This is a genomic window from Arthrobacter rhamnosi, from assembly GCF_054510975.1.
This window is the reverse complement of the sequence record NZ_JBTNDN010000008.1, coordinates 1-55,850: the sequence shown is the minus strand read 5'-3', so window position 1 is coordinate 55,850 and position 55,850 is coordinate 1. Positions and strand designations below refer to the sequence as shown.

55 protein-coding genes (1 of these 55 running past the window's edge) are annotated in these 55,850 nt (G+C 67.3%); 27 read left to right on the top strand and 28 right to left on the bottom strand.

Annotated features, from left to right (window positions below):
- Positions 1–723: the 3' portion of a hypothetical protein gene (locus tag ACX80J_RS15960; RefSeq protein WP_459348455.1), read on the top strand. The gene continues 15 nt to the left of window position 1, outside the view; only the last 723 of its 738 coding nucleotides appear in the window; its start codon lies off the left edge, out of view; its stop codon occupies positions 721–723.
- A gap of 367 nt (positions 724–1,090) precedes the next feature.
- Here ACX80J_RS15960 and ACX80J_RS15955 read toward each other — a convergent pair whose 3' ends face one another.
- The 4 genes from ACX80J_RS15955 to ACX80J_RS15940 form a co-directional block, all read right to left on the bottom strand.
- Positions 1,091–1,579 carry a class F sortase gene (locus ACX80J_RS15955; RefSeq protein WP_459348454.1) on the bottom strand — a complete coding sequence of 163 codons (489 nt, stop codon included), beginning with the start codon at positions 1,577–1,579 and terminating at the stop codon, positions 1,091–1,093.
- Positions 1,580–1,813: 234 nt separating this feature from the next.
- Positions 1,814–2,242 (bottom strand): excalibur calcium-binding domain-containing protein, encoded by a 429-nt coding sequence (locus ACX80J_RS15950; RefSeq protein ID WP_459348453.1) that lies wholly within the window; start codon positions 2,240–2,242, stop codon positions 1,814–1,816.
- Between the two features lie 240 nt (positions 2,243–2,482).
- A complete protein-coding gene (locus ACX80J_RS15945) occupies positions 2,483–3,250 on the bottom strand; it encodes a hypothetical protein (protein WP_459348452.1) in 768 nt (255 codons plus the stop codon).
- 303 nt (positions 3,251–3,553) lie between these two features.
- On the bottom strand, positions 3,554–4,813 hold the full coding sequence (locus tag ACX80J_RS15940) for a thermonuclease family protein (RefSeq protein WP_459348451.1): 1,260 nt from the start codon (positions 4,811–4,813) through the stop codon (positions 3,554–3,556).
- Between the two features lie 537 nt (positions 4,814–5,350).
- Between ACX80J_RS15940 and ACX80J_RS15935 the strand changes: the two genes are divergently transcribed.
- A complete protein-coding gene (locus ACX80J_RS15935) occupies positions 5,351–6,727 on the top strand; it encodes a GmrSD restriction endonuclease domain-containing protein (RefSeq protein ID WP_459348450.1) in 1,377 nt (458 codons plus the stop codon).
- Positions 6,728–6,820: 93 nt separating this feature from the next.
- On the opposite strand, the gene ACX80J_RS15930 is transcribed toward ACX80J_RS15935, so the two are convergent.
- Complete coding sequence (locus ACX80J_RS15930) at positions 6,821–7,918, bottom strand: PQQ-dependent sugar dehydrogenase (RefSeq protein ID WP_459348449.1); 1,098 nt, start codon at positions 7,916–7,918, stop codon at positions 6,821–6,823.
- 25 nt (positions 7,919–7,943) lie between these two features.
- The gene (locus ACX80J_RS15925; protein WP_459348448.1) at positions 7,944–8,075 is read right to left on the bottom strand and encodes a hypothetical protein; all 132 of its coding nucleotides are present in this window, start codon (positions 8,073–8,075) and stop codon (positions 7,944–7,946) included.
- Between ACX80J_RS15925 and ACX80J_RS15920 the strand changes: the two genes are divergently transcribed.
- Positions 8,074–8,688 (top strand): FMN-binding negative transcriptional regulator, encoded by a 615-nt coding sequence (locus ACX80J_RS15920; RefSeq protein WP_459348447.1) that lies wholly within the window; start codon positions 8,074–8,076, stop codon positions 8,686–8,688. The two genes, ACX80J_RS15925 and ACX80J_RS15920, sit on opposite strands and share 2 nt — an antisense overlap.
- Before the next feature lie 8 nt (positions 8,689–8,696).
- Complete coding sequence (locus ACX80J_RS15915; RefSeq protein ID WP_459348446.1) at positions 8,697–10,175, top strand: amidohydrolase; 1,479 nt, start codon at positions 8,697–8,699, stop codon at positions 10,173–10,175.
- A 180-nt stretch (positions 10,176–10,355) separates the two neighbouring features.
- Here the strand turns inward: ACX80J_RS15915 and ACX80J_RS15910 are convergent, their stop codons facing one another.
- Positions 10,356–10,769, bottom strand: coding sequence for an excalibur calcium-binding domain-containing protein (locus ACX80J_RS15910; RefSeq protein ID WP_459344964.1), 414 nt, complete (start codon positions 10,767–10,769; stop codon positions 10,356–10,358).
- A 237-nt stretch (positions 10,770–11,006) separates the two neighbouring features.
- Here ACX80J_RS15910 and ACX80J_RS15905 point away from each other — a divergent pair, with 237 nt between their 5' ends.
- Both ACX80J_RS15905 and ACX80J_RS15900 read left to right on the top strand, forming a co-directional pair.
- Entirely contained in the window at positions 11,007–11,372 is a 366-nt protein-coding gene (locus ACX80J_RS15905) for a DUF7793 family protein (RefSeq protein ID WP_459348445.1), read from the top strand.
- Positions 11,373–11,510: 138 nt separating this feature from the next.
- Entirely contained in the window at positions 11,511–13,196 is a 1,686-nt protein-coding gene (locus tag ACX80J_RS15900; RefSeq protein WP_459348444.1) for a peroxidase family protein, read from the top strand.
- Between the two features lie 20 nt (positions 13,197–13,216).
- Here ACX80J_RS15900 and ACX80J_RS15895 read toward each other — a convergent pair whose 3' ends face one another.
- The 4 genes from ACX80J_RS15895 to ACX80J_RS15880 all read right to left on the bottom strand — a co-directional run bounded on the left by ACX80J_RS15895 (position 13,217) and on the right by ACX80J_RS15880 (position 16,612).
- The gene (locus ACX80J_RS15895; RefSeq protein ID WP_459348443.1) at positions 13,217–14,146 is read right to left on the bottom strand and encodes an NmrA family NAD(P)-binding protein; all 930 of its coding nucleotides are present in this window, start codon (positions 14,144–14,146) and stop codon (positions 13,217–13,219) included.
- A 42-nt stretch (positions 14,147–14,188) separates the two neighbouring features.
- Entirely contained in the window at positions 14,189–14,662 is a 474-nt protein-coding gene (locus ACX80J_RS15890) for a cupin domain-containing protein (protein ID WP_459348442.1), read from the bottom strand.
- Between the two features lie 113 nt (positions 14,663–14,775).
- Positions 14,776–15,354, bottom strand: a complete 579-nt coding sequence (locus ACX80J_RS15885) for a GNAT family N-acetyltransferase (protein ID WP_459348441.1) — start codon at positions 15,352–15,354, stop codon at positions 14,776–14,778.
- Between the two features lie 130 nt (positions 15,355–15,484).
- Entirely contained in the window at positions 15,485–16,612 is a 1,128-nt protein-coding gene (locus ACX80J_RS15880; protein ID WP_459348440.1) for a hypothetical protein, read from the bottom strand.
- Positions 16,613–16,784: 172 nt separating this feature from the next.
- Between ACX80J_RS15880 and ACX80J_RS15875 the strand changes: the two genes are divergently transcribed.
- The 3 genes from ACX80J_RS15875 to ACX80J_RS15865 all read left to right on the top strand — a co-directional run bounded on the left by ACX80J_RS15875 (position 16,785) and on the right by ACX80J_RS15865 (position 19,780).
- Positions 16,785–18,017, top strand: a complete 1,233-nt coding sequence (locus ACX80J_RS15875; RefSeq protein WP_459348439.1) for an amidohydrolase — start codon at positions 16,785–16,787, stop codon at positions 18,015–18,017.
- Positions 18,014–19,423 carry an amidase gene (locus ACX80J_RS15870; protein ID WP_459348438.1) on the top strand — a complete coding sequence of 470 codons (1,410 nt, stop codon included), beginning with the start codon at positions 18,014–18,016 and terminating at the stop codon, positions 19,421–19,423. The genes ACX80J_RS15875 and ACX80J_RS15870 overlap by 4 nt, the downstream gene beginning before the upstream one ends.
- 129 nt (positions 19,424–19,552) lie before the next feature.
- On the top strand, positions 19,553–19,780 hold the full coding sequence (locus tag ACX80J_RS15865) for a hypothetical protein (RefSeq protein ID WP_459348437.1): 228 nt from the start codon (positions 19,553–19,555) through the stop codon (positions 19,778–19,780).
- A gap of 22 nt (positions 19,781–19,802) precedes the next feature.
- Here ACX80J_RS15865 and ACX80J_RS15860 read toward each other — a convergent pair whose 3' ends face one another.
- From ACX80J_RS15860 to ACX80J_RS15850, 3 genes are all read right to left on the bottom strand, one after another.
- The gene (locus ACX80J_RS15860; RefSeq protein ID WP_459348436.1) at positions 19,803–20,594 is read right to left on the bottom strand and encodes a DUF6994 family protein; all 792 of its coding nucleotides are present in this window, start codon (positions 20,592–20,594) and stop codon (positions 19,803–19,805) included.
- 128 nt (positions 20,595–20,722) lie between these two features.
- Positions 20,723–21,832, bottom strand: a complete 1,110-nt coding sequence (locus ACX80J_RS15855) for a hypothetical protein (RefSeq protein ID WP_459348435.1) — start codon at positions 21,830–21,832, stop codon at positions 20,723–20,725.
- 44 nt (positions 21,833–21,876) lie between these two features.
- Positions 21,877–22,704 (bottom strand): nuclease-related domain-containing protein, encoded by an 828-nt coding sequence (locus tag ACX80J_RS15850; RefSeq protein WP_459348434.1) that lies wholly within the window; start codon positions 22,702–22,704, stop codon positions 21,877–21,879.
- Between the two features lie 241 nt (positions 22,705–22,945).
- On the opposite strand from ACX80J_RS15850, the gene ACX80J_RS15845 reads away from it, so the two are divergent.
- Positions 22,946–23,962 carry an exonuclease domain-containing protein gene (locus tag ACX80J_RS15845; RefSeq protein ID WP_459348433.1) on the top strand — a complete coding sequence of 339 codons (1,017 nt, stop codon included), beginning with the start codon at positions 22,946–22,948 and terminating at the stop codon, positions 23,960–23,962.
- Positions 23,963–23,968: 6 nt separating this feature from the next.
- On the opposite strand, the gene ACX80J_RS15840 is transcribed toward ACX80J_RS15845, so the two are convergent.
- The 5 genes from ACX80J_RS15840 to ACX80J_RS15820 form a co-directional block, all read right to left on the bottom strand.
- Positions 23,969–24,826, bottom strand: a complete 858-nt coding sequence (locus ACX80J_RS15840) for an ABC transporter permease (RefSeq protein ID WP_459348432.1) — start codon at positions 24,824–24,826, stop codon at positions 23,969–23,971.
- Complete coding sequence (locus tag ACX80J_RS15835) at positions 24,816–25,829, bottom strand: ABC transporter ATP-binding protein (RefSeq protein WP_459348431.1); 1,014 nt, start codon at positions 25,827–25,829, stop codon at positions 24,816–24,818. Before ACX80J_RS15835 ends, ACX80J_RS15840 begins: the two co-directional genes overlap by 11 nt.
- A complete protein-coding gene (locus ACX80J_RS15830; RefSeq protein ID WP_459348430.1) occupies positions 25,826–27,040 on the bottom strand; it encodes a LolA family protein in 1,215 nt (404 codons plus the stop codon). The genes ACX80J_RS15835 and ACX80J_RS15830 overlap by 4 nt, the downstream gene beginning before the upstream one ends.
- Before the next feature lie 169 nt (positions 27,041–27,209).
- Positions 27,210–28,559: an ammonium transporter gene (locus ACX80J_RS15825; RefSeq protein WP_459348429.1), complete on the bottom strand. Its 1,350-nt coding sequence runs from the start codon at positions 28,557–28,559 to the stop codon at positions 27,210–27,212.
- Positions 28,560–28,677: 118 nt separating this feature from the next.
- Positions 28,678–29,385, bottom strand: a complete 708-nt coding sequence (locus tag ACX80J_RS15820; protein WP_459348428.1) for a TetR/AcrR family transcriptional regulator — start codon at positions 29,383–29,385, stop codon at positions 28,678–28,680.
- 203 nt (positions 29,386–29,588) lie between these two features.
- Between ACX80J_RS15820 and glnT the strand changes: the two genes are divergently transcribed.
- A complete protein-coding gene (glnT, locus tag ACX80J_RS15815) occupies positions 29,589–30,950 on the top strand; it encodes a type III glutamate--ammonia ligase (protein WP_459348427.1) in 1,362 nt (453 codons plus the stop codon).
- A gap of 6 nt (positions 30,951–30,956) precedes the next feature.
- On the top strand, positions 30,957–31,949 hold the full coding sequence (locus ACX80J_RS15810) for an alpha/beta fold hydrolase (RefSeq protein WP_459348426.1): 993 nt from the start codon (positions 30,957–30,959) through the stop codon (positions 31,947–31,949).
- A gap of 123 nt (positions 31,950–32,072) precedes the next feature.
- Here the strand turns inward: ACX80J_RS15810 and ACX80J_RS15805 are convergent, their stop codons facing one another.
- Positions 32,073–32,333, bottom strand: coding sequence for a GlsB/YeaQ/YmgE family stress response membrane protein (locus ACX80J_RS15805; protein WP_459344980.1), 261 nt, complete (start codon positions 32,331–32,333; stop codon positions 32,073–32,075).
- Between the two features lie 211 nt (positions 32,334–32,544).
- Here ACX80J_RS15805 and ACX80J_RS15800 point away from each other — a divergent pair, with 211 nt between their 5' ends.
- From ACX80J_RS15800 to ACX80J_RS15785, 4 genes are all read left to right on the top strand, one after another.
- Positions 32,545–33,027, top strand: a complete 483-nt coding sequence (locus ACX80J_RS15800; RefSeq protein ID WP_459348425.1) for a PGPGW domain-containing protein — start codon at positions 32,545–32,547, stop codon at positions 33,025–33,027.
- 129 nt (positions 33,028–33,156) lie between these two features.
- Positions 33,157–33,525 (top strand): DUF1622 domain-containing protein, encoded by a 369-nt coding sequence (locus ACX80J_RS15795; RefSeq protein ID WP_459348424.1) that lies wholly within the window; start codon positions 33,157–33,159, stop codon positions 33,523–33,525.
- Positions 33,526–33,568: 43 nt separating this feature from the next.
- Positions 33,569–34,225 carry an ArsR/SmtB family transcription factor gene (locus ACX80J_RS15790; RefSeq protein ID WP_459348423.1) on the top strand — a complete coding sequence of 219 codons (657 nt, stop codon included), beginning with the start codon at positions 33,569–33,571 and terminating at the stop codon, positions 34,223–34,225.
- Positions 34,222–34,908, top strand: a complete 687-nt coding sequence (locus ACX80J_RS15785; RefSeq protein WP_459348422.1) for an SRPBCC family protein — start codon at positions 34,222–34,224, stop codon at positions 34,906–34,908. The genes ACX80J_RS15790 and ACX80J_RS15785 overlap by 4 nt, the downstream gene beginning before the upstream one ends.
- A 71-nt stretch (positions 34,909–34,979) precedes the next feature.
- Here the strand turns inward: ACX80J_RS15785 and ACX80J_RS15780 are convergent, their stop codons facing one another.
- From ACX80J_RS15780 to ACX80J_RS15770, 3 genes are all read right to left on the bottom strand, one after another.
- Positions 34,980–36,134, bottom strand: coding sequence for a ScyD/ScyE family protein (locus ACX80J_RS15780; protein ID WP_459348421.1), 1,155 nt, complete (start codon positions 36,132–36,134; stop codon positions 34,980–34,982).
- A 201-nt stretch (positions 36,135–36,335) separates the two neighbouring features.
- Entirely contained in the window at positions 36,336–37,562 is a 1,227-nt protein-coding gene (locus tag ACX80J_RS15775) for a helix-turn-helix domain-containing protein (protein WP_459348420.1), read from the bottom strand.
- Between the two features lie 141 nt (positions 37,563–37,703).
- A complete protein-coding gene (locus tag ACX80J_RS15770; protein ID WP_459348419.1) occupies positions 37,704–38,153 on the bottom strand; it encodes a hypothetical protein in 450 nt (149 codons plus the stop codon).
- Between the two features lie 258 nt (positions 38,154–38,411).
- Between ACX80J_RS15770 and ACX80J_RS15765 the strand changes: the two genes are divergently transcribed.
- From ACX80J_RS15765 to ACX80J_RS15755, 3 genes are all read left to right on the top strand, one after another.
- The gene (locus ACX80J_RS15765; protein ID WP_459348418.1) at positions 38,412–39,794 is read left to right on the top strand and encodes an MFS transporter; all 1,383 of its coding nucleotides are present in this window, start codon (positions 38,412–38,414) and stop codon (positions 39,792–39,794) included.
- A 137-nt stretch (positions 39,795–39,931) separates the two neighbouring features.
- Entirely contained in the window at positions 39,932–40,822 is an 891-nt protein-coding gene (gene mmsB, locus ACX80J_RS15760) for a 3-hydroxyisobutyrate dehydrogenase (RefSeq protein ID WP_459348417.1), read from the top strand.
- Positions 40,823–40,842: 20 nt separating this feature from the next.
- A complete protein-coding gene (locus ACX80J_RS15755) occupies positions 40,843–42,327 on the top strand; it encodes a CoA-acylating methylmalonate-semialdehyde dehydrogenase (protein ID WP_459348416.1) in 1,485 nt (494 codons plus the stop codon).
- A 21-nt stretch (positions 42,328–42,348) separates the two neighbouring features.
- Here the strand turns inward: ACX80J_RS15755 and ACX80J_RS15750 are convergent, their stop codons facing one another.
- Together ACX80J_RS15750 and ACX80J_RS15745 are read right to left on the bottom strand one after the other, a co-directional pair.
- A complete protein-coding gene (locus tag ACX80J_RS15750; RefSeq protein WP_459348482.1) occupies positions 42,349–43,269 on the bottom strand; it encodes an NAD(P)-dependent oxidoreductase in 921 nt (306 codons plus the stop codon).
- A gap of 16 nt (positions 43,270–43,285) precedes the next feature.
- Positions 43,286–44,374 (bottom strand): LacI family DNA-binding transcriptional regulator, encoded by a 1,089-nt coding sequence (locus ACX80J_RS15745; protein ID WP_459348415.1) that lies wholly within the window; start codon positions 44,372–44,374, stop codon positions 43,286–43,288.
- 177 nt (positions 44,375–44,551) lie between these two features.
- Between ACX80J_RS15745 and ACX80J_RS15740 the strand changes: the two genes are divergently transcribed.
- The 5 genes from ACX80J_RS15740 to ACX80J_RS15720 are packed head-to-tail and all read left to right on the top strand — an operon-like array spanning position 44,552 to position 49,232.
- Positions 44,552–45,409 (top strand): ABC transporter substrate-binding protein, encoded by an 858-nt coding sequence (locus ACX80J_RS15740; RefSeq protein WP_459348414.1) that lies wholly within the window; start codon positions 44,552–44,554, stop codon positions 45,407–45,409.
- 59 nt (positions 45,410–45,468) lie between these two features.
- Entirely contained in the window at positions 45,469–46,257 is a 789-nt protein-coding gene (locus tag ACX80J_RS15735) for an amino acid ABC transporter permease (protein ID WP_459348413.1), read from the top strand.
- Positions 46,254–47,021, top strand: coding sequence for an amino acid ABC transporter ATP-binding protein (locus ACX80J_RS15730; RefSeq protein WP_459313592.1), 768 nt, complete (start codon positions 46,254–46,256; stop codon positions 47,019–47,021). Before ACX80J_RS15735 ends, ACX80J_RS15730 begins: the two co-directional genes overlap by 4 nt.
- Complete coding sequence (locus tag ACX80J_RS15725) at positions 47,021–48,124, top strand: Gfo/Idh/MocA family protein (protein ID WP_459348412.1); 1,104 nt, start codon at positions 47,021–47,023, stop codon at positions 48,122–48,124. The genes ACX80J_RS15730 and ACX80J_RS15725 overlap by 1 nt, the downstream gene beginning before the upstream one ends.
- On the top strand, positions 48,111–49,232 hold the full coding sequence (locus ACX80J_RS15720) for an NAD(P)/FAD-dependent oxidoreductase (protein ID WP_459348411.1): 1,122 nt from the start codon (positions 48,111–48,113) through the stop codon (positions 49,230–49,232). Before ACX80J_RS15725 ends, ACX80J_RS15720 begins: the two co-directional genes overlap by 14 nt.
- Before the next feature lie 41 nt (positions 49,233–49,273).
- On the opposite strand, the gene ACX80J_RS15715 is transcribed toward ACX80J_RS15720, so the two are convergent.
- From ACX80J_RS15715 to ACX80J_RS15705, 3 genes are all read right to left on the bottom strand, one after another.
- Positions 49,274–50,395 (bottom strand): LacI family DNA-binding transcriptional regulator, encoded by a 1,122-nt coding sequence (locus tag ACX80J_RS15715; protein WP_459348410.1) that lies wholly within the window; start codon positions 50,393–50,395, stop codon positions 49,274–49,276.
- Positions 50,396–50,398: 3 nt separating this feature from the next.
- Positions 50,399–51,328 (bottom strand): PfkB family carbohydrate kinase, encoded by a 930-nt coding sequence (locus ACX80J_RS15710; protein ID WP_459348409.1) that lies wholly within the window; start codon positions 51,326–51,328, stop codon positions 50,399–50,401.
- Positions 51,329–51,407: 79 nt separating this feature from the next.
- On the bottom strand, positions 51,408–52,403 hold the full coding sequence (locus tag ACX80J_RS15705) for an SIS domain-containing protein (protein ID WP_459348408.1): 996 nt from the start codon (positions 52,401–52,403) through the stop codon (positions 51,408–51,410).
- A gap of 271 nt (positions 52,404–52,674) precedes the next feature.
- Here ACX80J_RS15705 and ACX80J_RS15700 point away from each other — a divergent pair, with 271 nt between their 5' ends.
- Genes ACX80J_RS15700 through ACX80J_RS15690 form a run of 3 tightly spaced genes read left to right on the top strand, consistent with a single transcriptional unit; the run spans position 52,675 to position 55,752 of the window.
- The gene (locus ACX80J_RS15700) at positions 52,675–53,991 is read left to right on the top strand and encodes an ABC transporter substrate-binding protein (protein ID WP_459348407.1); all 1,317 of its coding nucleotides are present in this window, start codon (positions 52,675–52,677) and stop codon (positions 53,989–53,991) included.
- Positions 53,960–54,922, top strand: a complete 963-nt coding sequence (locus tag ACX80J_RS15695; protein ID WP_459345002.1) for a carbohydrate ABC transporter permease — start codon at positions 53,960–53,962, stop codon at positions 54,920–54,922. Before ACX80J_RS15700 ends, ACX80J_RS15695 begins: the two co-directional genes overlap by 32 nt.
- Positions 54,916–55,752 (top strand): carbohydrate ABC transporter permease, encoded by an 837-nt coding sequence (locus tag ACX80J_RS15690; protein ID WP_459345003.1) that lies wholly within the window; start codon positions 54,916–54,918, stop codon positions 55,750–55,752. Before ACX80J_RS15695 ends, ACX80J_RS15690 begins: the two co-directional genes overlap by 7 nt.
- The last annotated feature ends 98 nt before the right edge of the window (positions 55,753–55,850 follow it).

Below are 55,850 nucleotides of genomic sequence, written 5' to 3'. Positions count from 1 at the left end.
CCGCCACCATCGATGATCGCCCGTCTGCTCGAGGAGATTTCGTGGGAGAAGGCGACGAAGTACCGACGCGGAGGCCGAGGGATGGAAAACGTCCTGACGGCGGAGGTGTTGATCGCGTTGGATCTCCTGCCACGAAGCCACTTCTTCGCTGCTCTTATCGACTCATGCGCGGGAGCCTCCGGCACCAGAGCCCGATTGGCCGAACAGGCCGAGATTGCGGAGATGTCGCTTCTGTCCGGTGACATGTCGGTGAATCCACTGAGAGCGGCAGCGAAGTTCATCGTGCAGCCTGATGCCCTGATCTCTACGCCGGACGTCTTCGCCTTTGTCGAGGCGAAACGCATCCGGACCAGCGCCTTCCAGCCGGAGCAGCTTGCGCGGGAGTACGTGGCCGTGATGACGAATGCACGGGATCGCTTGCCGCTGTTGTTCCTTTTGGGCGTCGAGCCGCCAGTGGCGGTCAAGGGCCTCGGCAAGATGACATTGCACGATGCGATACAGCTACACCTCCCGGCCGTTCTCGAGCGTGCGGGGGAGATCGGGTTCTCAGAAGACGAGTTGATGACACGCGTCGACGACGTCGTGTGCTGGATATCCTGGGACGCCCTGGCATCGTCGGTCAGCGAACAGATGGCGTCATTCTCATGCGCTGATTCCAGCACCGATGCTGCTGTCCAGCGCATCGGGCAACAGGCAATGAATGCAATTGATTGGCACTCGTAACGACATCTGGGATTGCCATACCGACATTGAACGGGCTGAAGATGGGCCGCCAGCAGTTGCCGCACGACAGTTCTAGCTGTTCCGTGTCATGACCCACAACAGCTAGTTGTAGATGTACTTCGCGCCGGCCGCGCTGCTCCAGGTGATCTTGCCGCGCTCGTAGACCTGCGTCTGGACACCGTTGACCGTGGAGATCTGGCTCTTTGGATAACCCATGTGTCCACGTTCATAGCCCTGGGCGGCCCAGGCGGTACGGATCGGTAGCTTTCGACTCTTGGTTAGTTGTGCTGACTGATTGATTGAAGATGCGGGTTCACTTTTCGAGCGTGCCACCAACGTCATGACCCACAACATGTAGCTAGCGGTTCTACTTCGCGACAAGTTTCGCGTAGACGACGTAGTTGTCGTCGAACTGACCCGTCTCGGGATCGAATCCGTCGCAGGTGATCAGGCGCAGTTCGGCGCCCTCGGTGTTGCCGTACACCTCCTGCGTAGGGAAGGCGTCTTTGGCGTACTGCTCACCGTGCTGGAACTGGAACGTCGCTTTCGAGCCGTCCTCGCGGACGATATCGATGGTGTCACCGTCATCCAAGTCACGGAGCTTTGCGAAAACACCGGGTCCACCATCGGTCGCGTTGACATGTCCCAGGACAACGGCTGGACCGAGTTCGCCGGGGGTAGGGGAGAGGTTGTACCAGCCGGCCGGCGAGCCCGGTTCACCGGGAGGAACCTCGAGAGACTCATCGTCCTGCAACCCGAGGGACATTAGTTCCGTCGTCAGGCCGGTCGACGGGATGCTGAGGGACACCGGACGCGAGGCGGGCAGGACCGCTGGTTCGACGGGCGGGGCTTGCACCTCCGGAACAGCAGGAGTCGCGCTAGGTGAAGCACTAACGGCGGGGACAGGTTGCGGACTCGAGACGTCCGACGCTGTTGGTCGCGGACCTGAAACGCCGGCTGCTGATTGTGTAGCGCAGCCGGTGAGTAGGGCAACGGCAAGCGCCGCAGAAGCGACAACGCTTCTGCGGCGATCCCGAAATGAACTCATCATTTCTTACGAAGATCCGATCAGTTCGATACTCAGCGTTGGCTAGGCCTGAGCGCTACGACGACGGACCACGAAGGTGCCGCCTGCGACTGCTGCCAGGACGAAGCCGGCACCGAGAGCGAGAGCAGCGGTGTTATCCGTGGTGTCCTGGGCAACGCCCGTGGATGCTCCACCAACGGGTACCTGTGCAACCTGCGGCACCTGGGTGACAGGAGCAACCGGGACGACCGTAGGCTCAGGGGTGGTAGGTACATCCTGATAAATGCCGTAATTGCCGTTTTCGCAAGCGATGCCGTCCTTGTCCTCGTCAGAGTCCAGGCTGTACAGCGGCGAAGTGGCGGGAATGTTGTACACGCCAGCCGCTCGGGCCTGAGCGCAGTTCTGGAATGGTGCGGCCATTGCGGGCGATGCGGACAGTACGGTCATGCCAGCCACAGCGGCCAGCGTGATCGAGGCAGTGCTCTTCTTCAATTGTTCCCCTAGGAGGTGATGCGAGGTGCCTGGCCTAATGTTGCCGAGGCGAATAACACTCCAAGTCTTAGCACAAATCAATACCTATCAACGCTCTGTCGTGAAGTGGGACGTTCCTTGACAAGGCCTCGGGGCACCGGCCGTTCCGCAAAAGAAACCGGTTTCTCTGTGCCGAGACGGCGATCATGAGTGGTCCGATCTTGAGCTGAAGCTGAGCTTGCACTGCGTCATAAAAGCGAACTACCCGTCGCCGCCGCGCAGCACGTCCACGTGCACGTGATCCAGGTGCCGCAGGATTTCATTGGCTGGGGCCGGTGCGTCGTAGGGGTGCCACTGCCCGCGAGCGATGCGTGCACTCCAAAACTGGTCGTCGAAGATGACGTACTGGATGTCCAAGTCCTCGGCGTGGGCCACCAGCCAGTGGGACAGCATCCACCCCTCGCGCCGGTTCTCCTCGGTCACCGGACGGAAAAACACATCGATGGCCCGCCCGTCGTAATGCGTAGATTCCTCCCCGTGTCCCTGGCCCACGCCGCCCGGCGCGAAGCCGCCCAGGCTCTGCTCGCCGAACACCTCGGTCATCGCCGTCCGCACCTGCTCGGCGCGGGGAGTCAGGCCGGAGGCAGTCATCTCCTCCACTTTCAAAGCGTCATCGACCGAACCCCTGCAGCTCAGCGCCGGCCCTGCATCGCCGGACGGTCCCTCGACCAGAACCTGCAGGACGGCCTCGTCGATGCCCGAGGTGTCCGAAGCCTCCGCACCGCGGGCTCGTAGTGCCACCGCCGTCGTCGCCACCTTTGCCTCCTCGCGGTCGAGCCCGATCTCGCCCTCCTGCGTCTGCACGACGCACTCCGGACCTGCCAGGAGCGCGCCGCCGCCGGAGCGCAGGTCGCTGAGGAAGCTGGGCCCCATGATCGCCAACGCTGCAGCGAGCGCGCCGAGCAGGAGGACAGCGAGGAGCACGCGGGTCGGACGGCGTCGACGTCTGGAGGTCGTGCTACCGGTCATGGGGACTGCCCAGGGGAACTCAGTCTGGCAACGAGTGGCGTAGGTTCACCGGTCGACTCACCTCTGCGAACGACTACCGCAGCGGACTTGCTCACGACGACCAATCCTCTCCGGTTGGGGCACGTTCTGCTTCCAGCAAGGCGCACCATGCATTCGAAGAGTTAATTGATGGTCAGCGTCAGTAGTTCCCATGGTGAGACGACGTAACGGTCGCCCCTGCACCGATCTGGCGATCCCAGCAAAGTTGGTTATGCGGCTTCGAGGGCTAAGAGCCAGTCCGATGATCGGATTAGGTGCTCAACCTCAGCAGGGGCGGTAGGTCTTCCCACCGGGCGCGTAGCAGCGAGGACCGGTGTATCCCGGGTACGGATCCTGAGCTGCAGGGGGAGCAGGAGGGACGTACGGCGCCACGGGCGGGATGTAGGGCTCCGGTGCGGGCGGAAGGTTCCGGATCCGCTCCTGCTCCGCGGCTGCTGCTGCTTCCGCCGCCAATCGGTCCGCCTCAGCACGAGCGTTTGCTTCAGCCTGCACACGCTCGGCTTCGACGCGTGCGGCTTCTGCCGCTTCAGCCTGCACACGCTCGGCTTCGACGCGTGCGGCTTCTGCCGCTTCAGCCTGAATTCGCTCGGCCTCGACCCGCGCAGCTTCCGCCGCCCTGGCGGCTTCTGCTTCAGCCGCTGCAGCTTGGGCTGCCTTTTCCGCTTCGACGCGCTTGCGCTCGGCGGTGGCCTCGGCTTTTTTGAGCGCTGTGGCTTTGGTGTTGGCGGTTGCCAGTGACTGCTCGCCCTTCGCGATCTGCTTGTCGAGGTCGCGCATCATCGCGGCCGTGCGATCGGCTCCGAGTGCAAGAACGCGGACAGTGTCCTTGCCTGCCTCCAATGCTTCTCGGGTAGCCTTCGCGGCGGTCAGAGCGGCGAGGATGCCGGCAGCGGTTGAAGCGGCAGCTGCTCTCGTCTCCCCAACCGGTGCCTCAGTTGCCGTGGTAAGGGTTTCCATGGCATCAGTCACCTCCGCCGGAAGGGTGCAGCCCGCGGCGGGGTCGAGTAGTCCGACACCCTGCGTCGTGGCCTCGTTGTATGCCGCTTGCACCTCGTCGTAGTACTTCTTGTTCGGCTCGATGAGAACGGGTACTCCCAGGCCCACCCGCGCGAGTTCCGCATTGACCAGGGTCTGACCTTCGATGAAGACGGCGGCCAACACGCGGTCGTACTTGTCAGTTCGCTCGATATCGAAATCCAGCGCAACCTTCGTTCCGGGCGGAGTTAGTGATTCGAGCTTCTGGGTGGCCTCCGGGCCGAGGCACTCGACGGGCTTGTCGGGGTGCTTGGTCTCAGGCGTATCCACATTCAGCAGACGTACGGTCTGGTCCGCGTCGTCGAAATTGATGACGAGGGTGTCGCCGTCCACCACCCGCACCACGGTGCCTGACTGGTAGGCGGCTGTCGTATTGACTGCCGCTACACTCGACTGGTCAGGGGTGGTGCAGCCCGTCAAAGTTGAGGCGAGTACCGCCGCGGTGAAAATGGTTGCCGGTGCGAGGCGGCGGAAACGAGCAGGATTCATCGGCCTTTTTCTACGGGTACGAATACGGTGTTGGAGCGGTTGGTTCAGACGGGAGAATCCGCCACTACCGCTCGCGGAGTGTGCCGCCTGATGCGGATGTGCCTTCCGGGCCTGATGCAGGCTGATCGGAACAAGCGCGTTCTCGCGGAGGGACCACATCAAAGACTTAGCACAGATCCATACCTCTACGAATTGAGTCACAGAGCGTGACAGATTCTGAGCGGCCCAGGGGATAGCTCCATCGGCTATCCGGATCCCCGAGTTCATCAAGGATTGGTGTCTGTCAGCTGGCCCGGCTCCTTCAACGAACCTGACCATCGAGATCGAGGATGGCACCAAGATTTGCCGATCCTGAGCGAAAACTGAGCTTGCGAGGTGTAACAAAACGACCGGTCGATCGACCATCGCGGGCAGTCCAGATCCCAAGGATGCCTACGCGTAAACTTCCCTAAGACACAGCATCAACCCTGGGGGCCCTCCATCAATTCTTCATTCCGTCCGCCTGCCCAAAAATCGTCATCGACGATCAAGCTGGAGGTGCGGCGCTCGACGGCTATCATCGCCGGTCTCGCCCTGTTCCTCGTCGTCATCGGCCTCATCACCAATGGCCTCAGCGGGGCGCTCATCATGGCGGCGACATTCGCACTCTTCACGGGGCTCTACACGCTCCTGACCAACCGCCCGTCGTGGGCACGCCTCGCTGGACGCAAAGCCGGTGCCATCACTGCGGGAGCTGCCGTCGTCGCCCTCCTCATTGGCGGCGCCATCGCGCCCTCAGACGATACTGTCCCCACAGCCGTCGCCGAACAGGCGACCGAACAGGCCGAGCCCGCCACCGAGCAAAGCACGGGCACGCCGTCCGCAACAGCAGTGCCCACTGCGTCTGCGAAGCCCCCACAGTCCGCAAAACCGACACCATCGCCCAAGCCCACTGCAACGCCGTCGGACGTCGCTCCACTCGACTCCGATACCGTTGCCGACGCGCCCGGCACGCCACGCGCGCCGTCGGATCAGCCGGCCTTCAACACCACGGCGCTCGCCGTGTTGGAGACCCTGCCGATCAAGGGGCGTGCGCCGAAGACCGGGTACGACCGCGAGCAGTTCGGGCAGGCGTGGGCCGACGTCGACCATAACGGCTGCGACACCCGCAACGACATGCTGAATCGCGACCTGACGGACATCGTCCACACCAACTCGGTGCCCTGCAAGGTGCAGTCCGGCGTGCTCGATGATCCTTACACCGGAACCGTCATCGCGTTCCAGCGCGGACAGGCGACGAGCAGTGACGTGCAGATCGACCACGTCGTCGCCCTGTCCGACGCCTGGCAGAAGGGGGCGCAGCAGTTGACCTTCGACCAGCGCGTTGCCTTCGCGAATGACCCGCTGAATCTGCAGGCCACCGACGGGCCCACGAACCAGCAGAAGGGCGACGGCGACGCCGCCACCTGGTTGCCGCCGGACAAGTCCTACCGCTGCGAGTACGTCGCGCGGCAGGTCTCGGTCAAGGCGACCTACACCCTGTGGGTGACGCAGGCCGAGCACGACGCCATGGCCGGAATCCTCTCGGACTGCAACGGCATTCTCGCCCCGACCAACCAGATGGCGCCGTCCGTCACCCAGCCCCCTGCGCCGGTGGAGACAGAAGCTCCCGCCCCCGTCGTACCGGAACCCGTTGCCCCGCCTGTCGTCGAGCCGGCTCCTGTCGCACCTCCGGTCGTCGAGCCCGTACCCGTGGCTCCCGCCCCGGTAGCACCTGCACCGGTTGCACCTGCTCCTGTAGCTCCGGCCCCCGCGCCGGTCTACGCCAACTGCTCGGACGTCCGTGCCGCGGGTGCTGCTCCGATCGCCGCAGGCTCACCCGGCTTCCAGTCGAAGTTCGACCGCGACGGCGACGGAATCGGCTGCGACAGCTAGTAGTACATATGGGAGGGAACGACGGCGGGGCAGTCACGAACAGTGGCCGCCCCGCCGTCGTTGTGGCGCACTAGGGCGATTCAACCCGCTAGGTCAGGCCGGTATATCGATGCTGACAATGCGGTCGTCACCCGGACGCGGCTCGCTCCGTCCATTGGTGTTGTTGGTGAGCACCCACAGGCGTCCGTCCGGCGACTCGATCAGCGCCCGGAGCCGGCCGTACTCACCCACCAGGTAATCGGTGCTGGTGGTGGGATCGCCCACCGGTACGGCACGCAGCCTCGCGCCGCGCAGATTGGCGATGAAGACCGTGTCGTCGACCACCGCGATCCCGCTCGGACTCGCCTCGGAAGGGCTCCACTGCTGGACCGGATCGACGAACCCCTCTTCCTCGGCGATGCCCTCGACGACCGGCCAGCCGTAGTTCCCGCCGGCCTCGATGACGTTCAGTTCGTCCCACGTGTTCTGCCCGAACTCACTGGCGAACATGGTCCCGTCCGCCGCCCAAGCAAGACCCTGGACGTTGCGGTGACCATAGCTGAAGACGAGGGATCCGGGGTAGGGGTTGTCCGCGGGGACCTCGCCGTCCGGTGTCATGCGGAGGATCTTTCCCCCCGGCGAGTCGAGGTCCTGCGCCCTGTCCGGCTCGCCGGCGTCGCCCACCCCGGCATACAGCATGCCGTCCGGCCCGAAGGCGATGCGGCCACCGTTGTGAATATTGTTCGAGGGCAGCTCGTCGACAAGGGTCTCCGCGTCCTCCAGGGCCAGGGAACCGGGAGCGCCGTCGAGCGTCAGGCGCTGGATCCGGTTCCCGTCCGTACCGGTCGAGTAGGCGTACAGACGGTCCTGGTCGTCGACGGCGAGACCGAGCAAGCCACCTTCTCCGCCGTGTTTCACGCCCTCGACCGTACCGACCTCCCGTCGATTGCCGGCGTCGTCGAGCTCGAAGATCCGTGCGGTGTCCCGCTCGCTGATGAGGAGCGAGTCGTGCAGGAACGCCATGGACCAGGGCAGGTTCAGACCTGTGGTGACGTCCCGCGCGCCGGCTGCTGCGTTCACGCCGACGTCGGATGCCGAAGCTCCATCGGTGGAGTTCCCCGACGGGCCGGCACCGCTGCCCGTCGTGCAGCCGGTAACCAGGGTGGCGACGACGAGACCGACGAGACCGGTGAGGGGGATGTGTCTCAGCATGCTCGGCTCTTTCCAGTGGGGTCGCTCAGTAGAGCCCGATGTCATGCTGAACGATCCAGCTGTCCGGAAGTGCCCGGCACCCCGATGAGGTGCCCTCGACGGCGCATTCCTGGATGTCCTCGAAGGCCAGGAACAATCGTGGCAGAGTGACGAGCATGCGCCACACGCCCTCCTTCGTCCTGTCCGATGTCGGCGAGGTCAAGCGACTCGTCCGGGAGAATCCGTGGGCAACTCTCGTGTCCTCACCCGCCGGCGGTCTCGTTGCGTCCCACTACCCGGTGATCCTCGAAGAGACTGCCGATGACACCATCAGCATCGTCAGTCATGTCGGGCGCCCCGACGAGCAGCTGCATGAACTCGGCGACCACGAGGTGCTGCTGATCGTGCAGGGGCCGCACGGCTACATCTCGCCGGGCTGGTACCCCAGCGACCAGATCATCCCGACGTGGAACCACGTCACGGCTCACCTGTACGCGACGCCGGAGATCCTGTCCGACGAGGAGAACTTCCTGGTGCTGGGAAAGCTCGTCGACCACTTCGAACGCGTCATGCCGGAGCCCAGCTCACTGACCCTGGATCCCGAGGGATCGCGCCGCGTCGCCCAGGGAACAGTAGGCATCCGTCTGCGCGTGACCCGCTTCGACGCCAGGCTGAAGCTCAGCCAGGACAAGGCGCCCGCAGTGAGGGAGCGCATCATCGACGAGCTCGAGCACGGTGAGCACTACCCCCATTCGGCCCTCGCCCGGGAGATGCGGCGGGTCCAGGGATGACGAGCGAGATGAGTGACGTCCTGCTCCGCTCCGCCCGGCTGGTCGGGACGGCGGGGGATCCGGTCGACATCCTGGTGGAGAACGGGATCATCACGGCTATCGGTGAATCCATCCGTTCCGGCGCAGCCCAGGTCGTGGATATCGGCGGACGATGGGTGTCGCCAGGCCTCTGGGACTCGCACGTGCACATGAGCCAGTGGGCCCTCGTACGACAGCGCCTCGACCTGTCCATGGCGACATCTGCCGCCGAGGTGGTGATGCTCGTGGCCGAACGCCTGCGTGCGGCTCCACCCTCCGCCGGGCAGCCCCTGATCGGCTACGGCTTCCAGGACGGACTGTGGCCGGATGCACCGTCAGCAGGGCTGCTCGACGCCGTCAGCGCCGACGTGCCCGTTGTCCTGGTGAGCAAGGACCTCCATGCGGCGTGGCTCAACTCCCCGGCCCTCGGCCACCACGGCTATGCCGGCTCTCCCACGGGGTTGCTGCGCGAACAGGCCGCCTTCGATGTGAACACACGCATCAGTGCAGTTCCCGACGAGCACCTCGACGGCTGGGTCGCAGATGCGGTCGACGCCGCGGCCGCCCGGGGTGTGGTCGGCATCGTCGACCTCGAGATGACGCTCTCCATCGACCGCTGGGTGCACCGGGTGGCCGCCGGTACACGCGGCCTGAGGGTGCGGGCCGGTGTGTACCCGCAGGATCTCGAGGCCGTCATCGCGAGGGGCCTGCGCACGGGAGACGTCATCGACGGCACCGATGGCCTGGTCACGATGGGTCCGTTCAAGATCATCACCGACGGTTCACTGAACACGCGGACCGCGTTCTGCCATGATCCCTATCCCGGACTCGAGGGAACAGACGAAGGGCGCGGGATCTCCATCGTGGACGGGAATGGCCTTGTCGACTATCTCTACCGCGCGTCGTCGGCTGGGCTCGTCCCCGCGGTCCATGCCATCGGTGATGCCGCGAACTCCCTCGCGCTCGACGCGTTCGAGGAAGTCGGCTGTGGCGGCAGCATCGAGCATGCCCAGCTCGTCCACGAGAAGGACTTCCGGCGTTTCGCGCGACTCGGCGTAACGGCCAGCGTCCAACCGGAGCACGCGATGGATGACCGTGACATCGCGGACCGCTACTGGCCCGGCCGGACCCACCGAGCCTTCGCCTTCGCCAGTCTGGCGGCGGCAGGCGCGAGGATCACCCTCGGCTCGGATGCGCCCGTCGCGCAGCTCGACCCGTGGGTCTCCATTGCCGCCGCCGTGTCCCGTGCGCGGGACGGCCGGGAAGCATGGCACCCGGAGCAACGCGTCCTGTCCTCGGTGGCCCTCGCAGCGTCCACCGACGGGCGTGCGACGCTCGAAGCGGGGTCGCTCGCCGACCTCGTGATCACCGAGTTGGATCCACTCGTGGCCAGCGGTGAGCAATTGCGGGACTTCCAGGTGGCAGCGACGATGCTCGGCGGTCGCTGGACGCACTTCACCCTCGACTGAGACCCGAGATCAGGTTCCGCAGTCGAAGGGCGACGACGTCGCCCCCTTCCCGCGGTACAGGCCTCACCCAACGCCGGGTGCGCCGTCGGTGGCATTCATGTGCCCGAGGAGGACTGCCGGCCCGCGCTCACCCGGCCTGCTGGTCACCGGTGGTCGGTTCGGGCCGGTGGGACTGCGGGCTCAGGCGGTGGCCTCACGACGACGGACGACGAAGGTTGCGCCGGCCACGGCTGCGAGCACGAGGCCGGCGCCGAGAACCGATGACGCGGTAGTGTCCACGGGGTCCTGTGCGACCCCGGTGTCCGCGCCGCCCACCGGCATCTGTCCGACCTGGGGCTCCGCGCCGCGGATCTCCGTGGTGCCGCCCGGGACGAACTCGGGGCGGTAGACGTAGAGATCGCTCTCGCAGGCGATGCCGTCGCCGTCGACGTCGAGGGCCGCAGTGTAAGCCGGCGAGCCGACCGGGATGTTGTAGACGGCTGCGGCTGCAGCCTCGTCGCAGGTCTGGTACGGGAAGGCTTGGGCCGGTGCGGCAGACAGTGCGGTGAACGCTGCTGCGGCGCCCAGGGTGATCGTCGCGGTGCTCTTCTTCATGATTGCCCCTTCGCAAGTGAAGTAAATGCCCCGGACATCGCCGGAGCAGATGACAGGAAAAGATATAGCACACAGACGATTCCGATGGTCCCCTGTCTGAAAGTGTGACAGCTCAGGCGTCGGTTGTTTCGGTGACCGATGCTTCGGACCGGAGAACTGATCTAGTCTGGGCGCACTGGTCTCAGCCTTTGTTCCGCCCGGCCCTGGTCGGGGTGTCTTCACGTTGGAGTATGTCTGGTGGATCAGTTCGCTGTCGATCGAAAGCATGATGTGTTGTTCCTGCGGTGGGAAGGCGGGGTGCGCATCACCCACGCCATGGCCGTCGACGCAGCAACGGCGCTGAAGGAGCTCAGTGACGGGCAGGTACTGCCGTTGGTCGTGGTGATGGGCGGTATCGACGGGCTGACCCTGAGAACACGTATGGAGATGAATTCCTACTGCGGCTTCAGCATCGTCGCCCTGATTGGCGACGGTCCCGTCGACGAGGTCCTAGCCGGGTTCGCCCACAACTCGCTGACCCGGACCCGTTACTTCACCTCCGAGTCCGACGCGCTGGGCTGGATCGAGAAGTACGCGTCCTCGGAAGAGGAATCGGCTGCTTAGCTCGGAGGACAATGCCCACCCGGACACTCCCGTCCGGATTCCGAGGGATCGTGTCCAAGGTAAGAACAAGATAAGACCAAGGTCTCCACGGTTGACTGCATTCGGGAGGCACGACCGGCTTCCCTGAAAGGGAGACCCGTGAGTGCAGAAGTAGCCGCCGAGGCCGTCGTCGAGCGACCATCATCGTCATCCGACGAGCCGTCCGGGCTTTCGCGCAGGGGTGCGATGTTCTCAGCGGCGGGAGCGAGCCTGCTGTCCGTCCTGCCGATGGGAGCTCGAAGGGCCTCCGCGGCCCCGGTGCCGGCACCGCCCGTGCAGAAGCCCGCCAATCTGGGGCCGGCGACCGGGCACGCGGTCGGCAACCCGCGAGGCGCGGAAATCGCTGTGAAGGCGCGGCGCAGCCAGCAGGGCCGTTTCGGCCTGATGTTCCCGTCCCTGAAGCCGTTCGCCCCGTCGGAGGCTCTCCTGGCTGTCATGGCCCAGCGGATGATCGACCCACGACAACCACTCGCCGATGTGTCCTCGAGTGAGGATGGTTTCGACAACGCGGAGATGCCGGCCGGGTACACCTACCTGGGCCAGTTCATGGACCACGACATCACGCACGACACCACGCCCCTGTCCCAGCAGAAGGCCGACCCTCTGGCCCTGGTGAACTTCAACACCCCGTTCTTCGACCTCGGCTCCGTCTACGGCCGCGGCCAGGCGGAGGACCCGCAGCTCTACGACCCCAAGAACCCTGCCCTGCTCCTGGTCGCGACCACCTCCGAAGGGATATCGGACCTGCCCCGCACGTCCACAGGAGCGGCCATCATCGGTGACGGGCGGAACGACGAGAACCTCATCGTCTCCCAGATGCACCTGGCGTTCCTGAAGCTGCACAACCACTTCGTAGGCCTCGGCAACTCCTTCGCCGACGCACGCAGGCTCGTCCGCTGGCACTACCAGTGGGTGATCGTCAACGACTTCCTGCCCCGCATGGTCGGGCCCGCGATGGTCCGGTCGATGCTGCTTCCCCAGTCCGATGGGACCATCAGGGTCGACAACAGGTTCTACAAGCCCGGGAACCGCCTGAAGCCGATGATCCCGTTGGAGTTCTCCGTGTGCGCCTACCGCTTCGGTCACAGCATGATCCGCGCCGAATACGAGATGCACGACAACACCACCTTCCCGCTGTTCGATCCTCCGGGGCAGGACCTGCATGGTTCGCGTCCGCTACCGTACGACGCGCGGGCCGACTGGAACTACTTCTTCGACATCCCGGGGGTGGAGCCGCCCATGGGACGCAACACCGCCCGGCTCCTCGACACGCAGCTGTCCTTCCCCCTGGCGAACCTGCCTCCCACGGTAGTGAGTCACATCGATGGCGCCATCTACGCCCTCGCCCACCGCAACCTGCTGCGGGGCGTCAAGCTCGGCCTTCCTGCGGGGCAGGACGTTGCCGCGGCACTCGGCGTCCCTCCCATCCCCAACACCAGGCTCGGGCTGTACGAACCCGAATGGGGGAGCAAGGCGCCGCTCTGGTTCTACATCCTCAAGGAGGCGGAACTGCAGGGCGGCCGCCGGCTGGGGCCGGTGGGTGGGCGGATCATCGCCGAGGTCATCCTGGGACTGCTGGCCCTGGACCCCGATTCCTACCTGAATTCCCGCACCCGGTGGACGCCGGCCGACCCCGCCTTCGGGATGGGCGAACTGTTCAGGATGAGTGGTGCGACCTTCAAGGTGGAGGAGGACCTGCCGGAAGAGGTCCTCCCCGAGGAGGAAGTGCCGGAGGAGGAGCTGGTGGGGGACCACCTGCCCGAGGGTGAACCAACCGGCGCTTGAAAGGGGCCGCGACCCGCTGTCTACGTGGACTCGACGGCCGTCGTTCGCAGGTGCGCCTGAATCACCTCACGCACCGAGGTCCAGTGGTGCGGACCATAGCGTCCGTTGTCGACGTGGTGGAGCTGGGCCTCGCCGCTGAACATGCTGACGAAGTACTGCATGCCCTGCCAGGCCGGGAACGTCGCGTTCTTGTCCTTCGACAGGGCCCGCCCGACCTTGCTCATGGTCGACAGGATCCCCGTGGTGCCGGCCCACTGTGTGCTGAAGGGTGTACCAGTGAGGCCGCTGAGGGTATGGGCGATGCTCCGGGCGGTGACGCGGTCCCCGGCGATCTCGACGACGCGCGGAGCCTCCGCATCGAGGGCCACGAGCGCGACGACGCGGGCGACGTCGTCCTTGGTGGTGAAGTCGAGGACCTGGTCGGGGGAGGACCAGAACAGGACGCGGCGCCGCCCGAAGAGGATCATCGGGGCTTGTCCCGTGAGCATGTCGGTGAAAGCGCCGTTCAGCACGGACGTCACGCGGAGGGGCGCGGCGTCGAGCGTGGCGGCGAACTCGCGCCGGAGCTCGAAATTGCGGTTGCTGCCGGGAGTCACCCGGCGATAGTCCGCCGAGTAATCCGACGGGATGAACCGCTTCACGCCCGCTTTCACGGCAGCCGCCAGGAGGGCCCGCTGGGCGTCGAGGATGACGGTACCCGTACCGCTGACAGCCGAGATGACGGCGTCCACGCCCGACAGTGCAGCAACGAGGGCGGGCTCGTCCGTGTAGGCGGCCTCGTGGATCTCCACCCGATCCTCCCCGGCATACATGGCTTGAGCCGTTCCGCTGCCGGGGCGGGTCAGGACCCGGACAAGGGTGTCCGGGTGCGCGCTATCGCCGAGCAGTTCGCGGACGATCCGGGACCCGAGGTCGCCGGTGGCGCCTGCGACGAGAACGGTGCTGGTCATGGTGGGCCCTTTTCTAGATGGTTGTCGGCGCGGTACGGCGCTTCAGGCGCTCTCTTCGCCCTTGTCGTCGACTTCCTCGACCCACGACGGCGGCTCGTCGCGGCCCTGCTCCTCGTCCTTCTCGGCGTCCTCCGGCGTCTCCTGCACAATGCCCTGTGCGTGGTGCGTAGGGGCGTAGATCGTGTAGAGACGCAGCGCTTCGTCTCCCGTGTTCTCGACGTCGTGCCAGGTGCCGGCGGGCACCTGGATGCTCCAGCCGTCCTCGACGTCCTGCTGGAAGGAGAGGTCGTCCTTCGACGGGCCCATCTTCACGCGGCCCTTCCCGGCATCGATGCGCAGGAACTGGTCGGTGCCGTGGTGCACCTCGAGGCCGATAGCGCCGCCGGGCTCGATCGACATGAGCGTGACCTGCAGGTGCTTGCCGGTCCAGGCGACGCGGCGATAGGCGGCGTTCTCCGTCGTCGCAGTCTCGATGTCGAAGGCGTTCGGGTTCGGTCCGTTGTCGGTGATGTCCATGAACGCATTCTGTCCCATCTTTGCCGGGGGCCGCCAAATCGGCCCTTCGGGTGCTTAGTCGGTTGCACGCTGCTTCGGATGAGGTACAGAGGAGAGGCGTCAGAAGGCCGGCGTCAGTCCAACCCCGGCTCCGGTCGGTGCCGGGGGTCGGTGCTGAGGATCGACATCATCACGGCGTCCACCCATTCGCCGTTCCAGTGCAGCGCGTCGCGCATCGTCCCCTCCTCCACGAAACCGATCTTCCGGTAGGACTGAATGGCCCGCTGGTTGAAGGCGTAGACCTCCAACCCGACCCGGTGCAGGCCGATCAGGTCGAAGGCATGAGCGATGACAACACGTCCGGCTTCGGTGCCGTAGCCGTTGCCGGTCGCGCCATCCCCGCTGAGAGCGATGCGGTAACCCATCGACGCATTCGCCTCATCGAGGTCGTTCAGGACCACCTCACCGAGGTACTGGCCCGTGTTGCGCCGCACAACGGCCCAGTCGGCGCGGTCCTCACTTTCCGGCACTTTCTCCAGCCACGCGCGGATTTGGTCCCTGGTGAATTGCGCATGCGTGCCCGTCAGGCGTTGTGACTCCGGGTCATTCACGTTCGACCACACACCGTCGAAGTGCTCCGGGCCCTGAGGCTCGAGTCGCAGGCGCGGAGTCTCGATCATCGGCAGACGGGTGAAGTCGTAGTCGGCGTTCATTCTTCCTCGGGTGTTGGTCGTCCGCGCCGGGGCATCTCCAAGCGGTGACCCCACCCTATCCACGGCGGCGCAACCCCTTGCGAGCAGCAGGCGCGGCACAGGCACCGGCCTGGTCCTGTGCCGGTGCGGGCTACCGCCCCACGAGCTCGAAGGGCGACGACGCCGCCCCGGTCCACCGGTACAGGTCCAGCACGGCGGTCTGCTTCGTGACGCCGTCCTCGACGACCCTGCCCTGGGTGGCGATGTAGAAGTAGCCGTTGCCGAGGGACTCGAGGCCGACGTCGGCGGTGAAGTTCCAGCCCCGGATGCCGGTGGGCTCGTGGGAGAGGCCTTGCTGGAGGAGGGGGAGGAGCAGGCCTTCCTCGCGCGTCGACTGGCCCTCGATCACGCCTCGCATGGGACGGGATGAACCGTCGATGGCGTAGAGCGAGTAGTTGGGGAACTGCTCCTTGACGCCCTTGTAGACGCCGAGGAGCCAGGTGTGGGTGAACGCGTCGTAGTTCAGGTTCTGTACGCCGTAGGTGGTGTTGCCGGTGTAGACGAAGTACTTTCCGTCGGTCGTGGCCGGGCCGCTGGTGTGCGGGGCGCCCTGCGTGAGCGGCTGCTCGTACTTCTTCCAGCGCGTGACGTCGTACTGCAGGAGCACCTGGTGGTCGTTGTCGTCGCGCTCGGTGTTCGAGTAGACCCCGTAGGCGACCGTGAGCAACTGCTTGCCGTTCTTCCGCCCGAACGCCGGGCCGAAGGTGACGCCGTCGATCCCGCTGCTGCCGTAGCGGTGGTCCGGGGTGTCGGCGATGTTGCCGTCGAACACGCCGTCGCCGTCCATGTCCGCGGTGAAGTCCTGCACCACTTCGTCGAGGTAGACAGCGGTGACGATGCCGTCCGTCTCGGCGTCCATGTCCATCCCGGTGATGCGGTCGACGTCGACGATGGCGATGTAGAAGGCCTGGGCCTCCTTGTACTCCAATGACCCGTAGACGCGGCCGTCCTTCTCGTTGAAGTCGAGGTCGCCGAGGTGTCCGGTGAAGCCGGTGACGGTGCCGAGCACGGTCCCGTCGAGATCCGTCTTCACGAGCATCGAGGTGAAGGAGTAGTAGACGAACTCGTTCGCGGTGTCGACGGCGATGCCCTGCACGTGCCCGGCGGGCCAGGCGCCGCCGTCGATCGTCTCGGGGAAGTCCTCGACGGCGGGCTTCGCGGCGCCCGTGACCAGGACGGCGGACACCAACAGGGTGATGGCGCGGGCAATTGCTTTCACGAAGGGCTCCTCGGTCGACAGCGATGGTCTGGTGTCCACGCTGCCGAGTGGGAGTCACGGGCGGGTGGCCCTCGCTGGACCCGGAGGTGAACAACCTGCGAAGGGTTCCCCTCGCGCTCCGACCGCCGCACCTGATGTACTCGGGATCAGGACTGCCTTCCGAAAGGACACCATGACCATCGATACCGCCGTCTTCGAGCTCTCCGATGCGCACACCACCGCTATGCACGAGCTCTACCGGCACCTGCACGCGCACCCTGAGCTGTCTATGCAGGAGACGCACACCGCCGCGTTCATCCTCGAGAAGCTGACCCACCTCGGACTCGAGACGTTCATGTGTGGCGGCACCGGCGTCGTCGGGATCCTGCGCAACGGCGACGGACCGGTGGTCGGCTACCGCGCCGACACGGACGGACTGCCCATCGAGGAAAGCACCGGGCTGGAGTACGCGAGCACGACGACGGGTACGCTCGCCGACGGGACGGCGGTGCCGGTCATGCACGGTTGCGGGCACGATACCCACATCACCGTAGGGCTGACCGCCGCGCAGCTGCTGACCGAGAACCGCGCCGCGTGGGCCGGCACGGTGGTGTTCATCTTCCAGCCGGGCGAGGAGATCGGCGAGGGCGCGGAGGCCATGGTCGAGGACGGGCTGTGGGACAAGGCTCCCGTGCCGTCGATCATCTACGGGCAGCACGTCTGGCCAGGGCTCGCCGGCACGGTGAACATCAGCAAGGGCACGGCCATGGCGATGGCCGACTCCTGGAAGGTCATGGTGCAGGGCAAGCAGGCGCACGGCTCGCAGCCGGAGCAGTCGATCGACCCGATCGTCCTCGGTGCCCACATGGTGGTGCGCATCCAGACGATCGTCTCCCGCGAGGTGCACCCGATGAAGTCGGCCGTCGTCACGATCGGCACGTTCCACGGCGGCCTGAAGGAGAACATCATCCCCGCGTCGGCGGAGTTCACACTCAACGTGCGGACGTTCGACGTCGACGTGCGCGAGCGCGTCCTCGGCTCACTTCGGCGCATCATCAGCGCGGAGGCGGCGGCGTCGGGCGCCCCGGAGCCGACCATCGAGGAGATCTCCAGTTTCCCCCAGTGCTACAACGATCCCTCCTCGACCGAGGACCTGATGGCTGTCCTCGGCGAGGTCCTGGGTGAGGACGCCGTCATCGAGGCTCCGCCCGTCATGGGGAGCGAGGACTTCGGTCTCCTGGCCGAGGCCATCGGTGTCCCGAGCGTCTACTGGTTCTTCGGCGGACACCCGCAGGAACTGCTCGACGGCGACGGCCCGGTTCCGGGCAACCACTCGCCGTTCTTCGCCCCGATGATCGAGCCGACACTGACCACCGGCGTCCGGGCAGCGATGACGGCGCTGCTGTCGAAGGTCGGAACGGCGTGAGGACTGAGCTCCACGAACTGTCCGCCGTCGACCTGACCGGCGCCATCCGCCGTCGGAAGGTGTCAGCGCGCGAAGCGCTCGACGCCCATTTCGACCGCATCGATGCCGTCAACGGTTCCATTAACGCCGTGATCACCCAGGACCGGGAGGGCGCTGCAGCGCTCGCGGAGGCGGCTGACGAGCTGACGATGTCGAGCGCGGACCTTCCGCCGCTGCACGGACTGCCGATGACACACAAGGACACCCACAACACCAAAGGGCTGCGCACCACGCAGGGATCGGTGGCGTTCAAGGACTTCGTGCCGACGTTCGACGACCTGATCATTGGCCGCCTCAAGAAGGCCGGCGTCGTGACGACGGGCAAGACCAACGTTCCGGAGTTCGCCGCCGGCGCGCACACCTTCAACGAACTGTTCGGCACGACGGTCAACCCCTATGACACCTCGCTGAGTGCCGGCGGCAGTAGTGGGGGAGTGGCGGCGTCGATCGCGGCCCGGATCCAGCCGTTGGGCGACGGCAGCGATATGGGCGGCTCGCTCCGCAACCCGGCGTCGTTCTGCAATATCGTCGGCTATCGGCCCTCCATCGGCGTCGTTCCGTCCCTACCGACCCGCAACGCCTGGGCGTGGCTGAACCGCAACGGGCTGATGGCGCGCGAGGTCGCCGACATCGCGCTGGGGATGGCGGCGATCGCGGGCGCCGACCCCGCTGTTCCCTACCCCTACCCCGTCTCCGGTTCGTTCACGGCCCCACTCGAGCGGGACCTCACCGGACTGCGGATGGGATGGTCGCCCGACTTCGGACTCGGCGTGCCGGTGGATCACGAGGTGCTGCGGGTCCTCGAGAGCCAACTGCAGGTCTTTGCCGACCTCGGTGCCATCGTCGAGGAAGCGGCGCCCGACCTGCGCGGCGCCGACCAGGTGTTCGGGACGACGCGTGCCTTCGATTTCGTGCTCGGCCTCGGGGAGCTCGTGAAGAAGCACGGCGATTCCATCAAGCCCGAGATCCGCTGGAACGTGGAGCAGGGACTGCAGCTGACGGTGCAGGACATGGTGGACGCGGCTGTCGCCCGGACGCGTCTCGACACTGGTGTGCGGCGCTACTTCGGAAAGTACGATGTCTTCGCCAGCCCGACCGCACAGGTGCTCCCCTTCGATGCGTCGCAGCGCTACCCGACGTCGGTCAACGGGGTGGAGTTCGAGACGTACCTGGACTGGATGCGGTCGGCCACTCTGATCTCGGCGACAGGTCTGCCCGCGGTGTCGGTGCCTGCAGGATTCAGTGACGATGGCCTGCCGGTGGGGCTGCAGCTGGTGATGCCGCACGGAAAGGACATCGAGCTGCTGCAGGTCGCGTATGCATTCGAGCAAGCGACGGGGTGGGCGAAGCGAGCACCGGAGCTGTAGTCGACCGTGAGGACTGAGGTAGATAACGCGACCGCCGTGTAGCCAGAGCAGCGGGATCGGCCAGCCGAATCGCCTGGTGTCCGACAGTGCTAGTGTCACTGGACACAGCACCAGCGTGAGGAGCACACCATGGCGGGCAGAAGGGACAAGGCCTCAGAATTTTTGAAGAATGGTGCTGGAAAAGCCAAGGCTGCCGGCGCCAAGGCGTACTCGATCGCCAACGATCCCGCGGCCCAGGCCAAAGCCAAGAAGGTGATCGAGGGTGGCAAAAAGGCCTATCAGGTTGCAACAAGCCCTGAAGCGAAACGGGTGTACCGCCAGGTCGCCAATGGGGTAAAGAAGATGCGGAAGAAGTAGGCCGGTCGTAACGCCCTCGATGTCACCGGCGGACCTCGATCTCGGGATGGTGCTCCGCGACCCATGCGGCCATTCGGTTGCTCCGTCGTTCGATGAACTCCAGCGTGGCATCCCGGTACGCCACGTATTCCTCGGTTGTCGTCGGTGTTCCTGACGCCTTGAAGTGGTCGAAGGGCAGGCAGAACCGAACTTCCTCGTAGCTAGGCGTCACAAGGTCCTGCAGGTGGAAGAAGTTTACGAACTCCGCGAACCCGTCGAAGAGCGCGAAAAAGTCTTCGTAAGCGTTGATGACATCGGCGAGCGGACTTCCTGGTTCTCCTGCGTAGTGGCGCCGGATGCATTCGAGGGCGAGGTCCATGCGGTCAGCGACCCGTAGCCTCAGCCCTCGTGCCGTGTTCATGGTGGGCCGGTCCTTCTTTCTGACGGGCCAGATCATCGCACTGCCGATGGTGTATGGAGGGTTGAGGTAGCGGGACCGCTGGTCCTCGTCCAGCGAGGCGATGGCGTTAGCGAGAGATCTCGGTTTTATCCACGTTGTGTAGGAGTTGGTGATGGCGTCGCTGCCGTACGCGTGCCTTCCTCCTAGGGAGTCCTCGAACAGGAGGTAGTTGTTACGTCGATCCCGGGGCGCGGTCGGCACTTTCGGCTGGAAAAGGACGCCAGAGCGGAGCTCCTTGGTCCACAGCAGTTCATGGTCCAGCCGCAGCTTCTGACTGTCCCTGTCTGCGTCGGGCCTGGTCCTCGCGGGATTGTCGGTCTTGTAATCGAATGAAGTGTCGAAGACCCGGACATCGCCGTCATTTGTTTCTGTCACGTTTTCGAACCCGTTCCATTGATGTGTCAGTAACTATCGTGTTTCCGCCGAAATTCGCGCAGCAGGTGAAGATCGTTAGCGGGAGTCGCCAGGGATAGGCGCGGATAACGATCCTGGTTCCGGTCGCACTATCCCGTCATCCTTACGATGGATGGATCAGCGGGATCCTTCACAGCAGGTATCCCGGCTGCCGCCGCCTGTGTGAGGCACCACTTCACGAGACTGCCCAGCGCAAGGCTCGCGAGATCGCGGTTCCCCTCGAGGCGTTGACCCACGAGAGAGCCGAACAGTCCGACGTGCAACCCACTCCTGCGCAACTGCTCGTCCTGGAGAGCAGCGAGGAAGGCGGCCCGCACATGCTCTGGACCTGCGGATGACGACGGGACGTGCTGCACGACATGCCGTCGAAGGTGCCCGTTGGTCAGTGACGTCTGTTGGGCTGGCGTGGCAGGTCGTGGTGTTACGACAGCCGCTCCCGCCAACGGTTGCGTAGCAGGCTCGGGTGGCTGTGCTTCCCGCGTTGCCGCGGGCCCCTGATCGATGAGTGCGGCAAGTTCGAGATGGAGCGCGGCCAGTTCCCGGTGTATGGCCGCGATCCTCGACTGCGGAGGCTGCGCGACTACAGCTGGCGGTGAAATCTTCTTCCGGACAGCACCCGATATAGAGCAACGAAAAAGGTCCGCCAATGCCTGGGCCAACAGCAGCTTGCCCGCGTCCGTGATGACCACGAGGGGTACCGGTGAATAGCGCCCATCCACGGTCCTGACGAGTTCTTCGAGCGTTCCGTGAACCTCGCCAAACCGCAGTCGTTCCTGTCGGGTTTCGGGTCCTATCCGCGGCGAGTACACCGTCTGGTACGGATTGATAGCGAGCGGGTCCACGGAAGGAAAATGCTGCTGTCGAATGTCTCGCCGGAGAACCTTGCGTACTGCATCGAGGTGGCGGGCGACCTGCTCCACGGGGTTCGGGACAACAGAACCATTAGCCAGCACCCACGGTTCACCGGCATCGGTCACCTGCAGCACGCGCGCTGGGAATTCCTTCCACTCGCTGAGGATGAAGGTCCCCTTGACGGAGTTGTAGAAGATCCAGTCCACCTCGGCGACCGGCAGTCCTGGCGCGTCGACACGGCAGTTGCTGAAGGCCCAGACGTGGTCGCCCAGTAGCTGATGCAGGCGGGTCACGTCGGCGGGATCCGCCGTGTGGGCGGCGCTGTTCTTCGACGGGAAATGGAGCACGGGTATCTTCCGGTACAGAGTGGCGCTGTGGGAAATAGGGCAGGTCAGAACGGGGGCAGGACGCCCGCGGCCGACGCGAAGAACGTCGCTGGCACCGCGAGGAGCCAGCCGAGCCGTCGTCGTCGTGCCTGTTCCACCAGCCGGTGCAGGGCTTCGAAAGGCCCGATGACGTCGGCCGGGTCACGCAGCACGGGCGCGGAGCGCCGCCAGGTCGAGGGCTGCGCCGCAGCCGCCGACAAGAGCGCGACCTGCTGCTCGGTGTAGATGACCGAACGCCGCGTGATCCACCGCAGGAGCTGGTCCTGGCGCAGAACCGCCACGGACCGGTGCTTCTCCTTCACGGTGACCTGGCGAGCACCGACGACGACGATCGCAGCTGACGCGGGAACATTCTGCCGGACAGCGGCGGAGAGCAGCTTCCCTGCCCGGGCGGCCTCGTGCTCGGAGTTCCGGACGTAGGGGTACCGCGTTCCGGCGACCAAAAAGGTGCCCTTCGCGGTCCAGACGTTCTGCCCGGGATGCCGCTTCGTGTTGATCGTGAGGACGCCTGTCGGACCGATGATCACGTGGTCGATGTCTGACGACTTCTCACCAACCGGAACGGCGTGCAGGACGGTCCACTCCGGTCCCAGCGAGGCGAGGGTGCGACCCACCGCACGCTCGCCGAGTGCTCCCCAGTACCAGGGGCGGCTGCCGGCACTCAGCGGGTGGGCACCGAAGAACCGTGCCAGGAGTCCGCGCGCGTCCTTCGTACCGTGGCCGTCGAGCAGCTCTTCCATGACGGACTGGCCGGGGACGCGCCGCTTGAGCAGCCCGAGCGTCTCGGGCTCGACGTACGCCTCGTCGCCGTCGAGCGGGACAGCCGCGCTCATGTTCCGCTTCCCGACGCCATACGAGTCCCCCCGGACCTGAAGCCCGGGCGAGCTGAGCCTCGCCCGGGTAGGTCGAATCTACCGGGCGATGCTCAGCGGCGCGCTGGTTCGTCCGCCCGGTTGGAGACAGGATTGCCGCAGGATTTACGCATTGCAGGAGAGGCCGGGAGAAGGCCCGCCTGGTGTGGGCCGATAGGCTGGGCAGGGCCGCGGACGAGTGGCGACAGCCTCAGGGGGAACAGTGCACGGTCTCAACTTCACCGCGATCGACTTCGAGACGGCCAACAGCAAGCGCGGCTCGGTCTGCGCGGTCGGTCTGGCGAAGGTACGGAACGGCGTCGTCGTCGATACCGCGTCGTGGCTGATTCGGCCACCGCACTCCGTCAGCGAGTTCGCCCCCATGAACATCTCCGTCCACGGCATCCGCCCGGGTGATGTCCGGACTGCTCCGGAATGGCCCGAAAGCCTGCAGCGCATCCGAGCCTTCGCCGGGGACGATCGGTTCGTCGCCCACAATGCAGCCTTCGACCGCTCGGTGCTGCGTGGTGCCTGCCTTGAGTCAGGGCTGGCGGTGCCGGACACTACATTTCACTGCTCCGTGAAGCTCGCGCAGCGTCTGCTCGACCTCGACTCGAACAGGCTGCCGCATGTCGCGAAAGCCCTGGGTTTGGGAGCCTTCCAGCACCACGACGCTGGAAGCGACGCCGAGATCTGCGCGGTCGCCGTCGTCGCCATCGCGCGCAAGCATGCACTCCACTCGCTGGACCTGCTCTGGCCGGCGACGAAGCCGACGTCGTCGACCGGTTCCCACCGCTACGCCAAAACCCCGACCCTCGCCGAGCTTCCTCAGGCCAATGGTCAGGCGGACCCGTCGAACCCCCTCTTCGGTCAGATCGTGGTGTTCACCGGGGACCTCACTACGATGACGCGCGAGGATGCGATGGGCCGGATCGCCGCCCTCGGGGCAACTCCCGCCAACAACGTCACGAAGAAGACCACGATGCTCGTCGTCGGGCAGGAGGATGCCAGCCTGCGCACGGTCTTCCTCACCTCGGGGAGCAACAAGGAGCGGAAGGCGCTCCAGTACATCGGTGCAGGTCAAGCCATCCGTGCCGTCAGCGAGTGCGAGCTGAGTGAGTGGCTCGGCCTGGCTCGGCCCGAGGACTCCGTCGAGGAGACACCGGCAGATGTTCTGGGAACGCTGGAGTCCGCAGTGACGGGGCTGCTCGCCTGGATCGGGCGCCGCAAGGTCACGTAGGCGGGCTCAGCTCAGGATGTCCTTGGTGCTGAATCGCCCGTAGGCCAGCGTCCCGAAGACGGCGATGTAGCCGAACTGCAGCAGCGCGTTGTCGGCGAACGAGTTCCACACGATCGGCTGCCGCAGCAGGTCCCCGAAGCCCAGCCAGTAGTTCGTGAACAGCCAGGGGTGCAGCCACTCCAACTGGGGGAGTGCGCCGAGGATCTGCGAGACGGCGGCCAGCGCGGCCGTCGCGGCCATGGCGCCGACCGGGATGGTCGTGAGCGTCGAGATGAACAGGCCGATGGCGCTGAGGCCCATCAGGGACACCGTCACGTAGAGCGCCAGGAGCAGCAGCCGCACGAAGTAGCCGGGGATGCCCACGGTGTCGCCGGACAGCAGCGTCACGGGCCCGATCGGGAACAGCAGCGCCCCGATGATGGCGCCGGTGACGACGACGGTCAGCGTCGCCACGAAGCAGAACAGCGCCGCCCCCGCGTACTTCACGAGGAGCAGCCGGATGCGCCCGGCCGGGGCCACCAGCAGGTATCGCAGCGTGCCGAGGTTCGCCTCGCCGGCGATCGTGTCGCCCGCGACGACGCCGATGGTCAGCGGCAGGAACAGGGGAATGGCGACGGTCAGGGCCGTCAGCGACACGAACAGCCCGTTCTGGGTGATGCTGTTGAGGAACGCCGGACCGCGGCCGCTCGCCGACTCGTCCGAGGACACCCGGACGACGACGGCGATGAGGATCGGGATGAGCGCCAGTGCGCCGATCATCGCCCAGGTGCGCAGCCTGCGGAACAGGACGCTGATCTCGGAGAGCACGAGCGTCAGTCCGAGGCCTCCCGTGCGGGGGCGGGTCTCGACGGATTCAGCCGGCAACGTCGAACCCCTCCCCGGTCAGGGCGACGAAGCGGTCCTCGAGGGAGGCGCCGCTGGCCTCGAACCCTCGCACCCGGACGTCCGCACGCACCAGGGCCGCGTTGACGGTCTCCGGCAGGAGGCCGGGGACGGAGAGCTCCGCGGTGAGGACGTCGTCGCGCCCGTGACGCTCGGGGGTGAGGCCGAGCCCCGTGAGGACGCGGTGGGCGTCGGCATGGTCGGGCGTCGTGATGCGGACGTGGGCGGTGCCCTCCGCGCGGAGCTCGTCGAGGGTGCCCTGCGCGACCAGGCGGCCGGCGCTCATGATGGCGATTCCGGTGCACATCTGCTCCACCTCGGCGAGTAGGTGGCTGGAGACGAAGACGGTGGTGCCGTCGTCGGACAGGGAACGGATGAGGTTGCGGACCTCGCGCGTGCCTTGGGGGTCGAGGCCGTTGGTGGGCTCGTCGAGGATCAGCAGGTCCCGCGGGGCGAGCAGCGCGTTGGCGATGCCGAGGCGCTGCTTCATGCCGAGCGAATAAGCGTGCGCACGCTTCCGCGCCGCGTGGCCGAGACCTACGCGCTCGAGGGCGGCGTCGACGCGCTTGTTCCGGGTGGCGGGGGAGGTGTGGCGGTCGGCGGCGTCGAACCGCTGGAGGTTCGCCCGCCCGGAGAGGAACGGGTAGATGGCGGGACCCTCGACGAGGGCACCCACCCGTGGCAGGACGGCCCGGGCATCCTTCGGCATGTCGCCGTCGAGCAGCCGGATGTCGCCGCTGGAGGCTGACGCGAGGCCGAGCAGCATCCGGATGGTGGTGGTCTTCCCCGACCCGTTGGGGCCGAGGAATCCGAAGACCGTGCCGCGGGGTACTGCGAGGTCGACGCCGTCCACCGCTTTCTGCCGACCGAAGACCTTGGTCAGTCCGTGCGTCTCGATCGCGAACTCTCCCGCGGGCGACTGCGGACCCGCGCTGACCCGCGGGCCCGCACTCGGCGTGCGGGTCGGGCGGGCAGTCGCGGTCACCGGCGGGACGCGGCGACGAGCTGGTCGGCGCTGACGGCTCCTGCGAGGATGCGTCCGTCGTCGGTGATCAGCACCGAGACGAGCGACGTCTGCAGGGCGCGGCCGCCGTCGACCTCGGCGAGTGCCTGCTCCAGCATGGCCTGGGCGCCGGCGACCTCCTCGGGATCCATGCCGGGCTTGACCTCCATGATGTCGCCCATGCCGGCCGCTTCACCGGTGCCGAGGTTCAGTCCGAGTCGCGCGGCGCTGCCGGCCGGCAGTTCCACGATGGTGCTCCAGCCCTCGCCGATCACCACGGGCTCCTCGGAGGGGGCGGGCTGGTCCTTGCCATCGACGCGCGCTTTCGCCTCGTCGACGTGGGCCTTCGCCTCGTCGGCGGTGGGTGCCTCCGTGACGGCGCCGCCCTCCGGCGGGGCGAACTCGAAGATGCCCGCATCGGGGGTGCTGAAGTCCACGGCGCTGAAGCCTGCCTCGAACGCAGCTTCCTCCTGGCCCCTGGCCTGCACGGTGACGCTGAGCGGGACGCCGGTCTCGGAATCGATACTCACCGCGATGGACCCGATCAGGGTCGCCGCATCCTCGGGGGTCAGCAGGAGTTCGTACGCACTGCGGCCCGCGACGCGGCTGGTGCCGTCGACGGTCACCTCGGTGCTGGGATCGATCCTCGCGAGGAAGGCCTGCGCGAGTTCCGCCGGCGTCCGCGGGATGTCCTGCAGCTCGGGGTGTTCGGCGATCTTCTCCTGCAGCTTCGCCTCGAGTTCGGCCTTCACGGCGTCCTTGTCGGGCAGGACGGCGTGGGCTGCTTCGTTGGCGCTGGAGTCGTAGTACCAGGCGTCGGTCTCATTGATGACGACGCTGCGCTGGGCCAGCTGGTCGAGCACCTGGACCTTGGCTTTGTCCGGCCCGTCGACGTAGACCTGGGCGGAGTGCTCACCGGTCAGGAGTTCGAGGACCATGGACGTCGGGTCCGAGCTGGGGGTACGGCCCGGGGGAGAGGCGAGGCTCAGGTCCGGCAGGCCGAGGTTGGAGGACTGCTCGACGGTGCCGGAGTAGGCGTCGTCGGCGCTGGTGGCCACGAACTCGAGCAGCTCCTGCGCGGTCCTGGCGGGGAGTTGCGGCTGGGCCTCGGCAACGGCCGAACCGCTCGCGGCAGCAGTGACGATGACCACCGGAACGATGCCGGCGGGGAGCCAGCGCCAGTTCTTGTTCATGATTGAGCCTTCCGAACGAATCTTCGCCCCATCTGACGTCAACGCTACACCTGCAAGCTGGGAGGGGTGAGGCGTGTATACCGGGTGAACGAGCGGGAGGGGCGGGGCGTGCCGGACACGCAGGAGGGCGGCGGCCACGTGTGGCCACCGCCCTCCTGGAACAGACCTGTCAACGCACCCGAGGTTCCTCGGCCGCCATCGGTTCAGCGTCCAGGTGGTGCAGCTGCTCCGCGTGGCCCCGTGGTGAGTGGGCCTTGTCCGAACCGTTCTCGTAGGCGTTCTCAGCGTGGAGCGTGATGTCCAGGCCCTTCGCCTCCACCGCCTCGGGGACCCGGATGCCCATCGTCTTGTCCAGTACCTTCGCGAGGAGCCACGTCACCGTGAACGTGTAGGCGAAGACCGAGAGGATCGCGGTGGCCTGCCGGAGCAGGAGGTCGAAGCCCCCTCCGTAGAGCAGGCCCTGCGCGCCGCTGGGCGCTTCGGGGGTGGCGATCAGGCCGATGAGGAGGCCGCCTGCGACACCGCCGATGAAATGCAGCGCCGTGACGTCGAGGGCGTCGTCGAAACCGAGCTTGTACTTGAGCGACACGGCGAAGTAGCAGACCACGGCTGCGGCACCACCGATGGCGAGGGCGCCGAGCGGTGTCACCGCTCCACACGACGGCGTGATGGCCACAAGGGCCGCGATGGCACCCGAGGACGCGCCGAGGGTGGTGGGGTGGCCGTCGCGCAGGCGCTCCACGAGGAGCCAGACACAGACGCCGGCGCAGGTGGCGGCGATCGTGTTGAACGATGCGACCGCCGCATTGTTGTCTGCCGCGCCGAGGCCACTGCCATCGAAGCCGATCCAGCCGGTGAAGAGCAGGCCGACGCCGAGCAGGGTGAAGGGAAGATTGTGTGCCTTAGGCTGCACGGGCCACGTGCGGCGCTTGCCGAGCACGAGTGCCAGCGCGAGTGCGGCCACTCCCGAGTTCACATGGATCGCGGTGCTGCCCGCGTAGTCGATGGCGCCGAGCGTGTTCGCGATCCACCCGCCCTGCACCGCCCCGTCGGCCGAATCGAAGGCGAAGACCCAGTGTGCCACCGGGAAGTAGACCAGCGTCGCCCAGGCGCCGGCGAAAACGAGCCAGGCGCCGAACTTCATGCGGTCGGCTGCCGCTCCGGCGACGATCCCCGCGGTGAGGCCAGCGAACATGAGATGCAGTGCGGCCAGGGCGAGCGGGGGGAGGGCGGCGTCGTCGGGTGCTGTCAGGAGCTGCCCGAGTCCCGCGTACTCGGTGGGATCTCCAAGTAGGCCGAGACCGCCGATCGAGTTGCCGAAGACGGCGGAGTAGCCGAACGCGACCCACAGGATGCCGACCACGCAGAAGGATCCGAGGACCATGAGCATCATGTTCATGGTGGTCCTGCGGCTGACCATGCCGCCGTAGAACAGGGCCAGGCCGGGAAGCATCAGGGCGACGGCGACGACGGCGGTCAGGACCCACGCCGTATTGCCCGCGATTGCTGCAGTGTCCATGCAAGTCTCCAGAACGGTGGGAGGGAGGCCTGCGCTCGCGGGCCGCAGCGTTTCGATACGCTATCTAAATGGTTGGCCCGGCCGTTTTCGATGCCATATCGAATCTGTTACGCGCTGGTTAACTCTCGGGCGCCACTTCGGGGATGAGGCGGGCGGCCTCCCTGCAGATGTCGGGAAGGGTGGCCGGCGAGGCCAGCATCGACCGCAGGGAGGTGTCGGCACTCAGGCCCGCGATACCTTCCATCGAGTAGGTCTCGGTGGCGCCGGGGAGGGGCTGGCGGTAGTGGCGCTGCAGCCCCTCGTTCAGGGCCAGGGCTGCGGTGGCGGCAGGGATGGGGTCGACGTCGCGCAGTCCGCCCTGCTCCACGCCCTGCCGGATGATCGATGCGGTCAGGGCATGGAGCTCCGCGTAGTCGTCGAAGAAGGCCCCGAAGTTCTGTGGCTGTGCTCGTGCCACCCGCTCGAATTCGTAGAAGTCGAGCGGCGAGGAGCAGAGCTGGATGGTATCGGCAGCGAGCACCGCGTAGAGGCGGGCGGAAGCGCTGCCGGCCGAGGGCTCCAGCCGCCGCGCGAGTTCCAGGGACCCCCGGTTCTCCTCGAGGAGCGCCTGCAGGATGTGCTCCTTGCGGGAGAACCAGTAGTACAGCGAGGACTGCCGGAGCCCCGAACTGCGGGCGATCTCGCTCATGGTCGTCTCGGCATAGCCCTTGGCGACGAACAGGGCGGTCGCCTCACGGATGATGTCGTTCCTTGGGGATGCGCCGGTGGCGCCGCTGAGCCGGGGCCTGCCGGCACCCGTGCTGCCGGTCGTGATTGTGCGACTCATAATTGTCTTTCCTCGTGGTGGTGGAAGCGCCAGCGTATCTCCGCAGACGCCGGGCATCGGGCGGAAGAAGGCCCGCCCTTCAGATATTTACGCCCCGGAAACAATATCGACACTTCATCGAAATTGGCTCCGGCAAAGCTTTTCAATAGCTTATCGAAAAGGGGCCGGAGCGGTCCCGGCGGAGATCGTAGAGGGAGATCGACATGAGTGTTGTAACCACAGGCGCAGCAGTGGAGACCGTCCAGCGCAAGCTTCAGGAGGCGGGCGTCAAGTATGCGATGGCGAGCTTCGTCGACATCCACGGCAACATCAAGACGAAGTTCGTGCCGCTCTCCCACCTGCCCCAGATGGCCGCAGGATCGGAGCTGTTCACCGGCGCTGCCCTCGACGGGATGCCGCAGGACATCAGCGACGAGGAGCTGTCCGCCCGTCCCGACCTGGACAGTGCGGTACAGCTTCCCTGGCGCAAGGACGTCGCCTTCTTCGCCAGCGACCTGTACACCGGAGGTGAGCCCTTCGAGGCCGCCTCGCGGAACATCCTCAAGCGTCAGCTCGAGGCCGCCCGCGCCATGGGATACACCTTCAACCTGGGCATCGAGACCGAGTTCTTCGTCCTGAAGGACACTCCGGCAGGGGTGACGGAAGCCAGCGACCGCGACAACCTGGACAAGCCCTGCTACACGGCGCCCGCGGCCCTCGACAACCTCGACTGGCTCACCGAACTGGTCGAGGCCATGACCACCATGGGCTGGGGCGTGTACTCCTTCGACCACGAGGACGCCAGGGGCCAGTTCGAGATCGACTTCAAGTACTCCGATGCGCTCACCATGGCCGACCGGGCCGTCTTCTTCCGCCTCATGGCCAACGAGATCGTCCGCAAGCACGGCTACTTCGCCACCTTCATGCCCAAGCCCTTCGCCGACAGGAGCGGGTCCGGGGCCCACTTCAACATGTCGCTGGCCGACGTGGAGACCGGGGAGAACCTCTTCGAATCGGACGATGACCCCCGCGGCTGCGGCATCTCCGAGCTCGGCTACCAGTTCATCGCCGGGGTGCTCAAGCACGCCCCCGCCATCTGCGCCGTTATCGCGCCCACAGTGAACAGCTACAAGCGACTGGTCCGCAAGGGCAGCATGTCGGGCTCGACCTGGGCGCCCGTGTTCGTCAGCTACGGCGACAACAACCGCACCAACATGATCCGCGTCCCGCTGGGCGGCGGCCGGGTGGAATGCCGGGCAGCGGACATCAGCTGCAACCCGTACCTCGGCGCAGCCATCATCCTGGCGGCGGGGCTGGAGGGCATCCGGGAGAACCTGGATCCGGGCGAGCCGCACACCGAGAACATGTACAACTACTCCGAGGCGGACATCCTGGCGAAGGGCCTCGGACTCCTGCCCCGCACCCTGGGCGAGGCCCTCGAGGAATTCGGGGCGGACGGGCTGTCGCGTGACGTGTTCGGCGAGGCGATGTACAACGCATACCTGGACTACAAGGGCCAGGAGTGGGACGAGTACCAGGCGCACGTCTCGGAATGGGAGACCAAGCGCTACCTCAGGTTCTTCTAGGCCGGCATGCACGCGTCCTTCGATCTCGGGAGGTTCAGGCTGCTCTCCGGCCTGGACCTACCCGAGGCCCGTCTCGCCTACACGACCCATGGCACCCTGAACGCCGAGGGTACCAATTGCATCATTCTGCCCTCGTACTACACCGGGACGCATGCCAGCTACGAGCCATGGATCGGCCCGGGCCGGGTGTTCGACCCGGAGCGGTGGTTTGTCGTTGCCGTCGACATGTTCGGCAACGGCGTGTCCACCTCCCCGTCGAGGGCCCATCCGGACATCGCCGGCGCCGCCTTCCCCGACGTCGACATCGCCGACAATGTCATCGCCCAGCAGCGACTCGTGGCGTCCCTCGGGGTCGCGCGGATCGCCCTGGTGGCGGGGTGGTCGATGGGCGCACTGCAGGCCTACGAATGGGCCGCGCGGTACCCGGACCTGGTGGACGCGATTCTTCCCATCGCCGGAGCGGCGCGGTGCTCACCGCACAACCGGGTGTTCCTCGAAGGCGTGAAGGCGGCCCTGCAGGCGGACCCCGCCTTCGCGGAGGGTTCCTACGCCACCCCGCCGGTCCGCGGGCTGCGCGCCTTCGGTACCGTCTATGCGGGCTGGGCCTATTCGCAGGAATTTTTCCGGGCGGGGACCTACCGCTCGCTCGGCTACGCGTCGATCGAGGACCTGCTGGAGGAGTGGGCCGCCGACCATGCAGCATGGGACGCGAACGACCTGCTGGCCATGCTCGGGACGTGGCAGCGGGCGGACATCGGCCGCGGACGGGGCGGATTCGAGGAGGCGCTCGCTGGTGTGTCCGCACGGTGCATCGTCATGCCCGGCAGCACCGACCTCTACTTCCCCCCGGCGGACAGCGCGCGTGAGGTGGAATGCCTGCCATCCGCCGACTTGCAGCCCATCGAATCGGACCTGGGGCATCTCGCTGGACGGCCGGGGATCCGGGAGGGCGAGACGGCACAGATCGCCGGCGCGGTGCGGGACCTCCTCGGCGCGTAGGACCGGGCCGGGCAGGCGCCGGGGTATGCGCCGGGGTGGGCGCCAGGAGCGACGACGTCGGGCAGGGGTCCGGACATGAGGAAGGGGCGGCCGAGGCCGCCCCCTCCGTGGTGCTGCTAAGTCCTAGCGCCGGACGTGGCGGCGGCCCGCGACACTCTCGGCGACACCGATCAGCAGTACTGCCACGATGACGGACACGATGAAACCGAAGATGTTCAGTTCCCACATGTTGCCGGTGCCGAAGAAGCTCGCGATGGCACCGCCGATGACCGAGCCGACGAGGCCCAGCAGCAGCGTGGCGAGCAGGCCGAGGTTCTGCTTGCCCGGCTTGATGAGTCGTGCGAGCGCGCCGATGATGAGGCCGGCGAGGATGAATCCGATCATGGTCAATCTCCTTCTCTGTGCCCGCGGTGCGCGGGAAGTCCCTGATGCTGCTGGTGGTCCCGCCACGTCGGTCCTGCCCGTGCCGTGCCCAGTGACGTGCAATGTCTGCTTCTGCCGTGATGCAACGCCCTGCCCGGAACCGGGCGGGTGTTGCCACCAGCACTGATCAGTTCAACGATAGAGGAATGCAAAGCCCACTGAGGAATTTTTGATGGCGAGGCCCCCTCGACAGCGCAGGACGCACGGTGCAGTATTCGCCGGGCGGACCACGCCCCACGGTGCCAGTCGCGTCATCGGACTCATTGTGGGATGGCTCCTGGTGGTCATCGGTCTCGCCGCCCTCGTCCTTCCCGGTCCCGGCCTGCTGGCCCTCGTGGCCGGGCTGGCGGTCCTGGCCCAGCAGTACGAGTGGGCGCGGCGCTGGCTGCAGCCCGTCAAGCGGAAGGCCTTCGCTGCGGCGGCGCAGGGAGTGAAGACGAAGCGCAACATCGTCCTCAGCTTCACAGGCGCCCTGATCCTCGTGCTGCTCGGTGTCCTGTGGGGCGTGCACCCTGCCGTACCCGGGTGGTGGCCGCTCGATGACCGCTGGTGGCTGCCCGGCGGCTGGAGTGTCGGATCGGGCCTCGTCGTCTCCGGGCTGCTGGCTGCTGCCTTCATCGTCTACAGCATCCGGCGGTTCCGGCCGCAGACCTGACACGGTGCGTGCCGCCGCGCGAGCACCCGGTGTGCAGGGGTAGCGTCGGCAGAGCACTGAAAGATCGCGGAGGAGCATCACGATGACGGACACCCGATCCACGCCGACGTATCCCTTCGGGGCGGCCGGGTGAACTTCCAGGAGGTCATGGAGGGCGTGGGCGAGGCGGTCGACGCCGCGGGTGTCGCCGCCATCGTCATCGGCGCCGTCATCGCCACCCTCCTGGCGGGAGGCGCGCTGCTCCGGCGCCGCACGGAGGACGGCGTCTACCACCGGTGCCGCCAGCGGCTGGGCCGCTCGATCCTCCTGGGCCTCGAACTGCTCGTCGCCGCCGACATCATCCGCACCGTGGCGGTGACGCCTACGTTCGAGTCGGTCGGAGTGCTGGCCCTGATCGTCCTCATCCGGACCTTCCTCAGCTGGTCTCTCGAGCTCGAGATCAGCGGTAGGTGGCCCTGGCAGAAGGGCGCCGCGAACCCCGCTGCGGACGGACAGTAAAAATAGTATTGACAAAAACATTTGTCGGCGAGACAGTGGACCCATGGACGACATCCGCGTCATCGAGGACCCTGCAGCCGCCGTCGCGTCCCTGGACCCGACCCGGTCGCGGCTACTCGACCTGCTCCGCGAGCCCGGCTCGGCGTCGTCGCTCGCGTCCCTGACCGACCTGCCCCGGCAGAAGGTCAACTACCACCTGCGCGCGCTCGAAGCCGTCGGCCTGGTCGAACTGGTCGAGGAGCGGCGGCGCGGCAACATGACCGAGCGAGTGCTGCAGGCGACTGCGGCGTCGTTCGTGATCTCACCGTCGGCCCTGGCCTCCGTGGCACCCGACCCGCGGCGGTTCACCGACCGGTTCTCCGCGTTCTGGCTGCTGGCGCTCGCAGCGCGCCTCGTCGAGGAGGTGGGCCGGCTCATCACCGGCGCCGCGACGGCGGGGAAGACCCTGCCGACCTTCGCGATCGACGGTGAGGTGACCTTCGCCTCCGCCGCCGACCGCGCGGCCTTCGCGGAGGAGCTCGGCACCGCCGTCGGGCAGCTCGCGGCCCGATACCACCGGCCAGGCGCGGGCGGACGGCGCCACCGGGTGGTCGTCGCGCTCCATCCGACACTGAAGGATGTGCGGGCGGACCGCCCGGCACCGATCGATACCCCAACTACCCGCCCGGCCACCGGGCCAGCCCTTGAGGAGAAGCAATGAAAGAGAACGGGTCCTTCGAGATCGTCGTGGACACCATCGTGGGCGGGGCGCCCGAACGGGTATGGGAGGCCGTCACCACGGGCACGCCCGCGTGGATGTTCCCCACCGATGACTGGCCCTCCTCCTTCCCGGTGGAGGAGAGGCCGCACCACCTCGTCAACCGCATGGACGGAGAGGACGGCTGGTTCAACCAGCTCGAGCACGTCCTCGAACCGCTGGGCGACGAGCGGACCAGGCTCCACTACGTGCACAGCGGCATCTTCGTGGACGACTGGGACCAGCAGTACGACGGCGCCTCGCTGCACACGCACTTCTATCTCCACACCCTCGACCAGTACCTTCGCTACTTCGACGGCATGCCCGTCACGTTCACGGACATCCAGGCCCCCGCCTCCTCCGCCGCACCCGACGGCTTCACCCGCCTCATCAGCGCGCTGGAGCTCGACGGCGCGGTGCAGGGGGAGCGCGTCACGGTGATCGGACCCGACGGCGCACCGCTCGACGCCGAGCTCGACTACCTGACGGAGCACTTCCTCGGCCTGCGCACCGGCGACACCCTGTACCGGTTCTTCGGCCGGAATGCGTGGGGGGCCACGGTCGGCATGACGGTGCACGACTTCTCCGGCACCGGCCGCGACCAGGCCGAGCCGTGGAGCCGGTACTTCAAGAGCATCTACGCCTGAGCGCATCTTCGGTTCGGTCAGGCGTGACGACGCCGTGCCCCTACTCGGGACACGGCGTCGTCGTTGTGCGACTACTGCCTGCTGTAGTCCAGGTGTGAGCGGACCAGCATGCCGTTCGGCGGTTCCGTTTCGCTCGGTAGTGCGTTCGTCGTGGCGTACAGGTACTTGCCGTCGATCTCGACGTCGGCAGGGAGGACAGCCTCCAGGAGGGGGACCGCCTTGGAAGTCCCCGCGGCGATGACAGAGATCCTGCCGGCGAAGAGCTCGGCGACGAAGATGTTGCCCCGCCGGTCGAGCGCCAGCCCGGTCGGTGTCGTGAGGCCGGACGCGATGACCTCGATGCTGCCGGTGGCCGGGTCGAGCCGGCGTACCGACCCGAGCGTGGGATCCTCGGGGGCTCCCGGCAGCGACGTCAGGTAGAGCATGCCGTCCGGGCCGAGTTCGATGTCCGTGGGGACGGGTTCGCTGTTGAAGGTGGACCCGATGACGCAGTCGGGCAGCTCGAACCCCTGTTCAGCGGCAGAGGCGAAGAGCTCCGGAGTGATCAGCGTCGGCACAGGTTCGAGGACGGTCGCGCTGACGGTGTTGCTCCGCGTGTCGATGGTGAACACAGCGTTGGCGCCGGCGTCGGCTACGTACACGTAGCGGCCGGAGTTCGACACCGCCGTTGCATAGGGGTGCGAGTAGGTCTCGCCCCCGTGGGGCAGCACGATGGGCGCGAGCTCCGGCGCGATCTGTCCTGCGCATGCGGGGTCGAGGTTTTGGAAGCCATAGGCGTTGGCGGCATCGTAGTTGTTGGCGGTCTCGAGCGCGGCGAGATCGGCGATCACGCGGACGGCACCTTTCTCGAGAACGCTGACGTTGGCGATCAGCGGGCCCTCACCCTCGGGCCCACCGCCGGCACTTTCGGTGAAATACACCTCGCCGTGGTGGGTGGACACGGCACCGATCTCGATGCCGGGGCGGTTGATGAGCGTGGCCACTGCGCCGTTGCGGGCCACACTGGTGAGCTGTCCGCCGAAGTTCTGCGAGACGTAGGCCGTATTACCCCGGCCCACGGCGACGCGAAGCGGGCCGACAAGGCCGGTCGCCAGTGTGTCCGGCTCACCGCCGGTGACTGTCCAGCTGTGATGCGAGGAGCCGGGCGTCGCGGTTGCGGCGCCGGCTGGTGAGATGAGGGCGACCGCGAGTGCGGCCACCACGATGGGCGTGCTTGTACCCTTCATGAAGTTCGTCCTTGGGTGCGAGGGATCGTCGAGACTCTCTGACCGGCCCCAGCACCGAGCAGCGGCAAGGCCGCTGGACTACGCGCACGGCCCTGTCCCCCAGGAGTCCCCGTGCTGCTGAAATGCTAGGACTGCCCCGGGCGACTGTCTACGGTGTGCCGAAAAAAGACCTTGTCTGACACCGGTCAGTCAGGAGGGCGCTCAGTCGGACAGCGACTGCACCTGGTCCATCAGCTCGCGGGCCTTCTCGTCCGCTCCGGCCTCGGAGTAGAGACGGGCCGCTTCGGACAGGTGGTGCGCGGCCTTCTCGTGGTGCTCCCTTGCCGCGTAGTACTGCCCGAGGCACGCCTCGAGATCTACCGTGAACTCGAACTCGAGGAGGGTGCGCTGGTCGGCGACCTCTCCTAGGAGTTTGCCCGCCGTATCCAGATCCTCCGTGAGGATGGCGAAGTAAGCCTTGGCGATGGTCAGTTCGAGGTGCTGGCTGGGCGTACCGATAAGGTCCAGACCCTGTTCCGCCTTACGCAGCGATTCTCGGACGGAATCGTCGACGATGCCCGCATGCAGCTTGAAGGTGGCACTCGCTTTGTGGAACTCTGCCCAGGCGGTCAGGTCCGTCTGGGGAAGCAGGAGCCTGGCGGCGAGTGCGTGCTGCTCACGTCCGACGTCGACCTCACCGCGGCGGAAGGCGACGTTCCCGACCGCCCAAGCCCCCCGTGCTACCAGGAGTGACGGCACGGATGGAGCGCCTTCACAGATGCTGAGGGTTTGGGCCACCTCCCACGCCTCCTCGAGGTCGCCCTTCACGGACAGCGCGGCGATGAGGATGAACGCGGCTTGGAGGCGGGCCGGCGACGGCTCGGCGAGGTGCGTTACCGACTCGACGGATTGCCGGGCGAGATCGAGAGCCTCGAGCAGGCGCCCCCTACTCCGTGCGATCGTGGACAGTCGGCCCTGGACGACGGAGCGCAGTTCGGGTGTCGCGATCAGCAGCGACGAGTTCTCCATCCGCAGCAGGACGGACTCCGCGTCCTCCAACCGGCGCAGTGCGATCAGCGACTGCGCCTGCAGGAGGGACATGTCCCACCACGCCGCGGCATTGCGCTGCTCGAACGCGATGCTCGCAGCGTATTCGGCCTCGGACGCCGCGAGGGCGTCGTCGTGCATGTCCCGCGCATAGTTCGCCGCGAACATCGCGGTTGCCAGCGCGGGGGGATCTTCGGCGCCCGGTGGCTCGACCCACCAGTTGAGCGTCTGCGCGTCCATCCCGAGGCGCGCCGCGAAATGCCGCACCATCTCGGGAGTCGGTTGGCGCTGTCCGCGCTCGAGGAGGGAGATGTAGTGGGTGGAATACACCCCTGCTCCCAGTTCCTCCTGGGTCAGTCCCTTGGCGATGCGCGCCTGGCGCAGCATGTCCCCGAATTGCATGTACTTGTGCCCCCAGATACGTGGTCACAGCGATCCGCACTCCACGCAGGATTCGATTCGTGACTTCCCTTGTCTAACAGATGCTTCGGACAATCCGGAAAACGCAGGAAAAACGCTGGGAAGGAGCAGCAGTGGCGGCGCTCAGGCCTCGGGTGGCAGGGCCTCGTGGTGCTCCTTGCCCTTGGTGCGGCGGTCTTCCTTCATCTCCGCTTCGAAGAGGTGGCGCTTGCCCTCGACCAGGGCATCGCGGGCTCCCTTCTCGAAGGCCTTGAACTCGGAGTAGTAGTGGTCGTCGTAGTCCTCCATGATCTGGAACGTCCACCGCCCCTCGATCACGTTGCGGCCGATGATCTCACTCGCGAGTTTGTCGGCGATGTCCGTGTGGCCCGCTTTGCGGAACAGTTCTTCGGCTTCGGAGAGGTTGAGATCCGCCGTGCCGGTGAGTCGGTGGAACCCGTAGAGGAGTCCGCGAGCATGTTCCACGACCTCGAGTGCTTCGGACAGTTTTCCGAGTGCTTCGACCGTGATGTCGGAAACACCCTCGGGGCGCTGGTGGGTTGCATCGGGACCGGGAGTATCGGGGGTAGCCATACTTCGTACCGTACCCGGATGGTTGGCCCCTCACACAGGTCATTCGGAATCACTCGAATGCCCAGCCGCAGCGTCGCGTTGTGCGTAAATGCAGAAGGGCTCTGCACTAATCGGCGTTGATCATGCCACCGCCGGGCGAAATACTTCTAACGCTCCGGTGTGCCCCTCATCACAATGCGCACCGGCTAGCGGAGGCCGCTCACGGCGAACCGCATCATCGAGGACGTGTCGACGAAGACACCCGAAGGAGTAGCCCGCATGAGTTCAACCCAGCACACCCCGCCGCACCGCCAGGAGGCCGACGTCGAACAGTCGGGCCTGAAGAAGGTGGTCGTCGCTTCGATGGCCGGCACCGTGGTCGAGTGGTACGAGTTCTTCCTCTACGCGGCGGCGGCGACGCTCGTCTTCGCCACCGTCTTCTTCCCCAACGCCGACTCGGAGCTCGATGCGATCATCGCCGGCTTCCTGACCTACGCGGTCGGGTTCGTGGCCCGTCCCATCGGCGGCATCGTCTTCGGCCACTTCGGCGACAAGTACGGGCGCAAGCAGCTGCTGCAGCTGAGCATCATTCTCGTGGGCGTCTCGACGTTCCTCATGGGCTGCCTGCCCACGTTCGACCAGGTGGGCTACTGGGCCCCGGGGCTGCTCGTGGTGCTGCGCTTCATCCAGGGATTCGCCGTCGGCGGTGAGTGGGGAGGCGCGGTCCTCCTGGTCGCCGAGCACAGCCCGAACCGGAGCCGCGGCTTCTGGGCCAGCTGGCCGCAGTCGGCCGTCCCGCTGGGCAACCTCCTCGCCACGGGCGTCCTGTTCGGTCTCTCGGCCGTGCTGGACGAGACGGCGTTCCTCGGCTGGGGTTGGCGCGTGGCATTCTGGCTCTCCGCCGTGATCGTCCTTGTCGGGTACTACATCCGCACCAAGGTCAACGACGCGCCGATCTTCCTCGAGGCCCGCAAGGAGGTCGTCGAGGAAGCCAAGGGCTACGGAGTGGCCGAGGTCTTCCGGCGCTACCCCCGCGGCGTCTTCACCGCGATGGGCCTGCGCTTCGCCGAGAACATCCTGTACTACCTCGTGGTCACCTTCAGCATCACGTACCTGAGCACCGTGGTCGGCGAGGACCGCACGCGGATCCTCCTGCTCCTGCTCGTGGCGCACTTCCTGCACTTCTGCGCCGTCCCGGTCGTGGGGCGCTTCTCCGACAGGGTGGGACGCAAGCCGGTGTACCTCGCCGGTGCCGTGCTCGGCGCCACCTGGGGCTTCTTCGCCTTCCCGATGATGGACACCGGCAACGACGCCATCATCCTCGCGGCCGTCAGCATCGGACTGATGTTCCACGCCCTCATGTACGCGGGCCAGCCCGCCATCATGGCCGAGATGTTCCCCACCCGCATGCGGTACTCGGGCGTCTCCCTGGGCTACCAGGTCACCTCGATCGTCGCCGGTTCCCTCGCGCCGATCATCGCGACGACCCTGCTGCGGGACTACGGATCCACGACCCCGGTCGCCGTCTACCTGCTGCTCGCCTGCTGCGTGACCATCGTCGCGGTCCTCCTGCTCCGCGAGACCCGCGGCATCTCGCTCCTCGACGTCGACGAGGCCGATGCGCGCGGCACGGCGGACCTGCTCGCCGCCGCCAAGAAGTAGCCGCGAAGCAGTAGCCCGACGCAGTAGCGGCCGCAGGCCGGAACTGCGCGATACCGGAACCACCCCGGGGACGACGACGGCGGCAGGTGAGCGTCGTCGTCGTCCCCCTGCAGACCCACGAGCGAAGGAGCCCGGACATGGCAACGATCGGCTGGATAGGACTCGGGAACATGGGCGGCCCCATGACCGCCAACCTGGTGCGGGCAGGCCACACGGTGCGGGGCTTCGACCTCAGCGCCGACGCGGTAGCGGCTGCCGAGGCGGCCGGCGTCACGCCGGTGTCGGGGATCGCGGAGGTGACCGAGGGGGCGGACGTCGTGTTCACGATGCTCCCGAAGGGTGACCACGCCCGGGCGGTGTACCTCGGCGACGACGGGATCCTGGCCTCCGCCGATCCGTCGACGCTGCTGGTCGACTCGTCCACGATCGACATCGACTCCGCGGCGGCCCTCCACGCGGCAGCCGCCGAGAAGGGATTCCGCTTCGTGGACGCCCCCGTCTCGGGCGGCATCAGTGGGGCGAAGGCCGGGACGCTCACCTTCATGATCGGAGGTGAGGAGGGTGCGGTGAAGGATGCCACCGCGTTCATCGAACCGATGGCGCGGAACATCATCCCCACCGGCGGCCCGACCACCGGCCAGGCCGCGAAGATCTGCAACAACCTCATGCTCTTCATCAACCTCGCGTCGACGGCCGAGGGGGCGGTGCTCGCGGACCGGCTCGGCCTCGACAAGCAGGTGTTCTGGGACATCGCCTCGGTGTCCTCGGGTGACAGCTGGGCGCTGCGCACCTGGTACCCGGTCCCCGGAGTGGTGGAGACCGCCGCCTCGAACAACGACTTCGCGCCGACCTTCACCACGGACCTGGCGAACAAGGACATCGGGCTCGCGGTCGCGGCGGCACGCGATACGAACACCCCGCTGGAGATCGGCGAGCACGTCCAGCAGCTCTTCCAGCGGCTCATCGACGACGGCCAGGGCGGCAAGGACTGCTCCATGATCATCAAGCTCGTCGACGGCACGCTCTAGCCTCCAACCGAAGGATTCCCATGCAGCAGATCCCGCACTACATCGACGGCGCACGCGTGGCCGACGCCGAGCGCTTCGGCCCCGTCTTCAACCCCGCCACGGGGAAGCAGGAGAAGGAGGTGGCCCTCGCATCGCCGTCGCGCGTCGACGAGGCCGTTTCCGCAGCGGAGGCCGCCCTGCCCGGCTGGCGCTCGGCGAGCCTGGCGAAGCGGGCCGCGGTGTTCTACCGGGTCCGCCAGCTGCTCACCGAACGGAAGTCCGAGCTCGCCGCGATCCTGACCAGCGAACACGGCAAGGTCCTCTCGGACGCGGAGGGCGAGATATCCCGCGGGCTGGAGAACATCGAGTTCGCGACCGGGCTGGGCCACATGCTCAAGGGTGAGCGGTCCGAGCAGGTGTCCACCGGCGTCGACGTCCACTCGATCCGCCAGCCCGTGGGCGTGGTCGCGTGCATCACGCCGTTCAACTTCCCCGCCATGGTGCCGCTGTGGATGATCGGCAGCGCCATCGCCTGCGGGAACACGGTGCTGCTGAAGCCCAGTGAGAAGGACCCGTCCTCCTCGGTGTTCATCGCCGAGCTCTTCTCCGAGGCCGGGCTGCCGGACGGCGTGCTCAACGTGGTGCATGGGGACCGCGAGGCCGTGGAGGCCATTCTCGACCACCCCGGCGTGAAAGCCGTGAGCTTCGTCGGCTCCACGCCGATTGCCAGGACCATCTACTCGCGCGCGGCGGCCAACGGCAAGCGCGTCCAGGCCCTCGGCGGAGCCAAGAACCACATGGTGGTGCTGCCCGACGCCGACCTCGACATGGCAGCGGACGCGGCCGTCTCCGCCGCCTACGGATCCGCGGGGGAGCGGTGCATGGCCATCAGCGTCGTGGTCGCCGTGGGCTGGATCGCCGACGAGCTCGTGGACGCGGTTAGGACACGCATCGGTGCACTGAGGATCGGCCCGGGGATCGATCCGCACTCCGAGATGGGTCCGCTCATCACTGCGGAGCACCGGGACCGGGTGGCCTCCTACGTCACCAACGCCCCCGCCGAGGGTGCCACCGTCGTCGTCGACGGGACGCAGCAGCACTTCGACTTGGACGGCTTCTTCCTCGGCGTCTCCCTCGTGGACCACGTGAAGCCCGGCATGAAGGTGTACGACGACGAGATCTTCGGCCCGGTGCTGGCCGTGGTCCGCGTCGAGACCTACGCCGACGCCGTGCGCCTCGTCAACGACAACCAGTACGGCAACGGGGTCGCGATCTTCACGCGCGACGGCGGAGCGGCGCGCCAGTTCGAGGTCGAAGCGGAAGCCGGCATGGTGGGCGTCAACGTCCCGATCCCGGTGCCCGTCGGAACGTACTCGTTCGGCGGCTGGAAGGACTCGCTGTTCGGCGACACCCACATGTACGGGCCGGACAGCATCCGGTTCTACACCCGCGGGAAGGTCGTCACCACCCGCTGGCCCGACCCGTCCACGTCGGCGATCGACCTCGGCTTCCCGCAGGTCGACTGACGGGGTCCCCGGCCCCGGCCGTCAGTCCTGGCCTCGTTCCGGCTTCGCGATCACGGCGATGTCGTCGTCGCCCGCTCCCGCGCGCTGCGCCTCGGTGAGTGACTGCAGGACCGCCGTGACGGCGGGGAGAGGATCGGGGGTGGAGCGCAGCATCAGCCGCACGTCCTTGGCGAGCAGGTCCGCGGAGAACTGGGTGTCCCTGAACGTGCCCCCGGTGATGACCGGGCCCTTCATGCCGGCGATGGCCCCGAGGCCGGTCCCCTGGAGCAGGTCGAGGACGGCTTCGGCGTCCAGCCCGTTCGCCTTGCCCAGGCGCAGCGCCTCGACGAGGCCCTGCAGGGTGATGCCGAGTGCGAGGTTGGCGAGCAGCTTCCCGGTCGCGGCGTCCGACGGCGTCGCGACGCGGCGGAGGCGCTCACTGTCACCCCACAGGGCGGCGAGGGGTTCGACGACGTCGACATCCTCTGGCGCGCCGCCGAGCAGCACACCGAGTTGGCCCGCACGTGCCGGGGCGAGGCTCCCGATGACGGGCCCGTGGACGTAGCGGACCCCGGCGGCAGCCGCGTACTCGGCGAACTCGCGGGCGTCGTCGGGGGAGACGGTCGTGACGTCGAACCAGACGGCCTCGGCGGGCAGCTCCAGCCCGGACAGCACCACCTCGCGGACGGTGTCCGGGCCGAAGAGTACCGTCAGGACGACGTCGGCGTCCCGGACGGCGTCCTCGGGCGAATCCGCCTGGGTGGCCCCGGCCTCGCAGAGGCGTTCGACGGCACCGGCCGTCCGGTTCCACGCGGTGAGTTCGTGGCCGGCTGCGAGCAGGTGCACGCCGAGTTCGTGGCCCATGCGTCCGACGCCGAGCAGTGCGATCTTCATGAATCCTCCGGATGGCGGGTGGTAGTGGTCATCCTGCCAGTATCGGCCTTTCCGGACCGTGCCCCGAATCCGCGCCTCCCCGGCGTCAGGCCGGGGCAGCGGCTATCGCGGACCCGACCGGCGCGACCGATCCGCGACGGATGAGCCGGGACGGCAGGGCCAGGTGCTCGGGCTCGCTGCGGTCCCCGCCGATGCGCCGGAGCAGCAGCGCCGCCGCGGCGACGCCCTGGTCGTACACGGGCTGGGCGACCACCGTGATGGGCGGCGTCATCAGGCCAGCCCAGGGCAGCTCGTCAAACATGAGGAACGAGACGTCGTCGGGGATGCGGACGCCGGCGCGCTGGAGTTCCGCGAGGGCTTCGAGGGCTATCACGCTGTCGGAGGCGACGATGGCGGTGGCCGGATCCGGGCCCGTCACCAATGCCTGCACCAGATCGCCGATGCTGTGCTGCTTGCCTGCCCCGAGGCGGATCAGGTCGGTCGGCAGGGCCACGCCGGCCTCGTTGAAGGCCTGGCGGATGCCCGCGAGCCTCTCGGTGACGGGATTCGTGCCGAGGTCCAGGTCCAGCGTGAACCCGACACCACCGACATCGAGGGAGGAGATGTAACCGACCCGCGTGTGCCCCTCGTCGAGGAGGTGGCGCGCGGCTTCGTAGGACACCTGCCGCATCTCGGCGACGACGGAGTCCACCGGCAGGCTCGGCAGCTTCCGGTCCAGCAGGACCACCGGGCGTCCCGAATCGACCACGCGGTTGAGGTGCGTGCTGGAGGACCGGGTGACAGGCGCGACGATCATCCCGTCCACCCGCTTGTCCAGGAGGACGTTGACGGCGTCGATCTCCGTGGCGAGGTCCTCCCCGGTGTTGATCAGGATGACGTCGAAGCCGCCGGCCTTCGAGGTGTCGTAGATGCCGCGCATCGCGAGGCTGAAGTAGGGGTTCTCGATGTCCCCGACGACGACGCCGATCGTCTTCGAGCGGCCCGTGTTCATGCTCCGGGCCAGCTCGTTGGGGTGGTACTGCAGTGTTTCCGCGGCAGCCAGGACGCGGGAGCGGACCTCGTCGCTGACCGCGCCGTAGCCGCCGAGGGCGCGTGCTGCCTGCGCCTTGGACACCTGGGCGAGGCGTGCGACATCGGCAACGGTCGTGTAGCGGGACGCTGAAGAAGATTCCATGAAGCCCTTTCCGAAAAGAGTTGACCTACGTCGGAGCGCGGGGTACGTTCTTCACCAACCCGTGTGAGTCCGGTCTCATTCTAGGCAGGTGAGACCGGACTCAACAAGCAAGGCCAAGGCATTGCCGACAGCGAGCACGGGCCACCACCCCACCAGAACCCTTTGGAGTACCCGGACATGATGCGCACTCTCTCCCGCCCCCTCGCCCTGGCTGCGGCCGCACTCGCAGCAACCCTCACCCTGAGCGGCTGCGGCGGCACCGCCGCCTCGAGCGGGGAGGAGAACCCCTACGGCCTGATCGAGCCCGGGACCATCCGCGTGGCGAGCCTCGGGGATTCGAAGCCGTACACCTTCACCGACGAGTCGGGGGGATTCACGGGCTTCGACGTCGAACTGTTCACCGACGTCGCCCACCGCATCGGGGTCGACGACGTCGTCTTCACCGGCCAGGACTTCTCCGGCCTGCTCTCCGCCGTCGCCAACGAGCAGTTCGACGTCGGAGTGGCAGCGATCGGGATCACCGAGGAGCGCCAGCAGACCGTCGACTTCAGCGACGGCTACCTCGCCGGCTACCTGACCCTCATCACCCGCGAGGACTCGGGCATCGGCAGCGAGCAGGACGTCGCAGGCCACCGCATCGGCGTCGTTCAGGGGACGCTGCAGGAGGCCTACGCGGTGAAGAACTTCGCGGAGTCGGACCTCGTGCGGTTCCCCGACAACAACACCGCGATCGCCGCTGTGAACAGCGGCGCCGTCGATGCGCACTTCCTCGACTACGAGGCCGCCCAGGACTACATGGAAAAGTTCGGCCTGGTGTCCGCAGCGGACATCCCGTCCTTCGACGCACCGGCGGGCTTCGCCATCGCCAAGGACAAGGAAGAGTTCAAGGCCGCGCTCAACGAGGCCCTCGGCGACGCCATGGAGGACGGCACGTGGAAGGAGCTCTACGAGAAGTGGTTCCCCGGCTCCCCAATGCCCGAGCAGTACCTGCCGAGCGCCGAGCAGACGGCGACCCCGGCTCCCACGAGCAAGTAGCCGCACGGCCGGCACTGCGCGCCTCCCCGGTGTCGCACCCAACGAACTGAGAGCCCCTCATGGACTTCCTCGACAACCTCGTCAAGACCTTCTTCGACGTCGACTCGATGCTCACCGTCGCACCACAGCTCCTGACGGTGGGCCTCGTGAACACGCTCGTGATCTCCGCCGCCTCCACCGTCATCGGCCTCGTCCTCGGGATGGTGGTCGCCGTCATGGGCATCTCCACCTCCCGCTGGCTGCGGATCCCCGCGCGGATCTACACCGACCTGTTCCGGGGCCTCCCCGCGATCCTGACCATCCTCCTGATCGGGCAGGGCTTCGCGAAGGTCAGCCAGAGCATCTTCGGGCCGTCACCGTACCCGCTGGGCATCATCGCGCTGAGCCTCATCGCCAGCGCCTACATCGGCGAGATCTTCCGCGCCGGCATCCAGAGCGTGGACAAGGGCCAGCTGGAGGCCTGCCGTGCCCTCGGCATGAACTACGGACGGGCCATGGCACTCGTGGTCATCCCGCAGGGCGTCCGGCGGGTGCTGCCGGCACTCGTGAACCAGTTCATCGCGATCGTCAAGGACTCGTCCCTGGTCTACTTCCTGGGCCTGCTCGTCTCCGAGCGCGAACTCTTCCGCGTCGGCCAGGACGCCGCAGTGAACACGGGGAACCTCTCGCCGCTCGTGCTGGCGGGCATCTTCTACCTCGTCGTCACCGTCCCGCTCACGCACCTCGTGAACTACTTCGACCAGCGCTTCCGCACCGGCCGCCGCCGGCCCGCGGCTCCGACGAGCGGGCTCAAGGAAGTCACAGAACTCGATGCGGTCACCCCGCTCACCACAGGGAGCAACACATGAGCAGCACCACCAGCACCTCCGCCGACCAGCTCACCTTCCGCGGTTCCAGCCTCCAGCTGAAGAACCTGTGCATGGCGTACGGCGACGTCCCGGTTCTCCGCAACGTCAGCCTCGAGATCGCTCCCGGCACCACCACCTGCATCATCGGCCCGTCCGGGTCCGGCAAGTCGACCCTGCTGCGGGGCATCAACCGGCTGCACGAGCCCAGCTCGGGTGACGTCCTGCTGGACGGCGAGGACGCCCTGCGCGTCCGGCCGGACGTCCTGCGCCGCAGGATCGGCATGGTGTTCCAGCACTTCAACCTCTTCCCGGACCACACCGCCCTGGAGAACGTCGCCCTCGCCCTCTGGAAGGTCAAGGGGATGTCGAAGAGCGAGGCCACCGAGCGCGCCCGACGGCGCCTCACCGAGGTGGGGCTGGGGGAGCGCGCCGACCACCGGCCGCGCGACCTGTCCGGCGGACAGCAGCAGCGGGTGGCCATCGCCCGTGCACTGGCGATGGAACCGGAGGTCATGCTCTTCGACGAAGCCACCTCCGCCCTCGACCCGGAACTCGTCAAGGGAGTCCTCACGCTCATGGCCGGTCTGTGCGAGCGCGGCATGACCATGGCGGTGGTGACGCACGAGATGGGCTTCGCCCGTCGAGTCGCGGACCAGGTGGTCTTCATGGACGAGGGCGAGGTCGTCGAAGCCGGCCGACCGGAGGACATCTTCGACAACCCCCGCAGCGCACGCCTGCAGCGCTTCCTCTCGGAGGTGCTCTGATGCGCCGGCCCTTCCGCACGGCGATCCTCGGGTTCGGGATCTCCGGCAAGGTCTTCCACGCCCCGCTCGTCGCGGCGAACGCGGACTTCGCCCTCGACGTGATCGTCACCGCCGACCCGCAGCGGGCGCAGGACGCCCGGGCGAGCTACCCCTCCGCCCGGATCGTCGGCACCCCTGCCGAGCTGTTCGCACTGATCGACGCCGGGGAGGTCGGGCTGGACGTCGTCGTGCTCGGCACTCCGCCGGGAACGCACGCCGAGCAGGCGCGGCAGGCCTTCGCGCGGGGCATCCACGTGGTCGCCGACAAGCCGTTCGTCCCCACGAGTTCCGAGGGAACGCTCCTCCTGCAGGAGGCGGCGGAGGCCGGCGTGCTGCTGACCGTGTTCCAGAACCGCCGGTGGGACGCGGACTTCCTGACGCTCGGGAGACTCCTCGCATCGGGCGAGCTGGGGGACGTCCACACGTTCGAGAGCCGCTTCGAATGGTGGCGGCCGGGCGGCTTCGGCAACTGGCGGGACACCACGACCGTCACCGAGGGCGGCGGCATCCTCCACGACCTCGGAGCCCACCTCATCGACCAGGCCATCCGCCTGTTCGGCCCGGTGCAGGAAGCGTACGGCGAACTGGACCGCAGGACCGCGGATGCGGCCGCGGACCAGGACAGCTTCGTCTCCCTGCGCCACGCCTCGGGGGTCCGTTCGCGGCTCTGGATGAGCGGGTTCGCAGCCCGGCCCGGCGCCCGGTTCACCGTCTCCGGGTCCTCCGGCGCCTATACGAAATGGGGGCTCGACCGCCAGGAGCCCGCCCTGGCAGCGGGCGCCGATCCCGCCGCGGAGGAGTACGGCGTCGAACCGGAGGAGGCCTGGGGCGCCGTCTCGGACGGGACCTCGGAGCGCCGCGTCCCGGCCGAGCGCGGGGACTATCCCGCCTTCTACGACCTCCTGGCCCGCGCCCTGCGCGGCGAGGGTCCGCTGCCCGTCGACCCGCAGGACTCCATCGACGTCCTGCGGATCATCGAGGACCTGCACTCCCGGAGCGGACACCCGGCTCCGGCTCCATCACCTGCATCTACCACGAAGGAATCAACCCATGAGCACGGCTGAACCAACACGACGCGTCGCAGTCCTCGGCGGCGGGATCCTCGGGGTCTCGACGGCGGTGCACCTCCTGCGCGAGGGCGCATCGGTGGTCCTGGTCACCGAGGCGGAGCTCGCGAGCGGCGCCTCGGGCAGGTCCCTGTCCTGGCTGAACAGCGCCGGGGAGCGGACCTCCCCGTACCACCAGCTGCGCGTGTGCGGCATCGACCGGTACCGGACACTGTTCGCCGCGGGCCCGTCCCGCGACTGGCTGCGCTTCGACGGCGGCCTCCACTGGGCCGACGCCGGCTCGGACCAGGACACGGTGGCGCGCCACGAATACGAGAAGGCCCACGCCTACGACTCGGTCCTGGTGTCCCCGGCCAGCGTGAACGACCACACGCCGGGGATCAGCGAGGACGCGGTCGGCACCGTGTCGATCTTCAACCCGGGTGAGGGCTGGGTGAGCCTGCCGCACCTGATCGACTTCCTGATGGAGGAGTTCACCGCCCGCGGGGGCGAGCTCGTGACCCACGCCGGCACGGCACGCGTCCTCGTCGAGGGCGGGCGTGCGGCCGGCATCGAGACCCCGAACGCCGGGTCCTTCCCGGCCGACGTCGTCGTCGTGGCCTGCGGACCGCAGACCCCCGCCGTCGTCGCCGAACTGGGCGTGGAGATCGCCGACGCCTCACCGGTGTCGATGCTCGTGACCACCGCTCCCGTGGAACACCCCGCGAGGACGGTGATGAACACCCCGCGGGCGGCTGTGCGGCCCAACCCGGGCAACACCTTCGCGCTCGACCACGACTGGTACGAGGAGAGCATCACGCAGAACGCCGACGGGACGTATTCCATCCCGGAGGAGGTCGTGAACGAGCTCGCCGACGAGGCCGCGAAGCTGCTGGAGGGCGAGCCCCGGCTCACGGCCGCGTCCTGGAAGATCGGCCGCAAGCCCATCCCCGGCGACGGGGAACCCGTGTTCGGTGAACTCGGGACCGTGCCCGGATGCTTCGTCGCGTTCACCCACTCCGGCGCCACCCTCGGGCTCATCGGCGGCGAACTGCTGGCGAACGAGATCGTGACCGGACGCAAGCACCCGATGCTGGAGACCTTCCGGCCCGGACGCTTCGCCTGAGAGGGGAACCCCGCGACGCGCAGAGCGCCGACGGGGAGGGCTCAGGCCTTCCCCGCCGGCGTGGCCTGCTGCACGCGGGAGGGCGGCCCGATGGACGAACGGACCATGAGCTCCGCGGGGAGCATGTGCAGCCGGGGCTCGTACTCCGGCGAGCCGATGCGGGACGCGACCTGCTCCACCGCCAACCGCCCCATCGCGTCCACCGGCTGGGCGATCATCGTGAGCGGCGGCTGCATGACGGTCGCCCAGGACGTGTCGTCGAAGCCCACGAGGGACACGTCGCCCGGGTAGGAGAGCCCCAGGTCCTGGACGGCATGAAGGGCGCCGATGAGTGCTTCCGCCTCGGTCGCGAAGAGGGCGGTGGGAGGATCGTCCGACCGCAGCATGGCGGAGGCGGCCTGCGCCGCCGACGCCTCCGTCTTCGCTCCGGTGGTGATGAGGGCGGGCGAGTAGGGGATGCCCGCGTCCCGGAGCGCGTCCAGATACCCCCGCAGCCGCTCCGCATCGCTCCACAGGCTGCGGGTGTTGACGGTCAGGAGGTCGTCCAGGGTGTCGATCCCGGCGTCGGTCGTCGGGCCCCACAGGAAACCGATCCGCCGATGGCCCGCCTCGATGAGCGTCCGCGTCACGCGCCGGGCCTCCGCCCGGTTGTCGACGACCACGGCGTCGAGGTGCAGCCCCGGGACAAGCCGGTCGATCAGGACCACGGGGGTGCCGCGCCGGGTCGCCTCGGTGAGGTGCTCGGCCTCGGGCGCGCCGACCGCGGCCGAGGACACCACGATGCCGTCCACCTGCTTGTCGAGGAGGACGCCGACGGCGTGGCGCTCGGCCGCCAGGTCCTCGTAGGTGCTGATGACGATCACGTCGAGGTTCCTCGCGCTCGCCGCGTCCGACGCTCCGCGGATGAGGCCGGAGAAGAACGTGTTCCCGATGTCGGCCACGACGATCCCGAGGGAATTGGTAACGCCCGTGGTCATGCTGCGCGCGAGGATGTTGGACCGATAGCCGAGGCGCTCGGCGGCGGCCAGGACCCGCTCGCGGGCGACGGCGCTGACCGAGCCGTAGCCGCCCAGCGTGCGCGCCGCCGTCGCGCGCCCCACACCCGCTTCCGCCGCGACGTCTGAGATGGTGGGGGCGCTGGTGGGAGGATGCTCGGACGCCATGGGCTAATGGTAACGAGGCAGCGGTGCGCTGGGCCCGACCAGGGCTGCCCGGGCCTCGTCGGGATCCTCGTCGGAGAACGGCCAGCCATGCCCGAACGCGCCCTCGACCGTGCACTGCTGCGCGGAATAGCGGGCGGCCGCGTGCATCGAGGCTGCGACGTCGACGGCATCCACGCGCCGGTCGCGCGACCAGCCGGCCTGCAGCAGCCGCAGGAGGAACGCCGTCAGGTACGCGTCCCCGCAGCCCATGGTGTCGACTACGGACGACGGCGGGACGTACTGCGCCCCGTCCTCGTAGAACGTGCCGCCGTCGAGGAACAGGGCGCCCTCGGTGCCGCGGGTCGCCAGGGCGGCGCCGGCGCCGTGGCGGATCGCCGTCGAGAGGAGATCGCGCGTCTCCCGATCATCGAGGTCCGCGGAGGAGAACTGCGCCAGGTCCACCGAGGGGCACACCGCGGCGAGGTAGGCATCGGACCGCCGGTCGTCGTCCGCGGAGAAGTCGAAGCTCACACGGGGGACGGCGGCCCGGACGGCGGGCAGGTGCTCCTCGATGCCGGAATAGACGCTGGAGTGCACGACGTCGAACCCGGCCAGGTACGCGAGGTCCTCGGCGGACGGCCGCAGCGGCTCGGCGAGCGTGATCCCGCCATCGTTCCAGTCCAGGAACTGGCGCTCCCCGGCCTCGAGCCGGATGTTCGTCCAGCCGCTCGGCCCGTTCCTCGTGACCGAGCATGAGATGTCGACGGACTCCGCGAGGAGGGATTCCTTCAGCAGGTCGCCGAAGCGGTCGTTCCCGAAGACGCCGAGGTAAGCCGCATCGGCGCCGAGGCGGCGCGCGAAGACGGAGAAGTTGACGCTGTTGCCGCCCGGGTAGGAGGTGCGGCGGTCGATGAAGCGGTCGACGATGTTGTCGCCGTAGCCGAGAACGCGCATGGGTGCCTTGCTGCTCGAAGGAGTCCCGGCCGGGTGACGGGCACCCGGCCGGGAACGAGGGACTCGCCGTCCGCTGGGCTCAGTACTCGACGACCCGGTAGTACCGGCGCAGGTCGAGCGAGTGGTCGCGCTGCTTCTCGAGGTGCTTGCTGATCCGGCTGGTGATCGTGTCCATCACCAGCGGGCCGAGCAGGCCGCGGAATTCGTCGTCGACCCCCTCCAGCGCGTAGTCCGCGGTATCGAGGACGGTGGTCGCCTGCGAGTACTTCTCCGAGAACCTCACGACGCGCTCCATCAGGGGGCGGGTCTCGTCCTCGCCGACGAAGAGCAGGACGCTGGTGTCGGGCTCGATCAGCTCGAGGGAACCGTGGAAGAACTCCGCACCGTGCACCCGGGTGGTGCGCAGCCACTGCATCTCCTCGAGGATGCACATGGAGTACAGGTAGGCGTGGCCCCAGAGGTTGCCGCTGCCCACGACGAAGTGGTAGTCGGTGTCCTTATGGCGGGCCGCGAATGCCTCGGCCACGGGCTCCGCCTGGCGGGCCACCTCGACGAGGGCCGCCGGTACGGCCGGCAGCTGGTCGACGAGCTTGTCGTAGCCGGCGAACTCGCCGCGTTCGGACAGGAACCGCGTGGTGAAGAGCAGCAGACCCAGGTCGAACGGCCAGGCGTCGGGCTCGGTGATGAGTGCGTAGTCGACGGCCTGTGCGATCGGGCTGTCGGCGATCCCGGTGAATCCGACGGTGCGGACACCGCGGGCGCGGCAGTACTCGATGGCCTGGATGACATCCTCGGTGGTGCCCGAGGCCGAGGCGAAGACGGCGACCGCCCGCTCGTTGAGCAGGGCATCGCCCGAGAGGACCAGTTCCGCCGCGATGGCGGAGCGGACCGGGATCCTGGTGTTGCGGCGCAGGAGGTGCTCGTAGGGCCACATCGCGGCGTAGGTTCCTCCCGACCCGATGAGGAAGACGGCGTCGACGTCGGAGAGGCCGGCGACGATTTCTTCTATGCGCGGCTGGAGGCCCAGGAAGCTCCGGGCGCGGGTGAGGAACTGGTCCTCATCGAACTTCAGCATGATGATCCCTTCGGAAGAGGCGAGGTGACCGGACTGATACCGGTATCACCGGCACATCGTTGCACGGGAAAATCTGCAGCGTCAACCATTCCTTCTAATTCTCGAGGGCGTTGAATCGACGTCGGGAAATAATCGCCCCTCATACTGGTACCGGTATCAATCTTGCGCTACTGTGATCCGCACCACGCGGAGACGGAGCGGCCCACCGGGCAGTCGTCGATCCGCAGCGGAGGCTTCCGGGCAGGTCCCGGTCAATGAAGGAGGATCGGCCATGAAGAACGTCCGACTGAGGGCATGCGCGGTCACCGCCGCAGCACTGGTGAGCCTGACGGCCTGCGGAGGGGGAGCCGAGGTCGAGGCAGCAGACCTCACCGCTCCGCCCGAATACGAGGGAACCCTCTCGATCCTGACGAAGTTCGGCGGCGAACCGCTGTCCCCCTACTTCGAGGACCTCGCCGCCGAGTACACGTCCCTGCACCCGGATGTGGACTTCGAGATCATCCAGGAGACGGACCAGAGCATCAAGGACAAGACGAAGACCCTCGTCGCCTCCTCGGCACTGCCCGACATCTACTTCTCGTGGACCGGCGACTACGCCGACAAGTTCATCGAGGGCGGCCTGGCCACGGATCTCAGCGCGGTGCTGTCCCCCGACTCGGAGTGGGGCGGCACGTTCGGGGCCGCATCGCTGGATGCCTTCGCCCAGGACGGCAAGTACTACGCCGTCCCCCTGTACAACAACGGGAAGTTCATGGGCTACAACAAGGCCCTCTTCGACGCGGCCGGTGTCGCCGTCCCCACCACGTTCGAGGAACTGATCGCCGCCTGCCCGAAGCTCGAGGCGCAGGGCGTGGAGCCGCTGGCCTTCGGCAACAAGGACGGCTGGCCCGGACTGCACTTCCTCCAGCAGCTCTTCGCCTACAACGTGCCGCAGGACGTCCTCGAGAAGGACTTCGTCCCCGCGACCGCCACCTGGGGCCACCCGGGCTACGCGAAGTCGCTCGAGGAGTTCCAGGCCGTGGTCCAGGACTGCACCGCCACCGGATCGGACTCCAACGGCGTGCTGTACTCGACCGCCCAGCAGGCCCAGTCGGCCGGCCAGGCGGCGATGTACTTCCAGGAGATCCTGGAGTTCGACTCGGTGGTCACGGACTCCTCGAAGATCACCGCCGACGACTTCGGGATCTTCGCCCTGCCGGCGCCCGAGGGCGCCGAGGGTGACCCCGCCGCACTGGAGGGATCCCCCGAGGGCATGATGGTCAACGCCCGGTCCCCGCGCCAGGCGCTTGCCGTCGACTTCCTCAAGTTCGTGACCACCAAGGCCAACGCGGAGAAGCTCGCCGGGGCGCCCTTCAGCCAGCCGAGCACCATCGTGGGTGCCGTCTCCGAGTCGACGGCGAGCCCCGCCGTCGTCGAGGGCGTCGAGAAGCTCAACGAGGCCAGCTACCTGCTCGGGTGGCTCGACGCCGTCACGGTGCCCGACGTCGCGGACGCCTGGCTCGCCGGCGGCGAGGCGCTGGTGTCCGGATCCGAGACTCCCGAAGAGGTTCTGAGCAGTGTCCGCGCCGCTTCAGACAGCGCCAAGTAGGGCCGAACCCGCCGCACCCCTGCTTCCCCGGACCGGGGAAGCGGCGGTGCGGCGGCGCCGCAGGACGCGGGGCTGGGCGTGGGTTGCTCCGGCACTCCTGATCCTGGGAGTGTTCGTCTACCTCCCCCTGCTCCAGAACCTGCAGTACAGCGTCATGGAGTGGGACATCTATGGAGGCGGGTCCTCCTTCGTCGGGCTGGCCAACTACGAGAAGCTGGTCGGCGATCCGGTGTTCTGGCACGCCCTGCTGAACAACTCCGCCTACGCCGCGGTCTCGCTGGTCTGCCAGGTCTTCGGCGCGCTGCTCCTCGCCGCGCTGGTGGAGGGCCTGCGGTCCGAGCGGTGGCGGCGTGCGCTGCGGGCCATCTACTTCGTCCCGTCCGCGATCTCCCTGACGGTCGCGGGACTGCTGTTCTACTTCATCTACGAGCCGGAACTCGGCATCCTGAATGCGGCCCTGCGGGGCGTCGGGCTCGACTTCCTGACGCAGGCCTGGCTGGGGCAGGAGGGCACGGCCATCTGGGCCGTGATCGCCATGAGCCAGTGGCAGGGCTTCGGCTACTCCACGCTGCTCTTCGCGATCGCCATCCAGCGCATCCCCCAGGACCTCTACGATGCCGCCTCGCTCGACGGCATCGGCCCGGTCCGCAGGTTCCTCCAGGTCACGGTCCCGCTCACCCGCGAGATGACGGGCCTGATGATCATCGTGACGCTCTCGGGCGCTTTCCAGGTGTTCAACGAGGTCATGGTGATGACCAGCGGAGGCCCCAACAACTCGAGCCAGGTCCTGGTCAGCTGGCTCTACCGGATGGGCTTCGGCCGCAACGACTTCGGCTATGCAGCCGCCATCGCCACGGTCATCTTCCTCCTGACACTGGGCGTCGCGCTCCTGCAACTGGCCATCACGCGAAAGAGGAGAGTGGAATGGTAACCCGGACAAGCCTTCTGGGCGTCGTCGCGCGAACCTTCGTGGCGTCGTTCCTGCTGGCCCTCGCCGTCGTCGTGATCTATCCCTTGCTGTGGATGGTGCTGAACGGATTCAAGACCAACACCGAACTCTTCGGGAACCCCTTCGCGCTGCCGCTCCAGCTCAGCTGGGACAACTACGTGAAGGCGTGGAACCGCGGCGTCAGCAGCTACCTGGTGACGAGCATCCTGGTCACCGTCACATCGACCATCGCCACGGTCTTCATCAGCGCGTGGGCCGCGTACGGGCTCACCCGGATGCAGATCCCCTTCAGCCGCACCGTGCTGGCCCTGATCCTCGGTGGCCTCATGCTCGCCCCCGCCGTCGCGCTGATCCCGCTCGTCAAGATGTTCCAGGCGCTCGGGCTCTACAACACGTTCTGGGCCCTGCTGATCCTCTACGTGGCGTTCCGCATCCCCTTCACCACGTTCCTGATCCGCGCCTACATGGTCGATCTTCCGCTCGAGATCGACGAGGCGGCGGCCGTGGACGGAGCCGGCAAGGCGAGGGCGTTCTGGAGCATCATCCTGCCCATGTGCAAGCCGATCCTCGTCTCCAGCGTCATCCTGAACATCCTGTTCACCTGGAACGAGTACCTGTTCGCCATGGTCTTCACGAGCGGCGGCGACCTGCAGACACTGCCCATCGGGCTGACGAACCTGATGAGCAAGCACGGGACCGAATACCCCGTGGTCTTCGCCGGCATGACGATCGCCGCCGTACCGGTCATCCTGCTCTTCTTCCTCACGCAGAAGTACTTCGTGCGGGGGCTCGCCGACGGCGTCGGGAAGTAGCATCAGCGTCGCCACAGCGGCGGGGTGGGGGGGGGTGGGGGGGGGGGGGGGGGGGGGGGGGGGGGGGGGGGGGGGGGGGGGGGGGGGGGAGAGGGGGG

What these genes read in the sequence shown, in the direction of transcription:
- ACX80J_RS15775 (WP_459348420.1), bottom strand. Translation starts at nt 37,562, where the DNA reads ATGCAATTCGGGGACATGCTGCGCCAGGCGCGCATCGCCAAGGGACTG.
- ACX80J_RS15805 (WP_459344980.1), bottom strand. Translation starts at nt 32,333, where the DNA reads ATGATCGGATTCATCCTCGCCGGCCTCATCATCGGCGCGCTCGCACGA.
- ACX80J_RS15780 (WP_459348421.1), bottom strand. Translation starts at nt 36,134, where the DNA reads ATGAAGGGTACAAGCACGCCCATCGTGGTGGCCGCACTCGCGGTCGCC.
- ACX80J_RS15755 (WP_459348416.1), top strand. Translation starts at nt 40,843, where the DNA reads ATGCAGCAGATCCCGCACTACATCGACGGCGCACGCGTGGCCGACGCC.
- ACX80J_RS15790 (WP_459348423.1), top strand. Translation starts at nt 33,569, where the DNA reads ATGGACGACATCCGCGTCATCGAGGACCCTGCAGCCGCCGTCGCGTCC.
- ACX80J_RS15940 (WP_459348451.1), bottom strand. Translation starts at nt 4,813, where the DNA reads ATGAATCCTGCTCGTTTCCGCCGCCTCGCACCGGCAACCATTTTCACC.
- ACX80J_RS15770 (WP_459348419.1), bottom strand. Translation starts at nt 38,153, where the DNA reads ATGGCTACCCCCGATACTCCCGGTCCCGATGCAACCCACCAGCGCCCC.
- ACX80J_RS15785 (WP_459348422.1), top strand. Translation starts at nt 34,222, where the DNA reads ATGAAAGAGAACGGGTCCTTCGAGATCGTCGTGGACACCATCGTGGGC.
- ACX80J_RS15820 (WP_459348428.1), bottom strand. Translation starts at nt 29,385, where the DNA reads ATGAGTCGCACAATCACGACCGGCAGCACGGGTGCCGGCAGGCCCCGG.
- ACX80J_RS15890 (WP_459348442.1), bottom strand. Translation starts at nt 14,662, where the DNA reads ATGGACATCACCGACAACGGACCGAACCCGAACGCCTTCGACATCGAG.
- ACX80J_RS15690 (WP_459345003.1), top strand. Translation starts at nt 54,916, where the DNA reads ATGGTAACCCGGACAAGCCTTCTGGGCGTCGTCGCGCGAACCTTCGTG.
- ACX80J_RS15895 (WP_459348443.1), bottom strand. Translation starts at nt 14,146, where the DNA reads ATGACCAGCACCGTTCTCGTCGCAGGCGCCACCGGCGACCTCGGGTCC.
- ACX80J_RS15930 (WP_459348449.1), bottom strand. Translation starts at nt 7,918, where the DNA reads ATGCTGAGACACATCCCCCTCACCGGTCTCGTCGGTCTCGTCGTCGCC.
- ACX80J_RS15850 (WP_459348434.1), bottom strand. Translation starts at nt 22,704, where the DNA reads ATGAGCGCGGCTGTCCCGCTCGACGGCGACGAGGCGTACGTCGAGCCC.
- ACX80J_RS15765 (WP_459348418.1), top strand. Translation starts at nt 38,412, where the DNA reads ATGAGTTCAACCCAGCACACCCCGCCGCACCGCCAGGAGGCCGACGTC.
- mmsB (WP_459348417.1), top strand. Translation starts at nt 39,932, where the DNA reads ATGGCAACGATCGGCTGGATAGGACTCGGGAACATGGGCGGCCCCATG.
- glnT (WP_459348427.1), top strand. Translation starts at nt 29,589, where the DNA reads ATGAGTGTTGTAACCACAGGCGCAGCAGTGGAGACCGTCCAGCGCAAG.
- ACX80J_RS15825 (WP_459348429.1), bottom strand. Translation starts at nt 28,559, where the DNA reads ATGGACACTGCAGCAATCGCGGGCAATACGGCGTGGGTCCTGACCGCC.
- ACX80J_RS15745 (WP_459348415.1), bottom strand. Translation starts at nt 44,374, where the DNA reads ATGGAATCTTCTTCAGCGTCCCGCTACACGACCGTTGCCGATGTCGCA.
- ACX80J_RS15700 (WP_459348407.1), top strand. Translation starts at nt 52,675, where the DNA reads ATGAAGAACGTCCGACTGAGGGCATGCGCGGTCACCGCCGCAGCACTG.
- ACX80J_RS15830 (WP_459348430.1), bottom strand. Translation starts at nt 27,040, where the DNA reads ATGAACAAGAACTGGCGCTGGCTCCCCGCCGGCATCGTTCCGGTGGTC.
- ACX80J_RS15810 (WP_459348426.1), top strand. Translation starts at nt 30,957, where the DNA reads ATGCACGCGTCCTTCGATCTCGGGAGGTTCAGGCTGCTCTCCGGCCTG.
- ACX80J_RS15740 (WP_459348414.1), top strand. Translation starts at nt 44,552, where the DNA reads ATGATGCGCACTCTCTCCCGCCCCCTCGCCCTGGCTGCGGCCGCACTC.
- ACX80J_RS15865 (WP_459348437.1), top strand. Translation starts at nt 19,553, where the DNA reads ATGGCGGGCAGAAGGGACAAGGCCTCAGAATTTTTGAAGAATGGTGCT.
- ACX80J_RS15735 (WP_459348413.1), top strand. Translation starts at nt 45,469, where the DNA reads ATGGACTTCCTCGACAACCTCGTCAAGACCTTCTTCGACGTCGACTCG.
- ACX80J_RS15730 (WP_459313592.1), top strand. Translation starts at nt 46,254, where the DNA reads ATGAGCAGCACCACCAGCACCTCCGCCGACCAGCTCACCTTCCGCGGT.
- ACX80J_RS15720 (WP_459348411.1), top strand. Translation starts at nt 48,111, where the DNA reads ATGAGCACGGCTGAACCAACACGACGCGTCGCAGTCCTCGGCGGCGGG.
- ACX80J_RS15920 (WP_459348447.1), top strand. Translation starts at nt 8,074, where the DNA reads ATGCGCCACACGCCCTCCTTCGTCCTGTCCGATGTCGGCGAGGTCAAG.
- ACX80J_RS15715 (WP_459348410.1), bottom strand. Translation starts at nt 50,395, where the DNA reads ATGGCGTCCGAGCATCCTCCCACCAGCGCCCCCACCATCTCAGACGTC.
- ACX80J_RS15925 (WP_459348448.1), bottom strand. Translation starts at nt 8,075, where the DNA reads ATGCTCGTCACTCTGCCACGATTGTTCCTGGCCTTCGAGGACATCCAG.
- ACX80J_RS15885 (WP_459348441.1), bottom strand. Translation starts at nt 15,354, where the DNA reads ATGAACGCCGACTACGACTTCACCCGTCTGCCGATGATCGAGACTCCG.
- ACX80J_RS15945 (WP_459348452.1), bottom strand. Translation starts at nt 3,250, where the DNA reads ATGACCGGTAGCACGACCTCCAGACGTCGACGCCGTCCGACCCGCGTG.
- ACX80J_RS15915 (WP_459348446.1), top strand. Translation starts at nt 8,697, where the DNA reads ATGAGTGACGTCCTGCTCCGCTCCGCCCGGCTGGTCGGGACGGCGGGG.
- ACX80J_RS15910 (WP_459344964.1), bottom strand. Translation starts at nt 10,769, where the DNA reads ATGAAGAAGAGCACCGCGACGATCACCCTGGGCGCCGCAGCAGCGTTC.
- ACX80J_RS15705 (WP_459348408.1), bottom strand. Translation starts at nt 52,403, where the DNA reads ATGCTGAAGTTCGATGAGGACCAGTTCCTCACCCGCGCCCGGAGCTTC.
- ACX80J_RS15725 (WP_459348412.1), top strand. Translation starts at nt 47,021, where the DNA reads ATGCGCCGGCCCTTCCGCACGGCGATCCTCGGGTTCGGGATCTCCGGC.
- ACX80J_RS15710 (WP_459348409.1), bottom strand. Translation starts at nt 51,328, where the DNA reads ATGCGCGTTCTCGGCTACGGCGACAACATCGTCGACCGCTTCATCGAC.
- ACX80J_RS15800 (WP_459348425.1), top strand. Translation starts at nt 32,545, where the DNA reads ATGGCGAGGCCCCCTCGACAGCGCAGGACGCACGGTGCAGTATTCGCC.
- ACX80J_RS15875 (WP_459348439.1), top strand. Translation starts at nt 16,785, where the DNA reads ATGACCATCGATACCGCCGTCTTCGAGCTCTCCGATGCGCACACCACC.